The sequence below is a fragment of the Chitinilyticum litopenaei DSM 21440 genome (genome assembly GCF_000428145.1).
GTDB lineage: Bacteria > Pseudomonadota > Gammaproteobacteria > Burkholderiales > Chitinibacteraceae > Chitinilyticum > Chitinilyticum litopenaei.
In genome coordinates, this window is sequence record NZ_KE386629.1 from 1 (window position 1) to 52,750 (window position 52,750).

The 52,750-nt window shown below is 61.8% G+C and carries 42 protein-coding genes; 24 read left to right on the forward strand and 18 right to left on the reverse strand.

Annotated elements, in window-relative coordinates; translation table 11 throughout:
- From C515_RS22750 to C515_RS0116510, 4 genes are all read left to right on the forward strand, one after another.
- On the forward strand, nucleotides 1-831 hold an 831-nt coding region (locus C515_RS22750), incomplete at its 5' end, for an RHS repeat domain-containing protein (RefSeq protein ID WP_211234094.1).
- 11 nt (nucleotides 832-842) lie between these two features.
- Nucleotides 843-1,451: a DUF1963 domain-containing protein gene (locus C515_RS23270; RefSeq protein WP_081687019.1), complete on the forward strand. Its 609-nt coding sequence runs from the start codon at nucleotides 843-845 to the stop codon at nucleotides 1,449-1,451.
- Nucleotides 1,452-2,243: 792 nt separating this feature from the next.
- Nucleotides 2,244-3,380 (forward strand): RHS repeat-associated core domain-containing protein, encoded by a 1,137-nt coding sequence (locus C515_RS23775; RefSeq protein WP_028456395.1) that lies wholly within the window; start codon nucleotides 2,244-2,246, stop codon nucleotides 3,378-3,380.
- 9 nt (nucleotides 3,381-3,389) lie between these two features.
- Nucleotides 3,390-3,944, forward strand: a complete 555-nt coding sequence (locus C515_RS0116510; protein WP_028456396.1) for a DUF8309 domain-containing protein — start codon at nucleotides 3,390-3,392, stop codon at nucleotides 3,942-3,944.
- Between the two features lie 209 nt (nucleotides 3,945-4,153).
- On the opposite strand, the gene C515_RS24130 is transcribed toward C515_RS0116510, so the two are convergent.
- The gene (locus tag C515_RS24130) at nucleotides 4,154-4,294 is read right to left on the reverse strand and encodes a hypothetical protein (RefSeq protein ID WP_158380857.1); all 141 of its coding nucleotides are present in this window, start codon (nucleotides 4,292-4,294) and stop codon (nucleotides 4,154-4,156) included.
- A gap of 115 nt (nucleotides 4,295-4,409) precedes the next feature.
- Between C515_RS24130 and C515_RS24280 the strand changes: the two genes are divergently transcribed.
- The 4 genes from C515_RS24280 to C515_RS0116535 all read left to right on the forward strand — a co-directional run bounded on the left by C515_RS24280 (nucleotide 4,410) and on the right by C515_RS0116535 (nucleotide 8,075).
- The gene (locus C515_RS24280) at nucleotides 4,410-4,565 is read left to right on the forward strand and encodes a hypothetical protein (protein WP_169719582.1); all 156 of its coding nucleotides are present in this window, start codon (nucleotides 4,410-4,412) and stop codon (nucleotides 4,563-4,565) included.
- Between the two features lie 130 nt (nucleotides 4,566-4,695).
- A complete protein-coding gene (locus C515_RS21670) occupies nucleotides 4,696-5,664 on the forward strand; it encodes an RHS repeat-associated core domain-containing protein (protein WP_051305042.1) in 969 nt (322 codons plus the stop codon).
- 3 nt (nucleotides 5,665-5,667) lie between these two features.
- Entirely contained in the window at nucleotides 5,668-6,549 is an 882-nt protein-coding gene (locus tag C515_RS0116530) for a hypothetical protein (RefSeq protein WP_028456397.1), read from the forward strand.
- A gap of 413 nt (nucleotides 6,550-6,962) precedes the next feature.
- A complete protein-coding gene (locus tag C515_RS0116535) occupies nucleotides 6,963-8,075 on the forward strand; it encodes an RHS repeat domain-containing protein (protein WP_028456398.1) in 1,113 nt (370 codons plus the stop codon).
- 31 nt (nucleotides 8,076-8,106) lie between these two features.
- Here C515_RS0116535 and C515_RS0116540 read toward each other — a convergent pair whose 3' ends face one another.
- Nucleotides 8,107-9,723 (reverse strand): methyl-accepting chemotaxis protein, encoded by a 1,617-nt coding sequence (locus tag C515_RS0116540; protein WP_051305043.1) that lies wholly within the window; start codon nucleotides 9,721-9,723, stop codon nucleotides 8,107-8,109.
- A gap of 365 nt (nucleotides 9,724-10,088) precedes the next feature.
- On the opposite strand from C515_RS0116540, the gene C515_RS0116545 reads away from it, so the two are divergent.
- Nucleotides 10,089-10,856, forward strand: coding sequence for a substrate-binding periplasmic protein (locus C515_RS0116545; RefSeq protein WP_028456400.1), 768 nt, complete (start codon nucleotides 10,089-10,091; stop codon nucleotides 10,854-10,856).
- A gap of 45 nt (nucleotides 10,857-10,901) precedes the next feature.
- Here the strand turns inward: C515_RS0116545 and C515_RS0116550 are convergent, their stop codons facing one another.
- The 3 genes from C515_RS0116550 to C515_RS21675 form a co-directional block, all read right to left on the reverse strand.
- Nucleotides 10,902-11,132, reverse strand: coding sequence for a hypothetical protein (locus tag C515_RS0116550; protein ID WP_028456401.1), 231 nt, complete (start codon nucleotides 11,130-11,132; stop codon nucleotides 10,902-10,904).
- A 675-nt stretch (nucleotides 11,133-11,807) separates the two neighbouring features.
- On the reverse strand, nucleotides 11,808-13,031 hold the full coding sequence (locus C515_RS0116555; RefSeq protein ID WP_211234095.1) for a DEAD/DEAH box helicase: 1,224 nt from the start codon (nucleotides 13,029-13,031) through the stop codon (nucleotides 11,808-11,810).
- Between the two features lie 258 nt (nucleotides 13,032-13,289).
- The gene (locus tag C515_RS21675; protein ID WP_043650199.1) at nucleotides 13,290-14,201 is read right to left on the reverse strand and encodes an energy-coupling factor ABC transporter permease; all 912 of its coding nucleotides are present in this window, start codon (nucleotides 14,199-14,201) and stop codon (nucleotides 13,290-13,292) included.
- 296 nt (nucleotides 14,202-14,497) lie between these two features.
- Between C515_RS21675 and C515_RS23780 the strand changes: the two genes are divergently transcribed.
- From C515_RS23780 to C515_RS0116610, 11 genes are all read left to right on the forward strand, one after another.
- Nucleotides 14,498-14,818, forward strand: a complete 321-nt coding sequence (locus C515_RS23780; RefSeq protein ID WP_144290519.1) for a hypothetical protein — start codon at nucleotides 14,498-14,500, stop codon at nucleotides 14,816-14,818.
- Nucleotides 14,815-16,725, forward strand: coding sequence for a molybdopterin oxidoreductase family protein (locus tag C515_RS0116565; protein ID WP_043650201.1), 1,911 nt, complete (start codon nucleotides 14,815-14,817; stop codon nucleotides 16,723-16,725). The genes C515_RS23780 and C515_RS0116565 overlap by 4 nt, the downstream gene beginning before the upstream one ends.
- Nucleotides 16,726-16,737: 12 nt before the next feature.
- Nucleotides 16,738-17,814, forward strand: a complete 1,077-nt coding sequence (locus tag C515_RS0116570) for a 4Fe-4S dicluster domain-containing protein (RefSeq protein WP_245575054.1) — start codon at nucleotides 16,738-16,740, stop codon at nucleotides 17,812-17,814.
- Nucleotides 17,814-18,686 (forward strand): FAD/NAD(P)-binding protein, encoded by an 873-nt coding sequence (locus C515_RS0116575; RefSeq protein WP_028456405.1) that lies wholly within the window; start codon nucleotides 17,814-17,816, stop codon nucleotides 18,684-18,686. The genes C515_RS0116570 and C515_RS0116575 overlap by 1 nt, the downstream gene beginning before the upstream one ends.
- Nucleotides 18,683-19,198 carry a hydrogenase maturation protease gene (locus C515_RS0116580; protein ID WP_028456406.1) on the forward strand — a complete coding sequence of 172 codons (516 nt, stop codon included), beginning with the start codon at nucleotides 18,683-18,685 and terminating at the stop codon, nucleotides 19,196-19,198. Before C515_RS0116575 ends, C515_RS0116580 begins: the two co-directional genes overlap by 4 nt.
- Nucleotides 19,199-21,073, forward strand: coding sequence for a proton-conducting transporter transmembrane domain-containing protein (locus C515_RS0116585; RefSeq protein WP_028456407.1), 1,875 nt, complete (start codon nucleotides 19,199-19,201; stop codon nucleotides 21,071-21,073).
- A gap of 14 nt (nucleotides 21,074-21,087) precedes the next feature.
- Nucleotides 21,088-22,794 (forward strand): hydrogenase large subunit, encoded by a 1,707-nt coding sequence (locus C515_RS21680; RefSeq protein ID WP_245575055.1) that lies wholly within the window; start codon nucleotides 21,088-21,090, stop codon nucleotides 22,792-22,794.
- Nucleotides 22,795-22,797: 3 nt separating this feature from the next.
- Nucleotides 22,798-23,724: a respiratory chain complex I subunit 1 family protein gene (locus C515_RS0116595; RefSeq protein WP_028456408.1), complete on the forward strand. Its 927-nt coding sequence runs from the start codon at nucleotides 22,798-22,800 to the stop codon at nucleotides 23,722-23,724.
- Between the two features lie 13 nt (nucleotides 23,725-23,737).
- Entirely contained in the window at nucleotides 23,738-24,277 is a 540-nt protein-coding gene (locus C515_RS0116600) for a 4Fe-4S binding protein (protein ID WP_028456409.1), read from the forward strand.
- Nucleotides 24,278-24,406: 129 nt separating this feature from the next.
- Nucleotides 24,407-24,934 carry an NADH-quinone oxidoreductase subunit B family protein gene (locus tag C515_RS21685; RefSeq protein WP_034639288.1) on the forward strand — a complete coding sequence of 176 codons (528 nt, stop codon included), beginning with the start codon at nucleotides 24,407-24,409 and terminating at the stop codon, nucleotides 24,932-24,934.
- Nucleotides 24,935-24,958: 24 nt separating this feature from the next.
- Nucleotides 24,959-25,360 carry a response regulator transcription factor gene (locus C515_RS0116610; RefSeq protein ID WP_028456410.1) on the forward strand — a complete coding sequence of 134 codons (402 nt, stop codon included), beginning with the start codon at nucleotides 24,959-24,961 and terminating at the stop codon, nucleotides 25,358-25,360.
- A gap of 372 nt (nucleotides 25,361-25,732) precedes the next feature.
- On the opposite strand, the gene hypE is transcribed toward C515_RS0116610, so the two are convergent.
- From hypE to C515_RS0116670, 12 genes are all read right to left on the reverse strand, one after another.
- Entirely contained in the window at nucleotides 25,733-26,899 is a 1,167-nt protein-coding gene (gene hypE / locus C515_RS0116615; RefSeq protein WP_281170880.1) for a hydrogenase expression/formation protein HypE, read from the reverse strand.
- A 27-nt stretch (nucleotides 26,900-26,926) separates the two neighbouring features.
- Nucleotides 26,927-27,562: a DUF4124 domain-containing protein gene (locus tag C515_RS23785; protein ID WP_144290520.1), complete on the reverse strand. Its 636-nt coding sequence runs from the start codon at nucleotides 27,560-27,562 to the stop codon at nucleotides 26,927-26,929.
- A gap of 48 nt (nucleotides 27,563-27,610) precedes the next feature.
- On the reverse strand, nucleotides 27,611-27,883 hold the full coding sequence (locus C515_RS0116620; RefSeq protein WP_211234096.1) for a transposase: 273 nt from the start codon (nucleotides 27,881-27,883) through the stop codon (nucleotides 27,611-27,613).
- The gene (locus tag C515_RS0116625) at nucleotides 27,880-28,410 is read right to left on the reverse strand and encodes an REP-associated tyrosine transposase (protein WP_028456413.1); all 531 of its coding nucleotides are present in this window, start codon (nucleotides 28,408-28,410) and stop codon (nucleotides 27,880-27,882) included. Before C515_RS0116625 ends, C515_RS0116620 begins: the two co-directional genes overlap by 4 nt.
- A 98-nt stretch (nucleotides 28,411-28,508) precedes the next feature.
- A complete protein-coding gene (gene hypD, locus C515_RS0116630) occupies nucleotides 28,509-29,630 on the reverse strand; it encodes a hydrogenase formation protein HypD (RefSeq protein WP_028456414.1) in 1,122 nt (373 codons plus the stop codon).
- Between the two features lie 7 nt (nucleotides 29,631-29,637).
- On the reverse strand, nucleotides 29,638-29,883 hold the full coding sequence (locus C515_RS0116635; protein WP_028456415.1) for a HypC/HybG/HupF family hydrogenase formation chaperone: 246 nt from the start codon (nucleotides 29,881-29,883) through the stop codon (nucleotides 29,638-29,640).
- 632 nt (nucleotides 29,884-30,515) lie between these two features.
- Nucleotides 30,516-32,960, reverse strand: a complete 2,445-nt coding sequence (locus C515_RS0116640) for a carbamoyltransferase HypF (RefSeq protein WP_028456416.1) — start codon at nucleotides 32,958-32,960, stop codon at nucleotides 30,516-30,518.
- Nucleotide 32,961: 1 nt separating this feature from the next.
- Nucleotides 32,962-33,810 carry a hydrogenase nickel incorporation protein HypB gene (gene hypB / locus C515_RS0116645; RefSeq protein ID WP_028456417.1) on the reverse strand — a complete coding sequence of 283 codons (849 nt, stop codon included), beginning with the start codon at nucleotides 33,808-33,810 and terminating at the stop codon, nucleotides 32,962-32,964.
- 86 nt (nucleotides 33,811-33,896) lie between these two features.
- On the reverse strand, nucleotides 33,897-34,238 hold the full coding sequence (gene hypA, locus C515_RS0116650) for a hydrogenase maturation nickel metallochaperone HypA (RefSeq protein WP_028456418.1): 342 nt from the start codon (nucleotides 34,236-34,238) through the stop codon (nucleotides 33,897-33,899).
- A 370-nt stretch (nucleotides 34,239-34,608) separates the two neighbouring features.
- Nucleotides 34,609-35,952, reverse strand: coding sequence for a DUF3999 domain-containing protein (locus C515_RS0116655; RefSeq protein ID WP_028456419.1), 1,344 nt, complete (start codon nucleotides 35,950-35,952; stop codon nucleotides 34,609-34,611).
- A complete protein-coding gene (locus C515_RS21690) occupies nucleotides 35,945-39,733 on the reverse strand; it encodes a DUF2339 domain-containing protein (RefSeq protein WP_051305044.1) in 3,789 nt (1,262 codons plus the stop codon). The genes C515_RS0116655 and C515_RS21690 overlap by 8 nt, the downstream gene beginning before the upstream one ends.
- A 265-nt stretch (nucleotides 39,734-39,998) precedes the next feature.
- A complete protein-coding gene (locus C515_RS0116670) occupies nucleotides 39,999-40,451 on the reverse strand; it encodes an RrF2 family transcriptional regulator (RefSeq protein ID WP_028456420.1) in 453 nt (150 codons plus the stop codon).
- Between the two features lie 194 nt (nucleotides 40,452-40,645).
- Between C515_RS0116670 and recC the strand changes: the two genes are divergently transcribed.
- Nucleotides 40,646-44,182 carry an exodeoxyribonuclease V subunit gamma gene (gene recC, locus C515_RS0116675; protein WP_028456421.1) on the forward strand — a complete coding sequence of 1,179 codons (3,537 nt, stop codon included), beginning with the start codon at nucleotides 40,646-40,648 and terminating at the stop codon, nucleotides 44,180-44,182.
- A gap of 182 nt (nucleotides 44,183-44,364) precedes the next feature.
- Here recC and C515_RS0116680 read toward each other — a convergent pair whose 3' ends face one another.
- Nucleotides 44,365-45,813: an MltF family protein gene (locus C515_RS0116680; protein WP_028456422.1), complete on the reverse strand. Its 1,449-nt coding sequence runs from the start codon at nucleotides 45,811-45,813 to the stop codon at nucleotides 44,365-44,367.
- Nucleotides 45,814-46,122: 309 nt separating this feature from the next.
- On the opposite strand from C515_RS0116680, the gene C515_RS0116685 reads away from it, so the two are divergent.
- The 3 genes from C515_RS0116685 to C515_RS0116695 all read left to right on the forward strand — a co-directional run bounded on the left by C515_RS0116685 (nucleotide 46,123) and on the right by C515_RS0116695 (nucleotide 52,688).
- On the forward strand, nucleotides 46,123-48,033 hold the full coding sequence (locus C515_RS0116685; RefSeq protein WP_028456423.1) for an ATP-binding cassette domain-containing protein: 1,911 nt from the start codon (nucleotides 46,123-46,125) through the stop codon (nucleotides 48,031-48,033).
- A complete protein-coding gene (locus C515_RS22755; protein ID WP_051305045.1) occupies nucleotides 48,030-50,936 on the forward strand; it encodes a PAS domain S-box protein in 2,907 nt (968 codons plus the stop codon). The genes C515_RS0116685 and C515_RS22755 overlap by 4 nt, the downstream gene beginning before the upstream one ends.
- Before the next feature lie 162 nt (nucleotides 50,937-51,098).
- Nucleotides 51,099-52,688, forward strand: coding sequence for a peptide chain release factor 3 (locus C515_RS0116695; protein WP_028456424.1), 1,590 nt, complete (start codon nucleotides 51,099-51,101; stop codon nucleotides 52,686-52,688).
- Nucleotides 52,689-52,750 lie beyond the last annotated feature (62 nt).

Here is a 52,750-nt window from a genome sequence, read left to right on the forward strand (position 1 = left end):
CAGCGCATCCCGCTGCTGCCCACGCCGGACTGGAGCGAGCGCGACTACGACATCGACGCCGACCCGCTGTGGACCTACAGCCCCGAGCCGCAGCCCTTCGAGCAGCTCTACTACTACCACACCGACCACCTCGGCACCCCGCAGGAGCTGCTCGACGCCGAAGGCAATCTGGCGTGGTCAGCAGACTACAAGGCCTGGGGCGAAGCCAAAGCCGCGATCAGTGACGCCGCCAAACGCGCCGGCATCAGCAACCCGCTGCGCTTCCAGGGGCAATACTTCGACCACGAAACGGGATTACACTACAACCGGCACCGCTACTACGACCCGCAAATCGGGCGATTCATCAGTAAAGACCCGATCAGCCTGATGGGTGGGCTGAATATCTTTGCGTATGCGCCGAATCCGGTACACTGGGTTGATCCGCAGGGATTAGCTGCGAATGGTCAATTAGGCACCTATGGAACTCTTACTGGTCGAGCAAATCGAAGAGACCAGCTAGAAGCACATGAATTAATCAGGAATGAAGCTTTAGAGCAAATGGGGTGTGGTGCAAAAACCAAAAAAGGCAACCCTAAAAGACATCCCGACAATCCATCGATTGCTCTTGATCTACCTACGCATGACAATGTTCATATTATAGAAAACGACTTGGCAAAACAGCATCTTGGCGTTGGCGTTAATGAGTTCCAACTTGACAACAACAGACCAACAAAAAGACAAATGGACGTTTGGCAAGGAGCATTAAGAAAGTCTGGTGTTGGTGCCTCTCAAGCAAGACGATTAAGAAAGAATAGCGAAAAATTCTTGAAAGACCTTTGTTGCTGCCCATAAAGGATTTAATCATGATAAATTATTTAGATTTCAAAATTGAATGCCCACCTGAATTTCTACCGCGCATTGGTGGTCAATCATGCATCCCACAAGAAATAGATTGGCCAAAAAGTAAAGATGGAAACCCAATGTTACACTTCATGGCCATCCCTACAGAAATAGTTAACGAGCATTTAGGGTTCGAACTTCCAGAGAAGCACTGCATCTCACTGTTTATCCCTTATCAGCCTGACTCCATTCAACACGTCATCGATCTCGCAAGAAACAACAATGTAGCTAGCATTTTCATGCATCCCATTTCAAAAGAACTACGCCAAGAGTGTTCATTCCCATTAAACCCAGCACATGCAATACGCATTGATTGTGATCATGACGCAGAAGAAGAAGATGAGTTTTCAGATGAAATTGACAGCAAGATAGGCGGAACACCTGTCTGGCTGCAAGATAGAATTTCAATTGACCACCACCACTTCCTATTGCAATTTGTCGGCTCTGTTTTTGACAAATACTGGCCATCACACAAAGGACTTTTTATGGGTGGAATAGGTTATGTATTTATTAATACAGAGCATCTTTCACCAGGTAAAAATCTAGGGCAATTGAAAATTCAATTCACTTAGTTCAGGCGCCGGGTTCCGCCTGTTTATAGACTTTTCTCCTGAAAAATTCCGGTTGCTCTTTCCGCCACGCTTTCACCACGTACGGCACTCGGCAGGGTGCAATCGCCGCAGGCATTGCACCTAACGAAATGATCAGCGCGGTAGGTTGGGTTGAGCATCAGCGAAACCCAACATCACTGCGGAATGTTGCTCGTGTACTGCAGCAGTTGAGGTACGGTAGTCATCGTCAAACTGGCGAGATCGGTTATTTAATAATCTGCATGGGTATAAATATGTAGCGCGGTAGGTTGGGGTGAGCGTCAGCGAAACCCAACATCACTGCGGAATTTTGTTCTTGTGCTGCAGCTTTGCGATACGGTCAACATCGTCAAACTGGCGAGAGTAGTTCCTTAACAAGAAGCGTAGGTATATGCCTGTAGCCTTTCAATTTAAAAGGCTACAGGCATATACCTTCTATCATTAGTGACCAGCTACACCGGCTGCTCGCCGCCACCAGCCGCCTAGGCCAGGAAACCTTTGCCTTCGACCCCGCTGGCAACCTGCTTGATCCGCAAACGGCCGGGCAACGCCAGTACGACACGCGCGAGCGGGCCGAGCAGCAGCAATTCCACAGCCAGCTCACCGGCAGCAACACCCTGCTCGACAACCTGCTCAAAGACTACGACGCGCAGCTAGTCCCTGTGGGACGCCGGCAAGCATTTTGAGTACGACGAGCGCGGCAATCTGCGTGCGCGCATCGACAACGGCCGCACGCAGTGGTTCGAGTGGGATCACTTCAACCGGCTGGCCGCCGTGCGCAGCAACGAGGTCGACACCGAGTTTGCTTATGACCCGCTGGGCCGCCGGCTGCTGAAGCACAGCACGCCGAAGCTGCCCATCGGCGCCGGCGCGCAAGCCGCCGTCAACCCGGCCTGGGTCGCCAGCGAAACGGCGCGGCTGTCGCGCGAGCACGGCTACGGCGTGACGCTGTACGGCTGGGACGGCGACCAGATCGCCTGGGAAGGCGACGCGGAAACGACCACGCACTACGTGTTCGAACCCGGCAGCTTCGTGCCGCTGCTGCAGGCCAAAACCCGCCAGCGCATCCCGCTGCTGCCCACGCCGGACTGGAGCGAGCGCGACTACGACATCGACGCCGACCCGCTGTGGACCTACAGCCCCGAGCCGCAGCCGTTCGAGCAGCTGTACTACTATCACACCGACCACCTCGGCACCCCGCAGGAGCTGCTCGATTCTGATGGCAATCTGGCCTGGAGCGCCGACTATAAAGCCTGGGGCGAAGCCAAAGCCGCGATCAGTGACGCAGCAAGGAAAGCCGGCATCAGCAACCCGCTGCGCTTCCAGGGCCAGTATTACGACCACGAAACGGGATTACACTACAACCGGCATCGCTACTACGACCCGCAAATCGGGCGCTTCATCAGCAAGGATCCGATCAGCCTGATGGGTGGCTTGAATATCTTTGCTTATGCACCGAATCCGGTAAGCTGGATTGATCCGTTAGGTTTGGCAGGTGACCCCGCTACCGCCACACACGTGACATATCTCGGAACGAAAATGGTGCCAGAGATCGACGCTACCGGAAAAACCATAATGGTAGCTAAACCATACGTGGGCTATGCCAGCATGCAAGGTCATCAGACAGCGGATGATGTTATCAAATACCGTTACGGTGGAGATTATAGTGGCTTTGCCAATGGCCAACCTCCGCAGCCAATATATAGTGGCTATGGTCAAGCCGGTAAAGACACTGCCCGAGGGCTTGAGCAGCGAGAATTTGAAGAGCGAGGTGGTTTACGCGGAACAGCCAATAAGCAAAATCCAGTTGGGGATACCAATAAGCGACACGATGAATATTTGAGAGCGGCAGATGCACAAAAAGGTTACTGCCCGATAGGTTCAGGCTCTAAAAAGTACAAAAAGAAATAAGGAGATTTTATGCGTGCATTTTGGCAAGAAAATGCGGTCTTCATCCTCAAACTCAGGGATGATTTATTTACAGTGGCACAAATGATGCCCAAAGGTACTGCGCGAATCCGCCTTTATAATATTTTCAAGAATGAGGATATATGGCGCCCACTCGACCTCAGCTTCATCGAGCCACTTTTCACAGTGCCAATCGGCAACGTGGTCATTCAAAAACTAGGGGTGCGAAGAGCTAAACCTGACGAAATAAAGCCAGGTACTCAACCGTACGAGCGGTATGTAATATTTGCAAAAGCAAATTATGGCTGCAACTTTCCATGGAAAGGTGGAAAGTTGGTTGACACTGGTGAGAATGGTGAAGTGGAGTCATGGCAAGCACCCGCTGTCATTGAGGACTTAACACTCGATCAACACCGAGATCTCATTCTTAAATATCAACTTAGCAATATTCTCGGAGACAACCACCTCTCCGAAAGACTCGTTCATATTTATGAAAAAGGATTCGACTTTGACCCACTCAAGGATCAAATTTTCCCCGGCTTATATGAGGCTGAATCGGAAAAATAAGGGGCACGAAAATAATGCGCGGTAGGTTGGGTTGAGCGCCAGCGAAACCCAACATCACTGCGGAATCTTATTCTTGTGCTGCAGCTTTGCGGTACGGTCAGCATCGTCAAACTCGCGAGAGTAGCTCTTTAACAAGAAGCATGGGTATATGCCTGTAGCCTCTCACTTTAAAAGTCTAAAGGCATATACCCTTCACAATCAGTAGCCAGCTACACCGTCTTCTCGCCGCCACCAGCCGTCTGGGCCAGGAAACCCTCGCCTTCGACCCCGCTGGCAACCTGCTCGACCCGCAAACGGCTAACCAGCGCCAGTACGCCACGCGCGAGCGCGCCGAGCTGCAGCAGTTCCACAGCCAGCTCACCGGCAGCAACACCCTGCTCGACAACCTGCTCAAAGACTACGACGCGCAGCTAGTCCCTGTGGGACGCCGGCAAGCACTTCGAATACGCCCCGCAGGAAGTCCCCTTGGGGGACGACGAGCGCGGCAATCTGCGCGCGCGCATCGACAACGGCCGCACGCAGTGGTTCGAATGGGATCACTTCAACCGCCTCGCCGCCGTGCGCGGCAACGACGTCGACACCGAGTTCGCTTACGCCGCGAAGCAAGTCCCCGTGGGATGACCCGCTGGGCCGCCGGCTACTGAAGCACAGCACGCCCAAGCTGCCGATTGGCGCCGGCGCGCAGGCCGCCGTCAACCCCGCCTGGGTCGCCAGCGAAACGGCGCGGCTGTCGCGCGAGCACGGCTACGGCGTGACGCTGTACGGCTGGGACGGCGACCAGATCGCCTGGGAAGGCGACGCGGAAACGACCACGCACTACGTGTTCGAGCCCGGCAGCTTCGTGCCGCTGCTGCAGGCCAAAACCCGCCAGCGCATCCCGCTCATCCCCACGCCGGACTGGAGCGAGCGCGACTACGACATCGACGCCGACCCGCTGTGGACCTACAGCCCCGAGCCGCAAGCGTTCGAGCAGCTGTACTACTACCACACCGACCACCTCGGCACCCCGCAGGAGCTGCTCGACGCCGAGGGCAATCTGGCATGGTCAGCAGACTACAAAGCCTGGGGCGAAGCCAGGGCTGCGATCTCTGAAGCCGCCAAACGCGCCGGGATCAGCAACCCGCTGCGCTTCCAGGGCCAATACTTCGACCACGAAACGGGATTACACTACAACCGCCACCGCTACTACGACCCGAGCGTGGGGCGATTCATCAGCAAAGACCCGATTGGACTGCATGGTGGGTTGAATATCTTTGCGTATGCGCCGAATCCAACCGAATGGGTAGATCCTTGGGGGCTGACAGGTGTATATATATTCCGGACTACCAATCAGAATGGCTATGTCGGCAAAGGGCCAAGACGCCGTTATATGTCTTCAACCAGACAACGCACGCGCGATGATGGCAGCCATGCCAATCAAGGCCACTTGTCCAATCCTTGTGATAAGTATGATGCAGCCATCGACAAAGGCATTCATGTTGACTTGAAAGGGAAGGCCCCTAATGGCGTATCAGATGACCATTATGCGGAGATGGTCGAATATAAAGCCATGGAGACTTTAGCAAGAACACCTGGATCAAATTTGTTGAATCAACAACAGTCTGCGGGAAAGAATCGCTACGCCAATCAATCGCCTCAGGTTCAGCAGCAGGTTGATCAAGAGGCGCAGGCCATCATTAACGCTTACAATGCCAAGCCAAATGGCGGTGGCCGGAGATGAACAATGGATGACATCATTTTTCATGAAAATTATGAAACTGTGGTATGCAGATTTAATACTAAAGGCATCATTCAATTTGCCGCTTCAAGGCTTGACGGCTTTATAAAACACCACCACTTAATCAAAGAGCATAAATGCGATCGGTTACTAATTCAATTTTCCGAATTAGATCAAGCACTTGAGCTACTTGATAAGTATGAATATACCAATCAAATCACTGAAATCAATTTCTACCCAGCAGGCCATGTAACAGAACCAATCGCAGTCAGCGAAGCGTTCTTGCTGAAATTCAAAAACCTGCAATCAATGCAATTTTCGGAAGGGGTGACTTACAAAGGGGTGGATTTTCACAAGTTCGATCAACTGACCGAGCTAAGACTGGTGTGCGATCAGAAAAACATGAGCTGGGTAGGCCACCCATCCATTCAAAAATTATTGCTCTTCAAGCTGAAAGAAAAATCACTGGATTTCGTAAGAGGAATGAACATTGTCAACCTCCATCTTGCCGAATGCGCAATGACCTCACTCAGTGGAATTGAATACCTTGAAAACCTCGAGTCACTCAGAATCGAGAAAGCCAGAAACTTAATTGATCTTTCCCCAATAATAAAATGCAAGAAACTCAATCGCATTCGAATCTTTGGCTATAAAAAAGTCACAGATTGGCGCTTCTTGGCAGAAAAAGAAAACTGGATAGAAATTAGCCTTGATACGATCGATACTTTTGAATACCTCCTCAAACTCAAAGACCTAAAATCTCTTCATGCATCAAAAGTGCTTGATAAAAATGAAAGCGCTCTCGAAAGCAACCCAAAAATAATGGCCGAATTCAAACGAAAAAGAGAACTAACAGTGGAGCAACGAGGAGCTGAACAAATTTGGTAGCGCGCCAGCGACGCCCAACATGGCAGCCGCAATGTTGCTCATGTACTGCATCAGTAACGGTACGGCCAGCATCGGCAAACGGGCGAGAATGGCTCTTTAACAATCTGAACAGGTATATGCCTGTAGCCCTTTATTAAAAATGGCTGCAGAGGAATACCCTATCTTCACCCCACTCGGCGACACCGGTTGCCAATGGCCGCATCACCGCACTGTGGCTGGCCGGCAGCGAGGACAGCGCCCGCCAGCTGGCCGCCTACCACTACAATGACGAAGGCGATCTGGTCCTCGCTCAGGACGAAAATGCCGACTTCTGGCGCTACGAGTATCAGTACCACCTGCTACACCGCTACACCGACCGCACCGGGCGTGGCTTCAATGTCCGCTACAACGGCACCGGCCCCGAAGCCAGGGCCGTGCGCGAATGGGCCGATGATGGCAGCTTTGACACGACGCTGGAATGGGATGCAAACATCCGCCTGACCTATGTCACCGATGCCCTGGGCAACGAAACCTGGCACTACTACGACATCCTCGGTTACACCTATCGGATCGTTTATCCCGATGACCGCGAAGAGTGGTTCTTCCGCAATGACGACAAGCGCGTCACCAAACATGTGCACCCCGATGCCAGCGTCGATTGCTACCAGTACGACGAGCGCAACAACCTGCTGCAACATATCCGCCCCGATGGCAGCACCGTGCACTTTGCCTATGACGACGAGGACAACCTCACCGGCATCCGCGACCCGCAGGGCCAGCACTGGCTGCGCGCTTACGACGACCTGGGCAATGTGATCGAGGAAACCGATCCGCTGGGCCGCAAGACCGAATACGCCTACAACGAGCAGAACCAGCTGGTCGAAATCACCGACGCGCGCGGCGGCAAGAAGGCACTGGCCTACACCGCCAGCGGCCAGCTCGCCAGCTACACCGATTGCTCCGGCAAGACCAGCAGCTGGAGCTATGACGAACGCGACCGGCTGATCGCCAGCAGCAATGCGCTGGGCGAAACGACCCGCTACAAGTATGAGCGTGGCCAGCTGGCCACCGTCATCCACCCGGATGGCCGCCGCGAGCAGCTGGAGTACGCCGCGAAGCAAGTCCCCTTGCGGGGCGACGCCGAAGGCCGACTGCTGCAGCACACCGACCCGCTGGGCCGCCAGACCCGCGACCAGTACGGCTTGGCTGGCCTGATCAGCGAGCGCACCGACGCCGCCGGCCAGCCCCTGGCCTACCAGTGGGACCCGCTGGGCCGCCTGATCACCCTAACCAACGAAAACGCCGCGCAATGGCGCTTCGAGTACACGCGCATCGGCCGGCTGGTGGGGAAAAGCGGTTTCAACCAGAAAAAACAGCCTGCTGGTCGGCAGGCTGTTCTGGCATTGCACTTCCTGATTATGTCTCTCCTTCAGAAACCCTTTTTTCGTCATGCCCGCGAAGGCGGGCATCCAGAGCAAAGCTTGATTTCACACCGTCATCTGGATTCCCGCGTACGCGGGAATGACGATTCTGAAGCAGAGACATAATCAGGTTGCACTTTTGATCCGGGCAAGCCGGTCAGAGGCGGAAGCGGGCGACATCGGCGCGCAGTTTGCCGGCCAGTTGCTCCAGCGCGCGCACATTTTCGTTTGCCGCGCGAACCGACTCGGCCGATTCCTCGACCATGTGGGTAATGCGTTCGACATTGACCGCCAGACTGCTGCTGGCCTGGCTCTGCTCCGAAGTGGCGTTGGCGACTTCGCGGATCTTGTGCAGCGTTTCCGATGCACCGCCGCTGATTTCGCGCAGCATGGTCGCGGCCCGGTCGGCCATGTCCACCCCACGCGCCACCTGCGGCGTGGCCTGGTCCATGCTGGCGACGACCGACAGCGTGTCGGTCTGCACGGCCTGGATCATGCTGGTGATCTGCCCGGTGGCCTGGGTGGTGCGCTCGGCCAGCTTGCGCACCTCATCGGCGACCACGGCAAAGCCGCGCCCTTGCTCGCCGGCCCGCGCAGCCTCGATGGCGGCGTTCAGCGCCAGCAGATTGGTCTGGTCGGCGATGTCCTTGATGACGCTGGCGATGCCGTCGATTTCGCGCGAGCGCTCGACGAGCCCGCCGATCAGGCCGGAGGCGGTGGAAATCTGCTGGGCAACCAGCTGGATTTCCTGCGCGGCCTTGTTCACCAGCCCTTCGCCTTCATTGGCCAGCTGCGTGGAACGCGAGGAGTTCTGCTCGGTTTCGCGGGCGCCTTGCGAGATGTGGTCGATGCTGACCGACATTTCCTCGATGGCCGCCGCACTGGACTGGGTGGCATCGGACGATTGCCGCGAAGCCTGATCGATGGCCTCCATCTGCCGCGCCAGGCTGCCGGTCGCCTGCCGCAGCTCGTCGGCGCCACGCTGGATGCTGTCTATCATTTCGCGCAGGCTGGTCTGCATGCTTGCCACCGCGCCCAGCAGGCTGTCGGCACGCACAGTGCCCTGGACCTTGCGGCCCAGATCGCCCTTGGAAATCGCCAGCGCCACTTCCGCTGCATAAGCCGGCTCGCCGCCCAGCTGCAGCAGCAACTTGCGCACGGTGGACATCAGGATCAGGGCGACAAAGGCGGCAATCGCCAGACAAATCACCACCTGCCAGCGGGCGTTGGCCCAGAAGCGCGCATCGGCCTCGGCAAAGCTGACGCCATTGCCGACGATCCATTTCCAGCGCGGCGTCTGGATCGCCACCGACAGCAGGTCGACCACCTGTTCGTCACGCTTGGAGTTCCACCAGTATTCGGTCAGCTTGCCACCGGATTTCTGCAGCGCTTCGACTGCCAGCGCGCCCACGCTCTTGCCCTGGGCATCCTTGAAATCATTGAAGCTGGTGCCATGCAGTTGCGGATCAAGCGGTGTGGAAACGAAGTTGAGCTTGTCATCAACCACGTAGACATACTCGGACTTGTGGTACTTGTTTTCCCGCAGCAGCTGTGTGGCGATGGCCTTGGCCTGCTCTTCACTGAGCTTGCCGCTGGCGGCCATTTCTTCCAGCTGGACGATGGTCAGGTAGGTGCTGCGCAGCAGTTGCTCGATGCGCGCCTTGTTGTCTTCATTGGCCGCCGTTTTCATGGTCGACAGGCCGACCAGCATTACCCCGATCAGCGCGATCAGCACAAACACCGACAGCAGCCATGCCTTCATTTTGATGGTCATCTTTTCACCCGATAAAGCAGATAGCGACTCCATTAGCTTAGAACCTGTTTGCAATCTTTTCGCGCCAGCGGTGCAAGGAATGGCGGAACAGGCCGTCTGCCAGTGCGAACAGCTGCAGCTTATCGAGCCACTACCTCCTTGCCCGAAGGCAAGCTGCCGCAGGCAAGCACTACCCGAATGGCGGACCATGACACAAACACCACAAGGTATCTTCTGGAAGGCAATCACCTTAAAGGGCTTCAGTGATATACCCATGGGCATTCAGCCAAGTACCCAGCCATCCGCCCTTGGCGGCAGCGCAGCTTGACGCTGTAAGGATTGCCGCATAGCGTGAAGGACACGCATTCTCCGCGCAGGAGCCGACCATGCCGCACATTCCGCGCAAGCTGCTGCTGGTGTTGCTGCTCCTGCTGGCGCCTGCACTTCAGGCCTTTGAGCAGCAGCCGGGCCGGCCCGCGCTGCATGTGGTGTATTTCCAGGACTATCCGCCACTCTCCAGCGGTGCGGGCGACAAGGTGCACGGCGCGCTGATCGACCTGCTGGACGAGGTGCTGGGCAAACGCATGGGCGTGGCCCTGCAGCATGGCGGCTATCCCTGGGTACGCGCGCAGCGCATGGTTCGCGATGGCCAGGCCGACGCCTTTGTCACCCTGCATACCCGCGAACGCCAGACGTACACGCTTGCCAGTCAGGAAAGCGTGTTCGCCTCCGAAATGCGCTTTTATGCCAGCCGCAAGCATCCGGAGCTGGCGAGACTGCAAGGTCTGACGACACTGGAGCAGTTTCGACCCTATCGCATGGCCTACTACCTGGGAGCGGGCTGGGCGAGGGAAAAACTGCACGGCTTCAAGACCACGCGCTATCCGCTGGCCAGCGACATGTATCGCGCGGCGGCGACACTGCAGGTGGACTTCGTCGGCGACGCCGCACTGCACGCCCGCCGGGCGATACGCGAACTGGCGCTGGACGGCGAGCTGATCGAGCTGCCGATCCGGGTCGATACCCTGCACTACCGCCTGTGCATCCGCAAGGATTCGCCTTACGCGGCGCTGCTGCCAGAATTCGACCGGACTCTGCGCGCGATGCGCGCCGATGGCTCGCTGGCAGCCATTCTTGCCCGGCACGGACTGTGATCTGCAGCCCCTAGGCGGTGTGACGCCAAGGTTCAGAAGGCCGGCTCAGCGGCGCCAGGCGCGCACCGCCAAACACAGCAATACGGCGGCAAGCAGCCACCACAGCCCCGCCATCAGCCACATGCCCGGCCCGGGGCCGAAGAGGGCCTCCAGCGCCGGTCGCAACCACTGCCGCCGGGAATACCCGGTGGACGCGGGGCCCCAGAGCACCTGCAGGCCTGCGGCCAGGCAGCACAGCATGGCCACCAGGCAGCCCAGCACACGGAAAATGCGCATTCCCCCTCCGACCCAATCAATGGGTATCAAGCTGCAGCCAAATACCATGAAAGGCTTCAGCCATATACGTATACAAGTAACCTCCTGATTAGCAAGACTTCTCAGCAAAACCCAAATCAACCACAGAGACACAGAGAACACAGAGAAAAACTGGAGCACGTCCAGGCAATTCTCAGGGTTTTGCTTCCTCTGTGCCCTCTGTGTCTCTGTGGTTCAATAGGTTTTTGTGGTTTGCTAAGAAGGGTTTCTAATCAGGAGTAACCTTGCCCTGCCCCGGCGACATTCGCCCTGCACCATTCCGCCAGCCAATCCCTGCCGCCATGTCGGGCAGTCGGTGCATGCTGGCGGCAAGCTCCGTGTGCAGTGGGCGCCGGAGCGCCTAGGTTCTGTTGACGTTTTGTTTGCGTTCCCGCTGGAGCGATTTTTGCGCCGAATCAAGGCGTTGCGAGCGCCGCATAACGGGTTATGTCAGCGAAGCAACAACGCAGAGTCGGCGCAAAAAGCGTCCAGCCGGATGTGTTATCAAAAAGCCGGTTTGGCTGTTTTTGGCCTGACACGGCGTTGCAAAGCCCTTGCATAGAACGACTATGCGGCGGGCTTCGCGCCTTGTTTCAGGCCAAAAACAGCACAAACGGGCAGTGCAAACAAAACATCAACAGAACCTGGCCAATCCGCTCAGTTCTTGTCCAGCTGCTCGCGCGCGGCGGCGGCGCGCAGCTTGTCTTTCTTGCTCATGCGCGCGCCCTTGACGCCGCCGGCATTGGCCACCGCCAGCGGCACCGCCACGGGCTCGAAACCGGCGATCTGCTCGCGCGGCACGCGCATGCCCAGGCGCTTTTCGATCAGGCGGAAATGCGCTTCGCAGCCGGTACCAATCAGGCTGATCGCCGTGCCGCTCAAACCGGCCCGCGCGGTGCGGCCGATGCGGTGCGTGTAATCGACCGGCGAGCGCGGCAGGTCATAATTCACCACCAGCGGCAGGCCGTCAATGTCAATTCCACGCCCGGCCAGATCGGTCGCCACCAGCACGCACAGCCTGCCGGCCTTGAAACCATCGAGCACCTGATTGCGTCGTCCCTGGCTCAGCTCGCCATGAAAGGGCGCGGCCAGCACGCCGCCGGCCGCGAGCTCGCGCGCGAGCTGCTCGCAGCCCTGCTTGCTCGCGGCAAAGACCAGGGCGCGCGCGTCGGCAGCCTCAGTGAGCAGTTGCAGCAACAGGGCCGTGCGCCGCTGGGTATCGACATTGATGGCGCGCTGCTGGATGGCCGGAGGCGTGGTGCCGGCGACGATGTCGATGCACTCGGGCTCCTGCAGCAGCCCTTGCGCGAGCTGAGCCACGGCCGGGGGGAACGTGGCCGAGAACAGCAGGCTTTGCCGCTGCGCCGGCAACATGCCCAGAATCGCGGCGATTTCGGCGCTGAAACCCAGATCGAGCAGCCGGTCGGCCTCGTCAAGCACCAGCGTGCCAAAGGTTGCCGGGCGCACGGCATGCTTGCCGATCAGATCCAGCAGCCGCCCCGGCGTCGCCACCAGCACATCGACCACGCCGCGCAAATCCTGCATCTGCGCGTTGACCGACGCGCCGCCGTACACCGCACGCACCTTGGGCTTGCGCGCAAGGCCGGCGGCCAGGCGGACAAATTCATCGGCGACCTGTACGGCCAGCTCGCGCGTGGGCACCAGCACCAAGGCGCGCTCGCCCTGCGCCTGCCAGCGCTGCAGCAGGGGCAAGGCGAACGCCCCCGTCTTGCCCGAGCCCGTCTGCGCAGCGGCCCGCAGGTCGCCGCCGCGCAGAATGAGCGGAATGGCGGCGCACTGGATGGCAGTGGGAAGAAGCCAGGCTTGCTGGCTGGCCGCAGCGGCCAGTTCGGGCGACAGGCCCAGGGAGGAAAAAGACATGAACGACCTGTTCAGCATGAAAAAAGACCGCGCCAGACGCGGTCGGGCAGTATAAGCCGCTCAAGCAGGTTGTTGAAAAGTCGGTTTCTCCAGCGACAGTAAGCAGCGGACAAAGTCCGGCGCAAACCGGCTTCTGAAAAATCAACGATATATTTTGCTTTTCATGCATTTTCCTCGGCTTCGCCGAGAAAAACGGATCGCAGGCTGTTTTCAACAGCCTGCTAGCCCAAAGCCGGACAGCGCCGGCCGGGCAGAATGTCAGTGCGCGGCAGGCCTGCCGCCAGCCACATTCAGCGTGCGCAGCATGCCAGCCAGCATGGCGCCCAGCACAAGCAGCAGGAACACGCCTGCGAGCCCGGCCAGCGCCGTAGACAGCGCCGTCTCACCCAGGCCGGCCACGGCATAGTCGGCCAGCGGGCTGACCAGGCTTGGCGCGCCTTCGCGCAAAAAGCCAAGCCGCCCCGCCACCGACTCCAGGCCGTCCGGATGACTGCTGGCCAGCGGGCTGAGCAAGGCGGCCATCAGCACGGCGCCCGAGAGCGGCGTGACCACGTGCCAGCTGCCCCGCGTGGCAACCCGGCTGGCGAGCACGGTGACCAGCGCGACGGTGAGCACGCCCTCGCCGATGCCGATCAGCGCATGCACGCCCAGCATGGCCGCCATGACCTTGCCGGCCTCGGCCGCGCCGCTGAGCGCCAGCTCGATCGCACACGCTGCAGCGGCCAGCAGCATGGCCCCCCAGGCGGCCAGCAGCAGCGCCAGCGGCTGGCGCATGCCCTGCCTGCGCAAGGCCTCATGCAGCAGCCCGCCCAGCCCCGCCCCCAGCACGGCCATATTGAGCAGATTCGCGCCCAGCACCTGCACGCCGCCATCGGCAAAGACCAGCGACTGCACGGTCACGACCAGTGCCAGCGCCAGCACGCCAAAGGGCACGCCCAGCAAGGCGGCGGCCAGCACACCGCCCAGCAAATGCCCGGAGGTACCGTCCAGCACCGGGAAATTGAGCATCTGCGCGGCAAAGATCAGCGCGCTCACCGCGGCAAAACGCAGGACACCGGGTTGATCGTGCGCCTTGCAGGCGGCGCGGGCTGCCAGCGCGATGCCGGCAACGGCAAGCACAGCGCTGACGGAACTAACGCTGCCATTAAGCATTTCATTGGGAATGTGCATTGGAAGGCCTCCAAAAAAAGCACGTGCAGGATGTGCCTCTATTCTTGTGCCTAGTCAATTTGACCTATTTGACGCCGCGCAAGATTCACTATAGGCGAATCGTTAAACTGGATTGAAACAGCAATTCAGCAAACGCTTGCGCCCGAGCAGCGGCCAGCGCACTGAATCGCACAAAAATACCGGATGAGCCCGCGGACCGGCACTGCGTTTCACCTGTGCAGTTACTGCCCCCAACCGCCCTCAATCCGTTTTGCAATCAATGCCTTGCCGGCTTGATGAACACAATGGAGGATGAGGTGCACCTGCGCAACACCATCATGAGACCAGCCGGGCGAATGGCCGCCTGGCCAGGGCCCACACCGGCCCTTACGCTGCCGGCACACAGGCGTCATGCGGCTTGCCGATTTCCCGATTTTTTCTCGCGCTGCATTTCCCCGGACAAGCCAAATGAGATCGATTCCGAATCAATTGCTGCAGCACCTATCGGCAGCAGCAAGCTATCCGGAATGATTCGCATCCATTTCACCGGATACAGCCAAAAGGCGGCGATTTATCGTCCGCCTTTTTTTATTTCCAGCAACGCCTCTGCGCAAAACAAAAGGCCCGGAGACTTATGAATCTCGTTAACTATAAGCCGTGCGTGTGCAATCTTTGCGGCACGGGTTGCGGACAGTTCCTCAAGACCGACGGGCACAAGGTCTACGGTGTCTCGCCGCTGATCGCGCACCCCGTCAGCAAGGGCAAGCTGTGCATCCGCGGCTGGCATTCCAATGAGCTGCTCAGCACCAACGAGCGCATCACCACACCGCTGATCCGCGAGAACGGCGAGTTGCGCGAGGCCAGTTATGACGAGGCCATCGCTTTGGTCGCCGCTCGCATGCAGGCCTTTGACGGTGCCGCAGGCGAGATCGGCGTACTGGCGTCGGCGCGCTCATCCAATGAAGACAGCTTCACGCTGGCGCGTCTGACCCGCGACGTCTTCAAGACCACGCTGCGCGGCATCGGCGCCGAAGCCGGCCACCGCAAGAGCATGGCTGCGCTGGAACAGGCGTTTGGCTACCCCGGCGCGCACGGCAGCCTGACCGCCATTGACCACGCCGATTACATTCTGGTCGTCGGCACCGACATCACCCGCCAGAACCCGGTGATCGGCGGCAATATCCACGCTGCCCAGCGCCGTGGCGCCCGCGTGGTGACGCTATCAAGCTCGCGCACCCAGATCGCCAAGCTGTCCACCAAGCACTTCCAGGAAAAACCCGGCACGCTGGGTTTGCTGGTGAATGCGCTGGGCAAGGCGCTGATGGCAATTCGCACGGTCAACCATGACCGGCGCGCCAATATCGACCAGCTGCCGGGCTATGCCGACTACGCGGCCGCGCTGCGCAGCATTTCCTCGGTGGCCCTGGAGCGTGCCAGCGGCATCCGCTACGAGGAAATCGAGGAGGAAGCGCACCACCTCGAGCAGGCCAGATCGATTGTCATCCTGTTCTCCAGCGGGATTTCCGGGCTGGACAGACCAACCATCGACGCCATTACCAATCTGGCGCTGCTGTCCGACCGCATGGATCACCCGCACTCGGCCGTGATTCCGGTGGCCGGCATCAGCAATCTGCAGGGCAGCTTCGACATGGGCATGTCGGGCGAGCTGGGCAACAGCGTGTTCAAGGCGCTGGCAACGCCTGATTCGCGCATTCGCGCGCTGTTCGTGATCGACCACGACGACGGCATCATCCGCGACAAGGAACGCATCGCCGCACTGGATTTTGTCGTGTACGCCTGTGCCTACAAGAGCGCCTTCATGGAGCTGGCCGATGTGGTGTTCCCGCTGCCGGCATACAACGAAACCGACGGCACCTACACCGCGTCGGACAAGCGCGTGCAGATCACCCACAAGAATGTCGACAGCCGCCATCACGTCCTGCCGGGCTGGAGCCTCTTTGAGCGCATTGCCAACGCCTCGGGGCAACACTGGGGGTATCACAATGCAGCCCAGGTATTCAAAGACATTGCAGCACATACCCGTGGGTATGGTGACCTGAGCCACGAGCTATTGAGCAAGGGTTTTGGCCAGCACTGGAATCCGCAAGGTTTTGCCGGCTGCGGGCGGCGCAAGTTCAACGCCATCAATATCGAGTACTGGGAATCGCCCACCACGCCGGAATTCCCCTTCGCGCTGATGATTGGCAAGGCCCAGCACTACTGGCACCAGAACAACCTGATGCGCAAAACCATCGTGCCGCGCCGCGAGTACGACCAGACGCTGTGGCTTTACCCGCACGGCTATATCGAGATTTCGCCCGACGACGCCGTGCGGCTAAAGGTCAGGGACAAGTGGCTGGTCAATGTGCGCTCCAGCATCGGCACGCACATGAAAATCGCCGTGAAGATCTCCCCGGATGTGCAGGACGGCACCGCCTACATCCCGTACTTCATCAAGAACATGATTTCCGACTTCCTGCTGCCGTATGAAAACGCCTACGCAGCCGGCGAGGAAAGCGTGATTCCCATCCAGATCCAGGAATAAGGAGCAGGAAGAATGAGCATGTCCATGTACATCCTGTCCTCCGGCGAAATCAGCGCGCTGGTCACCGAGCTGCAGGCCAGCTACGACGTGTACGGCCCGCAGGTCGAGCCGCAGACCAAACAGGTGTTTTTCGACCAGCTGGCGACGCCCGCCGCGCTGGATCTGGAGGCGCCGATTCCGTCGATGCCGGTGAAGGAAATCCTCTTCCCGCAGATGGAGCGCATCCTCAAATACAAGTACGACGCCGAGAACCAGAGCGTCGCGATGAGCAAACAGTATTTCGAGCGCCCCAAGGCGCTGTTCGGCCTGCGCCCCTGTGATCTCTCGGGCATTCTGGTCCTCGACCGCTTTTTCCTCGGCCAGGAGTTCGTCGACGACGTGTACCTCACGCATCGCCGCCAGTGCCTGCTGATCAGCAACACCTGTCTGCATCCCTTCCCGCAGTGCTTCTGCGTGTGCACGCACTCCGGCCCGGACGCCGATGAAGGCTTCGATCTCGACCTGACCAAATTGCAGGACGGCTATCTGCTGCGCGTGGGCAGCGAGAAGGGGCAGGCGATTGCCGACGCCCATCAGTGGCAGGTCGCGACGCCACGGCATGCCAAGGAATTCAAGGCGGTGGTCGATCGCAGCATCGACCTCTTCCCCGAAATGGCGACCGACAACAAGGCCTGGGTGGCCAAGGTGATGAACCGCATCACCACCGGGTTCGTGAAACAGGAAACCTGGGAATACATCGGCGACCAGTGCTTCGAATGCGGCGCGTGCTCCTTTGTCTGCCCGACCTGCAGCTGCTTCAACATCGAGGACACGCAAACGGCGTGCGGCGAATGCGAACGCTTGCGCATGCGTGATTCCTGTTCCTTCGAGGGCTATGCCCGCATGGCCGGCGACCACAACCCGCGCCAGCCGGTGGAAGACCGCCGCAACAAGCGCTTCTTCTGCAAGCTCTCCTACCCGCAATCGAAAAAATACCTGCGCCCCGGCTGTGTCGGCTGTGGCCGCTGCCAGTGGGTATGTCCGGGCGACATCGGGCTACCCAATGTCGTGCAGTACATCCGCCGAGAAATCACCGGAGGGCAAAACTGATGTCCAAAGTCCACGGCAATCACGGCAACTGCAAAGAAACCGGCCTGTGCCCGATTGTGACCTTCCCCGAAGTGGTGAACATCGACGAGATCCGCGACGAGATCCCCGAGGTCAAAACCTTTTACCTGTCCTTTCCCAACAAGGATGTCGAGCGCGAGTTCCGCATCAAATCGGGCCAGTTCATCATGTGCACCGTGTTCGGTGCCGGTGAATTTGCCGTGTCGCTGCCACCCAGCCCGGAAAACGATCGCTTCCACATCTCGGTGCGCGCGGTGGGCAAGGTGACGCACGCCCTGCATGCGCTGAAGCCTGGTGACAAGCTGGGCGTGCGCGGCCCGTTCGGCAACGGCTTTCCGTTTGACGAGATCAAGGGCAAGAACATCATCTACGTGGCCGGCGGCATCGGCCTGATTCCGCTGCGCAGTTCCATCGTGCATGCACTGCAGCACCGCGAGGATTTCGGCCGCATCATCCTCTTGTACGGTGCGCGCAGCAGCAAGGACCTGATGTACCAGCCGGACATCCGCGAATGGCAGCAAAACGCCGGCTTCGAGACCTTCATCACCATCGATCGTCCCGAAGAAGGCTGGAGCGGCGAAGTGGGCTACGTGAACCAGCTGATCGAAAAGGCGAATGTACCGGTGGACAACAGCGTGGCTTTTGTCTGCGGCCCGCCGGTGATGTTCAACAGCGTGATCGGCGAGTTCCTCAAGCGCGGCATGAGCGAGGACGCGATCATCTCGACGCTGGAACGCCAGATGAAATGCGGCATCGGCAAATGCCAGCATTGCGCGGTGGGCCGTACGCTTGTCTGTACCGACGGGCCGGTCTACACCTACCGCCAGATCAAGACACTGGGCGAGCAGATATGAGCCGAACAGATTCAAGCTTTTCGGCCGATCTCTCGCACATTTTCACGCGACCAACCGGCATCGTCGGCATCGGCAATACCCTGCGCAGCGACGATGCCGTGGGCTGCTACGTCGCCGACCAGCTGGAAGCCTGCCTGGCTGACGGCACACCGCATCAGGTGCTCAATGCCGAGGACGTCATCGAGAACTACGTCTTCCGGCTGGCCGAGAGCCCGGTCGAGCACATTCTGGTCGTCGATGCCGTGCAGGGCAGCGGCCAGCCGGCAGGCTCGCTGGTACTGGGCCGGCTGACCGAGCTCGAAACAGGCGACGGGGTCTTTCTTGGTCAAAGCACCCACAAACTGGCGCTGTCGATGGCGAGCAGCATTCTGGAACAGCACGGCAAGCAGGTGTATCTGCTGGGCATTGCCGCAGAAAACATCGATTTTGGCATGCAGATGAGTCCGGACATCCAGGACAGCGCCGAGATGGTCATCGCCTTGCTGGCGGGACACGCAGGAAGGAGTCACTAAATGGATCAGTCAATTTACCAGAGCCTGCAGACCGGAATCGGGCTACTGCTCGGCTGCGCCGTCATCACCCCCTGGCTTTCCGGCAAGCGCCAGTGGGCCGGCGCGCTCAATTTTCTCGCCACCCTGGCCGCCGGCCTCGTGTTTAGCGGCCTGGCCATCCAGGTACTCAACGGCAACAGTGCACCGGCAAGCTTTGATCTGCATGTGGATTTGCCCTGGGGCGGGCTCGCCATCCCGCTGCTGATCGACGGCTTTTCCGCGGTGTTCATTGTCCTGATTTCGCTGGTCGCGGCCGTGACCGCGTTCTACTGCATCGGCTACATGGAGATGGATCATTACCGCCATTACAGCCTGCGCAGCTTCCATTTCTGCTACCCCGTCTTCATCGCCGGCATGATCGCGCTGGTGACGGTCGATGACCTGAGCACCGGCTTCACGATTGCCTGGCAGATGATGACGCTCGCGTCCTTCTTCCTGATCCGCTTCGACCACAAGGACCCGGTCATCGTCAGAAGCGCCAACAAATACCTGATCCTGATGGAACTGGCCTGGGCAGCGGTACTTGCTGCCGGGCTGATGATTCCGGGCTGCGGCTGGGGTACGCCGCTGCACCAGATTGCCGATCAGCTCGGGATGCTGGATACCGGCCTGCGTACGCTGATGCTGGCGCTCGTGCTGCTGGGCTTTGGCATGAAGGCCGGCATGTTCCCGCTGGGCCAGCTCTGGCTGCCCGATGCCCACTCGGTTGCCCCCTCGCCGATCAGCGCACTGCTCTCGGGCGTGATGCTCAAAACCGGCATCTACGGCATGCTCCGCACGCTGTTCTGGATGACCCCGGAGAGCATGCCGGCCCGCGAGCTGCAGTACTGGGGGCTGGCCGTGGCACTGATCGGTGTGGTCACACTGTTCATCGGCACCTCCCAATCGCTGAAACAGGTCGATGCGAAGCGCCTGAATGCCTACAGCTCGATCGGCCAGATCGGCTACATCATTCTGGCGATTGGCGCGGCGCGCTTCTACCTCGGCCCCGATGCCGCGCTGCATACGCTGGCGCTGCTGGCCATCCTCGGTGCCTTCCTGCATGTGCTCAATCACGCCATCTTCAAGAGTCTGCTGTTCCTCTGCGTGGGCAGCGTGCAGTACACCACCGGCACCAAGGATCTGGACAAACTCGGCGGTCTGTTCGCACTGATGCCGGTCACCGCCATCATCGCCGGCATCGCCGCGATTGCGGTATCGGGGGTGCCGGCCTTCTCGGGCTTTACCAGCAAGTGGGCCATCGTTGCCTCCACCCTGCTGTCGGGCAAGGCAGCCGGCATCTTCGTGATCTTCGGCGTGGTTGCGCTGGTCACCAGTGCGATGACGCTCGCCACCTACGTGAAGCTCTACGGCATGACCTTTACCTCGGTCGGCGTGGAGTGGAACGAGAAAAACAACGTCCACGAAGTCAGCAAGGCCATGCTCGCGCCCAAGGCCATTCTTGCTGCGGTCTGCCTGCTGCAGGGCTTCTTCCCCTGGCTGTTCGTGGCCCTGTTCGGCCGCGTGCTGGCGACATCGGAAGGAACCCTCTCGCAGGCACTGGGCACGCCCGCCGTCTTCGACACGCTGGCACAGAGCTATTCCGGCATCCGTTTCCTGGGCAGTGCCGGGACACCTGTGGCCTTCTCGCTGCCGCTGGTGATGGTGGCCATGCTGCTTGTGGCAGGACTCGTCGCGCTGTGGCTGCGCCGCGCCGGTGGCGCCGAAGAGCGCAGTGCGCCGGTTTGGCTGTGCGGCTACCAGACGCTGAACAACGCCAACCGCTATCTGAGCAGCCACATCTTTGATGCATTCAAGAAATTCATGAAGTGGACCGGCGGCAACGTGCGCGCTTGATTGGGAGCAAGGTGATGTCAAAACGAAAAGAACTCGAAGCCAAACTGATCGCCCGCCTGCGTGACGATGTGGTGTGTGTCGAGAAAACCGACCCGCGCACGATCTTCATCGACGTGAAGCGCGCCGGAATCCGCGAAGCCAGCAAAATCATCACCACGGCAGGTGCACGCTATCTGTGCAGCGTCGGCTACGACAACATCGAGCGCGACGGCACGCTGGGCATGATCCACACTTTCGCGCTGGACGACAGCGACCAGTTTGTCTGCTGCCGCACCAGCGCGCCGGTGGGCGACCCGGTGATCGAATCGATCACCCCCGATCTGCCCTCGGCCGGCTGGTCCGAGCGCGAAGTCACCGATCTGCTGGGCCTGCGCTTTGCAGGCCATCCGAAACCGAAAAAACTGGTGCTGGCGGATGATTGGCCGGACGGCATCTACCCGCTCAGAAAGGATGTGCCGCACAACTTCGTTCCCAAGGGCGCCGAGGATGTCGCCTACGAGCTTGACGAAGCACCGCCGGGAACCAAGATCGTCCCCGTGGGCCCCTTTCACCCCAGCCTGCACGAGCCCGAGCACTTTGCCGTGTATGTCGACGGCGAAACAATCAAGGGCTGCGACTATCGCGGCTTCATGACCCACCGCGGGATTGAAAAGCTCTGCACCACGCAGATCAGCTACAACGAAGTGCCCTTCATTGCCGAGCGCATCTGCGGCATCTGCGGCTCGGTGCATGCCACCGCATTTTCGCAGGCGGTGGAATCGGCGGCCGGGCTGATCATCCCGCGCCGGGCCGAGTTCATCCGCACCATGATGCTGGAATTCGAGCGCATTCACTCGAATCTCTTGTGGCTCGGTGTAGCCGGCCACCTGATCGGCTTCGACACCGTGTTCATGCAGGCCTGGCGCGTGCGCGAGCAGATCATGTGGCTGTGCGAGCGCCTGACCGGCAACCGCAAGACCTACGGCATGATTCTGGTCGGCGGCGTGCGCCGCGACATCACGCCGGAAATCGCCGACGACATCCGCCGCGTGATGAAAAACATCGAGGATGACCTGACCATCATCCACCGTGCGATCGAGAAAGACACTTCGATCCACAAGCGCACCAAGGGCGTGGGCACCATCACCAAACAACAGGCGCTGGACTGGAGCCTGGTGGGGCCGGTAGCCCGGGCGCGCGGCGTGGATATCGACGCCCGGCGTGATCACCCCTACGCCGCATATGACGAAATGAAATTCGAAGTACCGGTGCTGGATAGCTGCGATGTGTGGGCAACGCTGGTCATCCGCGTGGTGGAAACCTTCGAAGCCATCAAGATCGTGCGCCAGTGTCTGGACAAGATGCCCGGCGGCGAATTCTTTGTGGAAATGAAGGACAAGATTCCGGCGCAGCGCCATGCCATTACGGTCGTCGAAGCGCCGCGCGGCGAATCGGTGCACTACGTGATCACCGGCGAAGACAATCGCCCCGAACGCTGGCGCGTGCGGGCCCCGACCTTCCCCAATCTGCAGGCCGTACCGCTGATGCTGCTCGACGAACAATTCGGCGACTTCCCCATCATCATGGGCAGTATCGACCCCTGTTTCTCGTGCACCGACCGGGTGGCGGTGGTCGATCTGCAGACCGGGCAATCAAGCTCGATCACCAAGGCCGAGCTCGACGCGCTGTCGCGCCGAGCGCAATCACCGTCGCACTCACTGCAAACCATGCTGAGGGGCTAAACCATGACCTCCACCCCGCTCCCTACATTGCTATCCATCCTGCAGGTGTTTCTCAACCTGCTGATTTTCCTGGCACTCGCGCCGCTGTTTGACGGTATCGTGCGCCGCGTCACCGCGCGCGTGCAGAACCGCCAGGGGCCGCCGCTGGTGCAGTCGCTGTATGACATCCTGAAACTGCTGGGCAAGGAAAACATCGATTCAACCGGCATCCTGCCATTCAAACTTGCCCCGCTGATCGCGTTTGCCTCGATGCTGTGCGTAATCGCCATCCTGCCGATGGCCGGCCGCGCCACCGCGCTGACCCAGTATGCCGACGCGATCTCGCTGGTGTATCTGCTCACGCTGGGCGGCGTGGCGGTGCTGCTGGGCGCGTTTGCCAGCAAGAACATCTACGCCCTGATCGGCGCCAGCCGGGAAATGACGACGATGATCATGGTCGAGCCGATTCTGTTCATGATCCTGCTCCTGGGCGTACTGAAAACCGGCAGCCTCGATCTCGGCGCCGTGATCTACGGCACGCCGATGGCGGCATTCGGCCTGCCCGGCGTGGTGATGATCGTGGTCAGTCTCTTTGGCCTGCAGGCCTTTGTCGCCCGCCAGCCCTTTGACATGGCCGAGGCCGAGCAGGAACTGCTGGGCGGCCCCTTCATCGAGTACAGCGGCCCGAACTACGCGCTGTTCAAGTACTACATGATGCTCAAGCAGATGTTCTACGCCTATCTGCCGATCGCCATGTTTGTGCCGCTCCTGGGGACTGGCTTCTATCTCGCCGACCTGGCGCTGCAGCTGGCGCTGACTGCGCTGGTGTTCCTGCTGATCGGGCTCTTGTCCGCCACCCACCCGCGCTACCGCATCGATCAGGCCATCCGCTATTTCGGCGTGCTGTTCCTGATTGCGCTGGGCGCGATTGCCGCCGCCGTCGTCCTCTGATTGGGAGATCATCATGTGGCTAACCAGCAAAATCAAACAGATCCTGATGGTGATGAAGCCGGGCGTGGTCACGCTCGACTACCCGAACGAGCGCCCGCCGGTACCGGAAAACCTGCGCGGCCAGCCGGTATTTGACCACCAGAAATGCATAGGCTGTGGCGGCTGTTCGGATCACTGCCCGGCGCGCTGCATTCTGGTGCGCGACGTGTGCCAGGAATTGCGCGTAATGCTGTATGACGGTGGACGTTGCACCTATTGCGGCCGTTGCGCCGACATCTGCCCGGAAAAGGCCATCACGATGAGCAACAGCTTCGAGATTGCGTGTGACCAGAAGGAAGACATCACCACGCGCATGGAACTCTTCATGATGACCTGCCAGCGCTGCGGGCGCTGCTACGAGATGGAAAAGACCAACGCCATCGACCGCATCAACCTGAAAGGCTTCCGCTACGACAACCTCGAACAGCGCGCGCTGATCCGCAAAACCAGCGAAACCTTCGATCCCGCGCTGCTGAAGGAATCCGACAACTACCAGCGCCCGAGCGACAAATAAACAGCAGGTCATGCCGGCGCAGGCCGGCATCCAGAGTGCATTTGGCAATAAAGCCCTGGATTCCGGCCTGCGCCGGAATGACGAAATTGGCACCAGCCGGGCTGGCGCAGTAATTACAAGGAGCAGACCATGTTAAAGAATCTCTGCAAACGCATGTTCGGGAAATCGATCTGGGTTTATCACTGCAACACCGGCGCGTGCAACGGCTGTGACATCGAAATCCTGAACATCCTCACGCCGTTTTATGACGTCGAGCGCTTCGGCATCAAGCTGGTGGCCTCGCCGCGCCACGCCGATGCCATGCTGATTTCCGGTGCGGTCACCCGCCCGACACTGCCGCTGGTCAAGCGCGCCTACGAGGCGATTCCGAACCCGAAACTGGTGTTCGCCATCGGTTCCTGCGCCACCGGCGGTGGCGCGTGGTTTGATACTTACAACGTCACCGGCGGCGCCGATAAGGTATTGCCGGTGAATTACTACATCCCCGGCTGCCCGCCCCGTCCCGAGGCGATTCTGTATGGCGTGGCGCTGGCACTCGGCCTCGTCGACAAGCAGGCCGCGCCCGTGGAACTCAAGCAGATGGAATTCCCCATCGACATGTACGAGCGCAACGAAGCCTGGGAAAAACGCAACGTGATCTACGAACTGCTGAAGTAAGCCGCCAGCCGAGTGACCATCACCATGAAAAAAATTCTGTTGATCGACAACGACACCGCGCAGTGCGAACAGCTTGCCGCCCAGCTGGGCGAACAGGGCTACACGGTGTGCTGCGCACACTCTTCTGTTGAAGGCCGCAAACTGGCACTGGCCGAAAAGCCCGACGCCATCGTGACGGAAGCCATGCTGGAGACCGACACCGCCGGCTTCGAGCTGGTCTACCAGATCCGCGACGAACGAACCGATTCGCGCTACCGCGAGATTCGCCACACGCCCATCCTGCTGCTCACCGGCATCGACCAGCACACACACTTCCGCTTTTCACTGAATGAAAAGCAGAGCTACCTGCCGCCAATTGCCGGCATGCTGAGCAAACCGGCGCAGCTGGATACGCTGCTGGACAAGCTGCGGGAGATGGTGGGCTGAAACAAAACAGGCCGGCGCAAGCCGGCCTGTTACTGTGCAGGTTTGCCGATATATACATAGCAACCCATATAGCCGCATCCATTTACAAGAAAGGGCTATAGAGCAATACCCAAAGGAATCACCTGATTATGCCTCTCTTTCAGACACCCTTTTTCGTCATGCCCGCGAACGCGGGCATCCAGAGCAAGGCTTGATTTCACACCCTCATCTGGATTCCCGCGTACGCGGGGATGACGATTATGAAGCAGAGACATCATCAGAAAGAATCAAGTCTTTCTGGTTTGAGTGAAGCGAAGCCCAACGCTCAAGAGATGCCATATTGAACTTCGCACTCGCTCAACCCATGCCAAGCAGTCGAGCTCCTGAATACCCTCAGCAAATCCGCGGCAGCTGCTCGCCGTTGATCCAGTCGACCATGCGCCGGCCGCCGAAAACGGTTTCCATCTGCACAAAAGCATTCGCATCCGCGATCACCTCGCCGATGATCGCCGCATCCGCACCCAATGGATGCGCGCGCATCGCCGCCAGCAGCTTGTCGGCATCCTCCGCCGCGCAATAGGCAACCAGCTTGCCCTCGTTCGCCACATACAGCGGATCCAGCCCCAGCAGCTCGCACGCAGCAGAAACCTGGCTGCGCACCGGAATCGCTTTTTCATGGATCAGCATGCCGTGGCAGCTGGCCTGGGCGAATTCGTTCAGCACCGCGGCCAGCCCCCCGCGGGTCGGGTCGCGAAGTGCATGAATATTTGGAACCGTATCCAGCATCGCCGCCACCAGCCCATTCAATGCCGCCGTGTCGGACTGGATGGTGGTTTCGAAGGTGAGATTCTCGCGCTGCGACATGATCGCCACGCCGTGATCGCCCAGCATACCCGACACCAGTATCTTGTCGCCCACTCTGATATTGGAGGGCTTCAGGTCAATACCCTCTGCAACCACGCCAATGCCGGTGGTGGTGATGAACACCCCGTCGCCCTTGCCGGCCTCGACCACCTTGGTGTCGCCGGTGACGATCGGCACGCCCGCCTCGCGCGCGGCCTGCGCCATGGATTGCACGATGCGCAGCAAATCCGCCAGCGGAAAACCTTCCTCCAGAATAAAGGCGGCTGACAGATACAGCGGCTTCGCGCCCATCATCGCCACATCATTGATCGTGCCGTGCACCGACAGACAACCGATATCGCCACCGGCAAAAAACAACGGCGAGACGACGTGCGAATCGGTCGCCATGACCATGCGGCCCGCACCCACCGGCAGCGCAAAACACGCGCCATCGCCCTGTTCAGAAAGGATGTCGTTGGCGAAATGGCGGGCAAACAACTCGTCGATCAGCTGCGCCATCGCCCGGCCGCCGCTGCCGTGGCTCATGTCCACGCGGCCATGTTTCAGATCGAGGGGGCGGGTGTAGGTTTTCATGGAAGAACCTAATGAGTTGTAAATCGGTGTGTAGTGTGGGTGGCGCGCAGCGCCGTTGGTAATAAATGATGGGTATCGCTGCGCTCCACCCATCCTACGGGCTACGCCGAGGAAGATAATCAAGCGAAACCCGACACGTAAGCAGCAAATTTATTGGCATTTTTCAGCCAATTTTTCTGCCGCCCTACTCTTCCCAAGAAGCCACGAATCCACATATAAAGAGCACTTCATTCCATTGAGACTTACATCCTGAATACCATATGATTCTATGTCTCCATAACCAACATCACCACGATATGGACGATAACAGCTCCATTCTTCAATCAAGGAATAGCTACCACGTTGCTCGGCAACAAAATACTTACAACCACGAACAACCCCAACAACAGAAAACTGAGCATCATCACCACCACCGCCGCTTTTAAGTAAAATGTCGCATCGATTTTTCACCCAGCCTGGCTGAGCTATCAGCCTTTGAAAAATAACATTCATTTCATTTGCCGCATTTTTAGCACACACAGAATCGCCATTCTTGCAGCGCAATAATGGCGCACGCACGTCATATTTAGAAATCAAATCCATGCAATTTTTATACATTAGCTCGTAATTCTCATTACTTGAACCCAGGCTAGATGGCGACGAATTAACAATCGGAGCTGGACGACCAGCCATATCGCAGGGAAAATCTCTAAGTTCTACCTTGCCATTTTTCTGCTGACAGCGATATACGCTGGCGGATGCCATCCCAGCTAAAAAGCACATTAGACACATCATCAGCAATTTCATTTTCGATCAACTCCTATCAAAACGAGCACGTAGATACCGTCTTTCCGGTCAAGTATTTTGGTAGTCCGCTTGGTATCTTTTTTGCGTTTTCAGTACCCCGAAGCACAAATGCACCAGCTTGCGCATGGCAGCTCCCAGCGCAGACATTTTGCTCTTGCCACGTGCAATCAATCGTTCAAAGACCGCTTTGACGTGCGGGTTGTACCTGATCGCAACAATCGCAGCCATGTACAGCACGGCGCGAACGCGCGCCGGGCCGGCTTTCGAGAGTTTGGCCCGCCCCAGCACGTAGGATGGGTTGAGCGAAGCGATACCCATCATCCCTCTCCAAACTCCCCGTCAACCGCCAAACCATCACCCCAATTGACCGGCAACAACCCCAGTTTCACATAGCGATGAAATGAAGACCAAGGCCAATCGCGAACGTGCTGGACATGGCCATGCCTCACCGGATTGAAATGCAGATAATCCAGATGGCGAGCAAAATCGTTGTCATCGCGAATCAGGTGTTCCCAATATCGCCGTTGCCAGATACCTCTCTCACCTTTGCTGCGCCGACTGGCCGAAATGCGTTCCATACGCGCAAGTGAACGGGAAAACCCGGTTTTGATCAGCCGCCAGCGCAAGGCGTAGTCCGCATCGCCTGCCGGTAAAGTGAGGATGGCATGCAAATGCTCGGGCAATACCACAATGCCGTCAATCCTGAATGGATGAACCCGCATCACCTGCCGGAATGATTCGCGCAATACCTCAATCTGCTCCACCAGCAACTGCCGGTTACGCTCGGCGAGATTGACGGTGAAGAACCAGGTGCCACCGCAGGTACGATCACGACGATAGTTGGTCATGAAAGCTCCGATTGGATAAATTGCCGGATCGGTGAAGGGTATCGTTGCGGGTAATCATGATGGGTATCGCTGCGCTCCACCCATCCTACCCGAGTTGTTCACGCCTCAACCCTGAACCGCCCATACGTATAGTGTGCCGCACAAGCACCCTCGGACGACACCATGCACGCACCGAGCGGGTGATCGGGCGTGCAGACTGTGCCGAATACCTTGCAGTCCGCCGGGCGCTTGTGGCCTCTGAGAATCGCGGCGCATTCGCAGGCCTTGTGGTCGGGCACTTGCGCGTAGCCGACTCGGTAGCGCACTTCGGCGTCGAACCGGGCGAACTCAGAACGGATTTTCAGCGCGCTCAGCGACACTTCGCCAAGGCCGCGCCAATCGAAGGTTTCGCGCAATTCGAATACCTGTTCGCACAGGCCCTGCGCCTTGCGGTTGCCCTCGCGCGTGACGGCACGGGTGAATTCGTTTTCCACTTCCGCGCGGCCGTCGTTGATCTGGCGGATCAGCATCAGGATGGCCTGCATGACGTCGAGCGGCTCGAAGCCGGCGATGACGACGGGTCGTTGATACCGTGCGACAAAGCCTTCGTACTGCCCCGAGCCAATCACGGTGCTGACATGCGCGGGGCCGACAAAGCCGTCAATAGCGACGGCGGCGGGATCGTTCTGGCTTTCCATGATGTGCACCATCGCCGCCGGCGTCAGCACGTGGTTGCACAGCACGCTGAAGTTGGAAAGCTGCAGCCGCTGCGCATGCAGGATGATGGCGGCGGTGGGTGGCGTGGTGGTTTCGAAGCCGATGGCGAAGAACACGACCTCGCGGTTGGGATTCTCCTGCGCGATGCGTAGCGCGTCGTCGCACGAGTACACCATTCGGATGTCGGCGCCCTGCGCCTTGGCCCTCAAGAGTGACAGCCCGCCGCTGGCCGGGACGCGCAACGTGTCGGCGTAGGTGCAGAGAATCACGTCGTGCTGTGTCGCCAGTGCAATGGCGCTGTCGATGCGGCCAATCGGCAGCACGCACACCGGACAGCCGGGGCCGTGAATCAGCCGCACATTGGCGGGCAGCAAATCCTGCAGGCCGTAGCGCGAAATGGCGTGGGTGTGGCCGCCGCAGAACTCCATCAGCCGGTATTCGCGCGCGGGGTTCACAGCCGCGGCAATCGCTTTCGCCAGCCCGCGGGCCAGCTCGCCATCGCGGAATTCGTCGATGTATTTCATGCCGGCCTCACTGGTAGGAGGTGGGATTGGCGGGGTCGATTTCTGCCATCTGCGCGAACAGCGCCAGCGTTTCCTCGGCCTCGACCGGATCAAGCTTGCCGATGGCAAAGCCGACGTGGACGATCAGGTAGTCGCCGACAGCGACATCCTCGACTAGCGCGATGGAAACGTCCTTGTGAACGCCGCCCAGTTCGATACGCGCCCGGTCGCCGTCAAGCAGCTCGGTGACACGCGCGGGGATTGCCAGGCACATGGGGATACCTCATCAATAATGGTCTCGCCGCAGTGCTGCGACGAGCCGTGTTGGTGGTTTTTAGCGCCTGCGGCGCGGGGTTTGCATGCCGGGGGTGCCCGGCGGCACGTCAGGGGGCTTGTCTTGCCAAGCCCCCCGACACCCCCAAGGCGCGCCCGCTCCGTCGCCCCGTCCTTTGGACGGGGTGCCCTGCGATGCTCGTTGCTGGCAGCGACGGGGGGCAACTCGGGCTTCGCCCTCAAACACTCCCCCCGTCGAAACCCTGCCAGCAACTGCGCTTCTCGGCGACTGCGAGGGCATCGGCATTCTTAATAAGCGAAGGCGCTTTAACACTGATTGATAAACACGACTATTTGTTAGCACGGGATCGCCCTGAAAGCCGCCGAGAAGCGCAGGTTTTCCGGGATCAGGCGCGGGACGTGTTTGAGGCCCGCAGGGCCGAGTTGTCCCGCGCCCCCGGAAAAGCGAGCATCGCAGGGCAGCCCGAAGGGCCGGCTGACCGGGCTCGGCTTTGGGGTGAAGGGGGATTTGCCGAGACAAATCCCCCTTCCCGTCCGCCGGGCGGAACCGGCATGTAAAACCCCGCGCCGCAGGCGCTAAAACCCCCTCCGCCAGCGTAAAGACGACGCCAGTCATCGCGTGCTCCTCTGTGCTACCCACGCCTGCCCCAGCGCCAGCCCGCCATCGCCGCAGGGCACCAGCTGATTCGTGTAAAAGCGCAATCCACGCGCCAGCAGCTTCTGCCGCACGCCGCGCAACAGGATCGCGTTGAGGAAACAGCCACCGCCACCGGCCACCGTGCGGATGCCGGTACGTTCGGCCGCCTCTGCCACCCAGTCGACCAGCGCATCGATCAGCACAGAATGAAACAGCGCCGCGCCGTGCGCTGGGTCACGGCTATCAGCCAGCACCGACAGTAGCGGCAGCAGATCGAGCACGCCGTCAGTAATGCAGTACAGGCCCGGCTCTGCGGCACACGCGCCATGCCGCGCGGCCAGCCCTTCCAGCTGCATGGCGGCCTGCGCTTCGATACTCATCACCGGCGCAACACCCAGCAGCCCCGCGGCGGCGTCAAAATAGCGGCCCAGGCTGCTGGTGGCCGGCTGCGGGCGCCTCAAAAGCTGGTTCAGGAGGCAGGCGGCAGGCTGCGCGGCAAAGCGGCCGGCGATCTCGTCGCCACGCCCAAGTTCCACCAGCACGCTGGCGGCCATCCGCCACGGCTCGCGCGCGGCCTTGTCCCCGCCGGGCATGGGCAGGGTGCGCAGATGGCCAAGGCGCTGATAATGGCTGCCGTCGACCAGCAACAGCTCACCGCCCCAGGCTTTTCCATCGTCTCCCAGGCCCACACCATCGAGCGCCAGCCCCAGCACCGGTTCGTCAAGCTGATGCTCGGCCAGCACCGCGGCAATGTGCGCGTGATGGTGCTGGACCGCGAGGCACGGAATCTGCCATTGCCCGGCCAGCTGCAGCGCCAGCTGGCTGCTGTAGAAATCGGGGTGTTTGTCGTGCGCGATGCATTCCGGTTTTACTTGCAGCAGGTGCAGCAGGTGAGTGCTGGCATCCTGCAGCGCCGTGCAGTTGGCGACGCGGTCGAGGTCGCCGATGTATTGCGACAGATAGGCCTGACGTCCTCTGGTCACGCACAGCGTGTTCTTGAAAAAACCACCCAGCGCCAGCACCGGCGGCAAAGCAAGCGCCAGCGGCACCGCTTGTGGGGTATAGCCACGCGCCCTGCGGATGAATTGGGCTGCATCGTCATACCCGACTCGCAGCACACTATCATCGCAGCGGATCACGATATCGCGGTCGTGCATGAGGAAGGCATCGGCAATACCGGCCAGCTGCGCCAGCGCTTCCGCGTTGCCGGTCACCAGCGGCTCGCCTCTGGCGTTGGCGCTGGTCATTACCAGCAGCAGGTCTTGCTGTTCTGCCAACCAGTCCGTGCCCGCAGGGCGGCCGGCGGCCTCATGAAACAGCAGAAAATGAATTGGGGTATAGGGCAGCAATACGCCGATTTCATTAAGTCCAGGAGCAATACCCTTTAAAAAGCCTTGCGTTCTGTTCTGCGTCACAAAGCGGAGCTTAACTCCTGCCGCTGACTCGTCATACCGGCGAAGGCCGGTATCCAGAGCGCCGGAGGAATCAGCATTGCAGCTGGATGCCGGCCTTCGCCGGCATGACGGCGATGACCAAGACGCGGCTCCGGGGGCTTTATTCAGTAATACGATGGGCCTCGCGGCGGATTCGAGCCAGTTTCGTTCGTGTTCATGCACCACCGCAATACCGGCGAGCGAGGCGGTATTCGCCGCCATCACGGCAAACGGCTTTTCCTCGCGGTGCTTGCGTTCCCGCAGGCGGGCAACCGCGTCCACGTTGCGGGCATCGCAGACCAGATGAAAGCCGCCCAGCCCCTTGATGGCGACAATCTGCCCGGCCTGCAACATCGCCAGCGTTTCGGCAATCGCATCGCCGCCGATTTCGCCGCCCTCCCCGTCAAGCAAGCGCAGCGCAGGGCCGCAATCCGGGCAGGCATTCGGCTCGGCGTGAAAGCGCCGGTGCAGCGGATTGCGGTACTCCATCAGGCACGGCGCGCACTGGGCAAACGCCGCCATGCTGGTCGAAGCACGGTCATAAGGCAGGTGTCTGACCAGGGTGTAGCGCGGGCCGCAGTCGGTGCAGTTGATAAAGGCGTAGCGGTAGCGACGGTTGGCCGGGTCGAACAATTCAGACTGGCAGGCCGGGCAGACCGCGGAATCCGCACCGATGCTCGCGCTGACGACGGATGCGGCCGCCGCGTCGCTATCGAGAATTTCAAACCCCCAATGTGGCTCGCCCGCCGCCACCATGACCATTTCGCAGGCGTCGATGCGCGCCAGCGGCGGTGCCTCGTGCTGCAAGCGCCGGGCAAAGTCCTGCAGGCAGGCCGGATCTCCGTCGATTTCCAGCGTCACGCCCTGCCCGTCGTTGCGCACCCAGCCGGCCACGCCCAGCTCGTGCGCCAGGCGATACACGAAAGGCCGAAAGCCAACGCCCTGCACAATGCCACGAACGGTGAGGCGCAGGCGCTGGCGATCCATCTCAGCCCCGCTGTGCTTTGGCACAGCCGGCAGCAAGCCAGGCCAGCCAGTCGTCAAAACCCTCGCCGCTGCGGGTCGACAGGCGAATCACTTCCAGCCCCGGGCGCACCTGCCGCGCCATGCGGATGGCGGCATCCACATCGAAATCCAGATACGGCAGCAGATCGATCTTGCTCAGGATCAGCAGGTCGGCAGCACGGAACATGTCGGGGTATTTCAGCGGCTTGTCCTCGCCTTCGGTCACCGACAGGATGGCGACCTTGTGCGCCTCGCCCAGATCAAACGCCGCCGGGCAGACCAGATTTCCGACGTTTTCGATCAGCAGCAGGCTGTTGTCCTGCAGCGCATTCTCGGCCCGCAGCGTTGCCAGGGCACCGGCGACCATGTGCGCGTCCAGATGGCAGCCCTTGCCGGTATTGATCTGCACCGCCGGCGCGCCGGTGGCGCGGATGCGCTCGGCGTCGTTCGCCGTTTGCTGGTCGCCCTCGACCACCGCCACCGGTGTTTGCCGCGCCCAGCGCTGGATGGTTTCGACCAGCAGCGTGGTCTTGCCCGAGCCGGGGCTGGACACCAGATTCAGCGCGAAAATACCCTGCTGCGCCAGTTGCCGGCGGTTGGCCTCGGCGAGTGCGTCGTTGCTGGCGAGGATGTCGTGCTCCAGCCGGATGGTGCGTTCCGGGTCGACTTCGGGCGCATGCGCCGCGCCCAGCGGCGCTGCTTCAGCTGCGTGCGCCGCGCCCTGCTCCAGCCGCCGGTAGGCGCCCAGCGGCCCGCTGGCGTGGCGTTTCCTGACCGGCGCGATGCCGTTGATCGTCGTTTCACCGTGACCGCAACCGCAAGTGGTGCACATGCCCAGCTCCCTCTTCCCGCCCATTAGCCATGGGTATAAGGCCACAACCATTTATGGAAAATGGCCACAGCCATATACCCACCAGATCAACTCACCGCAATATCCAGCACCCGCATTTCCTCGCCGCCCGTCACGCGCAAATCGAAGCCGCCGCACAGCGGGCAGGGAAAACCGATGCGTTCCAGCGCCACATCCTGCGCGCAATCCTTGCAGAAGGCCTGGCCCGGCGTGCGCTCCACCAGAAATTCGGCGCCTTCCAGCAGTGTCTGCCGGGCCGCCAGTTCGCAGCAGAATTGCAGCGTGTCCGGATCGACATGCGCGAAGGCGCCCACGGCGAGCCGCACGCGGCTGACCCTTTTTGCCGCAGCATGGCGGGCGGCGTCTTCGGCGATGCGGATCACGTTTTCGGCAAGGCTCAGTTCATGCATGACGGGTTTCCTGCTGCGCGACCATGGCGCTTATCAACACGCTAGCACCATTTATGCGGCTTGCGCTTGAGGCAAATCAGCTCCTGATTGCCGCGCTTGCCCGACTGGCCGGAATAAGGCCCTCTGGCAGTGCCAGCCTGGCCAAAGCCGCTACGCTTGCCCGGCCTGTCGGCTGATCGAGCGCCGTGCGTATGGCGGTCCTGCTGGAAGCTCGGTTTTCAGTGCAGAACCTGCTATTGATCCGGCTCTCAGAAGTTTGAACTTTCGTAGGAGCGAGCTTGCTCGCGAGGCCTTGCTGATCGCGAGCAAGCTCGCTCCTACGACTGAAAACAGCAAAGGGCCGGATCGATAATCAACGCGCCCGATCGGCTCAAGCCTGATCAGCGCCATCATTCCCGGCCGCAGGCTCGCGCAGCAGTTTCCAGGCCATGACGGCCAGCAGCAGCACCGCCAGAACCAGACTGGCCCACAGCCCGGCCTTGCGCCAGCGCGCATTGTCCGCTTCGGCACTGGCGGCCGAGGGCCGGTTGGCCGTCAGCATGGGGGCGGCGAGCGTGGCCGAAGCAATGGCGATCTGCTGGCCATCGAGCAGCTCGTCCAGCGTCAGCGGGGCAGCGCCTGCGTGCTCCCGGCCATAGGCCAGCACAAAGGGCGGCTTGCCGCGTGCGATAAAGGTCAGCTGCCCGGCCGGCCAGGCCGCGCGCAGCTCCGGCATACCCTGCCCCAGCCCCCCCTGGCGCGTATCGACCAGCAGACGCCAGTAACGCCAGGGCGCACCACCGACATCCTCCAGCGCCACGGAGGCCACGCCGAGCTGACTGAGCCTGCCCTGCGCAACCGGCTGCCAGGGCTGCTGGGCCATGGCGCGCCCCTGCCAGCGTGCGTTCACCACGGTATTGGCTTGCGGCAGGCGGATTTCCAGCCGCTCGACCGGCGCGCGCAGGCCGAGGTCAAAGAGGTATTCGCCGGCGTGCTCTCCAGGCGTGGCGCGCTGCCAGGCGCTCCAGCGCAGCACCGCAGCCGCCGCTGCGCGCTCATGCCAGACCAGCTCGGCCCCGTGCAGCTGCAGCGGCTTGTCCAGCCAGTCCAGCCGCAGGTAACGGGCCCGCTGGCCGGCCAGATCGATGCTAGTCTGGCCGGGGCCGCCTGCCAGCTTCAGCAGCTCCTGCTGACCGCCGGTGCGCCAGTTCTGCAGATCGTCGCTGAGCAGCCAGTGCACGCGGCCACGGTAAGTGGCCTCTGCCAGCTGCAGGCGCAGCGCCTGCCAGTCGCCCTCCGGCAGCTGGCTGGCATCAAGCAGCAGGCCCACCGGGGTATCCGGCACCGTGCGCTGCAGCTGCAGGCGCCCGTCGGCATCCTGGCTGACCTGCTCGGTGGCCAGCGCCGGCACGGCGAAAAATGCCAGAGATTGCCGGTGTTCGCGCACAGCGGGCCGGGCATACAGCGGGGAATACGCCACGGGAACCGGCTCGCCATCCGCATTGAAAACGCGCAGGTCACGCAGGCCGTCATGCCGGCTGGCGGCATAAACGCTGGCCGGCACATCGAAACGGTAGGCAGGCGCCTGGCCGTGCAGCACGATGGGCTGGCGCACGGCGTAATGAGCGGGCGTTTCCCGGTCCTGGCTAGACGACTGGGCCGAAGCCGCCAGCACAAGCAGGACAGCGCCGCAGGCCAGCAGCTGCTGCCCTCTGGCGAGCACGCATTCATGCATGATCTTGTTCCCTGCCTTCCCTGGCCCGGCTGGCTGGCGGCAGCGGCGCCAGATAGCCGATCAGCAGCAGCAGCACGCCCACGCCGATAAAGCTGACGATGCGGGCAATGCCGGTGACCTGCGAGAGATCCAGCACGAACAGCTTGCCGACCACCAGCACCAGCAATGCCGCACCGGCACTCCAGATCGCGCGGTCGCTGCGCCGGGTCGCCAGCACCATCAGCAGCAGTGCCAGCACCGTCCAGAACAGCGACAGCGCGGTCTGCACCACCATGGATTGCATCAGCTCACGCCAGACATAGGGCACGCCCGTCCAGTGATGGACGGTACGCAGCAGCACGGCGTTGAGCCAGACAAAACCGCTCAGCCCGAAGAAGGCACGCAGCGCCGTCGCCGACAGCAGCGCTGCGCCGCGCTGGCGCGCCATCAGCCAGAACCAGACCCCCAGCAGCACCAGAATCATGGCCTGCAGCAGATCGAGCGGATTGAGGAGCGGCACGACCGCCATACGCCCGCCGGAATCCGCAACATGGGCATGGAAGCTCCACAACCAGAGCAGCAGCAGCAGGCCGCCGGCGACCGGCAGCAGGCGCGATTCGCGTTCGCGCCAGGCCAGCCACAGGCCAAGCCCGGCCGCGCCCAGCCAGAGCAGGACAAAGAGTTGCTGCAAACCGGTCGAGCGGAAAATGCCAAGCAGCGAGTATTCCACCTGCCAGCCCGCATGCGACGCCCGCAACAGTGCGGCATTCAGCAGCAGGAAAAGCGCCAGGCAGCCGCCATGCAGCAGCCAGCCGGGCAAGCCCGCCGGCTCGGTCAGCCCCGGCTGCGCGGCGTGGGTGCGATCCTGTCGCCACCAGCCGTACACCGCGCCAATGGCAGCCAGCTGCGCCAGCTCCAGCAGATTGAAAAAGGGGATGTAAGCGAGCGCAAGCACCTGCCCGTCGCTGAGGTTTGCCAGCAGCGCCCAGACGCTCATCAGCGCCAGCAAGGCAGCAAAGAGCTGCTGCACCACCTGGCGCGCCGCCTCGCTGCGCAAGCGACCCGGCAGCACCAGCACGACGCCGGACCAGAACAGCACGAGCACAGCCTGCACCTTCAGCGAGCCCAGCAGCGTGGCCAGACCGTAGTCCATGCCGTTCCAGTGATGGAAAAGGCGCAGGATGTCGCTGCTCAGCCAGGGCAAAAGGCTGGCGCACAGCAGCCAGGCCGGCAGTTGCGCCGGCACGCGCCAGAGTTGTTCACGGGCAAGCAGGCGCAGCCAGACCAGTACGGACAGCAGCGTCAGCCCGACGGCCACATCCAGCGGATTGAGCAAGGGCAGATAGGCCAGCGGCGCCGGATCGCCATTGCTGGCAAGCGCAAACACAAACCACAGCGCTTGCGCCAGCAGCAAGGGCAAGGGGGCGATCAGCAGATAGGCAGTGCGGTGCAGCTGCACCGGCCAGGTCCATTTCGGCATCAGCAACGATACAAGCAGCAGTATCAGGCCACAGGCCAACGGGATGGCAACATACAGCCATATACCCTCAGGGATGAGCTGCTGCAACTGCCAGGCGGTTTCGCGCGCCAGCAAGGCGCTCAGACTCCAGACCAGCAGCAGGTGCAGCACGGCGCCCCCCGGCAAGCCCTCCTCGTGGCGCTTCAATACCAGCCAGCCGGCGGCATACGCCAGTGGCAGCACCAGCCAGCCCCAGTTCGCCAGCGGATGCGCAGGCACCGCCAGCAGATACAGGCTCCATGCCGCCAGCACCACCGGCAGGGCCAGCACCGGCCAGCGCAGGTCTGGCCAGACAAGCCGCTGGGCGAGCACGCCGGCCAGCACCAGGCTCAGCGTGGTAAACAGCAGGTACAGCGAAGACAGGTTTGCGGCTGCGGCCAGGCGCTGCATTTCGCTCAGCCCGGCGACAAACCACCAGATGCCGCCGAGCGCGGCAAAAACGATGGCCAGCGCGCGGCAGGCCGGGAGCCACTCTCTTGCGGCTGCGCCTTGCAGCAGGAAGGCCGTGGTCAGTGCCGACAGCGCCAGCAGCAGCGAGGCCATGCAGGTGCCATTGAAGACCGGCATGGCAGCAGCGGCGGCCGGGCTCCAGTGCAGCAACACGGCGCCTGCCGCCAGCACCTGCAGCAGCAGCGCAAAACCGAGCGCCAGCATGCGCTGCTGGCGCAGGCTGATCCAGACGATGGCTGCGCCCTCGACCGCCCACATCGCCGCCGTGGTCTGGCCATCAAAGGCCAGCGGAATCGCCAGCGTCGCAAAAATCACGCCCAGCGCGAGGAAGGATTCCGCGAGCAGATGCAGGCGCTGCGGATAGGCGCGCTTGAGCCAGAAGGTCAGACCGAGATACAGCGCGCCTAGTGCAACCGCGCCCCAGGCCAGCCCGAAGGGCACGCCCTGCAGCAGCTTCGCCAGCAGGCCGAAACCCAGCAGCGGCGTGCCGAACACCAGCGTGCCATCGACATAATGGCGTACCTGCAGCTCGCGGTGCAGCGCATACAGGATGGCGATCACCAGATAGAAGGCGAAGAACAGTACGAGGAAAGGCAGGGTCGATGCGCGCAGCGCCGGCTCGTAGCGCAGCACGCCCCACAGCGTCGCCACGCCAAAGGTGAAGGCAAAGCCCAGCACATTGAGCGAGCGCCAGGATTTGAACCAGGCCATGCCGAAAATGCCGGCGTTGAGCAGCGCATAATAACTGAACAGCATCACATGATTGCCGCCGCCGGTACTGGTCAGCAAGGGCGCCAGAAAACCGCCGGTAATGCCCATCACGGCCAGCGAGCGCGCATCCTGGCGTATGGCCAGCAGGGCCGACAGCACGGCGAGCACCACCAGAAACACCAGCACGACACCGGCCGGCAGCAGGTTGAAGAGCTTCAGCGTGACAAAGGCGGTGATGTAGAGCATGCCCACCCCGCCGCCCTGCAGGATCAGCCCGTAGCCGCGCCGCTTCTCGCGCAGGCGCCAGCCGGTAAAGAGCAGAGCGCAGGCGCCCAGCGCCACCCCGGCCAGCCGCAACTCGATCGGCAGCAGGTTGCTGTCGGCCGCGTACTTGAGCAGGAAGGCCACGCCAAAAAAGAGGATGAGGATGCCGACGCGCACCACGGTATTGCCGCCCAGCAGCCAGTTGCGCGCGGCATGCCAGGCTTTCTGGAACAGATCGGGCTCGGCAGGCCGGCGTGTGCGTGCCACCGCCGGCCGGCGCTGTGCAACCGATGCAGGGCTGGCTTGCGCAGGCGGCAAGTCCGTCTCAGGCAACTTGCTTGCGCTGCCGGCGAGCGACGCGGCTTCCGCTACAGGCTGAGCGCGGGAGACCAGCGGCGCACTGCCTGCCTCTTCCTGCGCAGAGAGGGCTGGCTCTGGCAGCGGCGTGGCCGGCTCGGCAGCACTGTCGAGGGGCAGTGGCTGCAGTGGCGGTAGCGCCACGACCTCATCCTGCACGGGCTCGCTCACTGCGGGCAAGGGCTCGCTGAAGCGCAGTTCCGCCGCGGAGGATGCCGGCGCGGGTCGCTCTGCCAGCTGCTGGCGCAATTCGGCCATTTCGCGTTCCAGCTGCGCCACGCGCAGCGCCAGCGCATCAAAGCGGGTCAGGCCAGCACCTGATGGCGCCACCTCGGGCGTAGAGGCTGCGCGTGCAGGTCGGGCCGGCTTTTCTTCGGCAGGCGCCGGCCACAAGAAATAAGCCAGCAGGCCCGCCAGTATCGCAACAAGCAGCCCCGTCTCGGGACCGGCCACGAGCGCCGCCACCACAAACACGCCAAACGCCAGAAGCCAGATCCGCATGGATGCCTCCCGCAAAATGAATGGGCAGAGTGTAGCGCGTTTACCGTAAACGGAAATCCCGGAGCAGGATTTTGTAAGAATTTGCACCAAAATGGACGCCAGAGCGCAAAGGCTGACCGGTTTCAGATTGCGCCGGCTAGTGGCATGGCTTTTGCCGGAAAAGGCTTTGCAAGACGCCCGACATGAAACCTCTTATCGGCTGGCAGCAAAACCTCTCTAACAAGCTGCGGCACGTTCGCTCGCAGCCAATCAGGGGGCTGAGGTCTCAAGCCGCCGGCACCAGTGGTATCACCCCCAGCTGCGCAGCCAGTGCGTCGCGATTGCTGGTGAGATCCGCCAGCGTGTAGCGATCCAGTGCGCCGTACATGGCTTCACGGGCTTCGAAAAGCGCGCGCTTGAGCACACACATGCCGTCGATGCGGCAGCCTCCGCCGCCCTCTTCGAAACATTCGACAATCGGCGCGTCATCCTCGCACAGGCGCACCAGCGCACCGATGCGGATATCCGCAGGCGGGCGGGCCAGCTTCATGCCGCCACCTCGGCCGCGCAAGGTTTCGATCAGCCCGGCCTTGCCCAGAAAATGCACGACCTTCATCAGGTGGTTGTCCGAGACAGCGTAGGCTGCGGCGATCTGCGCGCGCGTCGCCAGGCCTTCAGGTTGTACGGCCAGGTAGATCAGCGTGCGCAGGCAGTAATCGGTAAAGGCATTCAGGCGCATGGTGGTGCTCGGTGCAAGGGCAGGTTTAATATTGTACTTTAAATATAACTTTTACGCGGCAGCGCTTTGCGGCGGCAAGCCGGTAGCTCAAAACCCACGGTGACATCTGCGGCGATTGCCATCACGCGTCTGCACGCCTGCAATCTGCGCCACCTCCCCCGTGCTAAAGTGGCATTTTGCGCTTCTGCTTGCCGATGTCCGCACACCCTGCCCCGCCTGCCGCCGGCCTGATCGTCCTGCACGGTAACCGTCTGGAAGACCTGCGCGACCTGACGCTCGAATGGCTGGCCGCGCATCCGCTGGCGCCGCTGGCCTCCGAAACGCTGCTGATCCAGAGTACCGGCATCGCGCAGTGGCTGAAAATCGCCATCGCCAGCCATCCGGCGATGCAGGTCGCCGCCGGCATCGACACCGAGCTGCCCTCGCGCTTTCTGTGGCGCATGTACCGCACCGTGCTCGGCAAGAACGCCGTGCCGCGCGAAAGCCCCTTCGACAAGGACAGGCTGCAGTGGCGACTGCTGCGGCTGCTGCCCGCGCTGCTGGCCGATCCCGCGCAGCAGGCCGTCTACGCACCGCTGGCGCGCTTTCTGCAGGGCGACGCCGACGGGCGCAAACCCTTCCAGCTGGCGCAGAAGCTCGCCGATCTCTTCGACCAGTACCAGGTCTACCGCTCCGACTGGCTGAGCCACTGGGCCAGCGGGCAGGACGTGCTCGACGATTTCACCGACCCGGTGCCGGACGAGCAGCGCTGGCAGCCGGCGCTGTGGCGGGCGATCCGCACGGACCTCGGCCGCGAGGCCGGCTTGAGCCGCGCCGACATCCACGAGAGCTATCTGGCCGCGCTGCGGCAGGACACGCTGCCCGACTCAATCCAGGCCGCCCTGCCGCCACGCGTGGTGGTGTTCGGCATTTCCGCGCTGCCGCAGCAATGGCTGGATGCGCTCGCCGCGCTGGCGAAGCATACGCAGGTCATCATAACTGTTCTCAACCCCTGCCAGTTCTACTGGGGGGATGTGGTCGACAGCAAATGGCTGCTGCGCCGCACGCACCAGCGCGTGAAAGGCAAGAAGGCCGGCATCGGCCGCGAAGTCAAACTCGACGCCGCCGCGCTGCACCTCAACAGCCACCCGCTGCTCGCGCAATGGGGCCGGCAGGGGCGGGATTACATCCGGCTACTGGACGAGCGCGACCAGACCGGCCAGTGGCTCAGTAGGAGCGAGCTTGCTCGCGAAGAACACGACAGCACAGAATTCGCGAGCAAACTCGCTCCCACTCAACCTCACAGCCTGCGTGTGGAATGCTTCACGCCGCCGCCGGCCGATACGCTGCTGGCGCACGTCCAGCGCAGCATGCTCGATCTGGAGCCGCCGCCCGCCGATCCGGCGCAGCGCTACCGGGTAGCCGGGCAGGACCGTTCGCTGGCGTTTCACAGCGCACACAGCCCGCAGCGCGAGGTGGAAATCCTGCATGATCAGCTGCTGGCGATGTTCGAGGCGGACAAGACCCTCACCCCGCGCGACATCATCGTGATGGTGCCGGACATCGCCGAATATACCCCCCATATCTCCGCCGTATTCGGCAGGGACAGCAAGGCTTCCACGCACATACCCTATGCCATTACCGATCAGGGCGTGCGCCGCCGCCATCCGCTGCTGGTCGCGCTCGATACGCTCCTGGCGCTGGACACCGAGCGCCTGACTGCCAGCACGGTGTTCGACCTGCTGGACGTTCCGGCGTTGCGCCAGCGTTTCGAGCTGCATGACGACGAACTGCCGCAACTGCACGACTGGGTGCGCGGCGCCCAGGTGCGCTGGGGCCTGTCGCCGCAGCACCGGCAGGCCTTTGGCGTGCCGCCCATCGCGCAGAACACCTGGGTGGCCGGGCTGAAACGCATGCTGCTGGGCTACGCGGTGGGCGACGCCGGCGCGTGGTGCGACATCGAGCCCTATCCGGAAGTCGCCGGCATGGCGGCCGCCAGCGCGGGCAAGCTCGCCATGCTGATCAGCACACTGGAAACCAGCTGGCAGGCCCTGCAGACGCCGGCGACGCCGGCCATCTGGCAGCAGCGCCTCAGCGCGCTGCTCGACGCCTTCTTCAGCGCCAGCGACGAAGACGATCTGGCGCTGCTGAACGACCTGCAGCGCGCGCTGGCCCGCTGGCAGGAAGCCTGCGAGGGAGCGGGGTTCAGCGGCACGCTCACTTTAGCCATCGTGCGCGAAAGCTGGCTCAACGACGTCGACGCGCACAGCCGCAGCCAGCGCTATCCCGCTGCGAGCGTCACCTTTGCCACGCTGATGCCGATGCGCGCGATTCCCTACCGCGTGGTGTGCCTGCTGGGGCTGCACGACGGCGCCTACCCGCGCCGCCAGCAGGCCACCGATTTTGACCTGATGGCCAGCCACAAGCGCAGCGACGGCAGCCGCATCACCCGCCCGGGCGACCGTGCGCGCCGCGACGACGACCGCTACCTGCTGCTGGAGGCGCTGCTCTCGGCACGCGATGCGCTCTGCATTTCCTGGGTGGGCCACAGCGCGCGCGACAACAGCGAACGCCCGGCCTCGGTGCTGATCGAGCAATTGCGTGATTACCTCGACCGCAGCGCCTGCCCTGCCACCGCGCCGGATCGCTCGCTTGCGCAGTGGCTGACGACCAGCCACCCGCTGCAACCCTTCAGTGCCGCCTATCTGGCCGGTGCCCCGCATTGCTTCACCTACGCCGCGCACTGGCACGCCCACGCCATCGCGACGGAAACAGGCACAATGCCGGCGCTGCAGCGCGACACGCCGCTCACGCTCACCGAGCTGGCGCGCTTTTACAAGGATCCGGTTGGCAGCTACTACCGCGACCGCCTGCGCTTGAACTGGCAACAAGGCGATACGCTGCCCGACGACGATGAGCCCTTCGCGCTCGACCGCCTGCAGGAAACCGTGTTTGAAAGCGAGCTGGTCGCCGCCGCACTGGCCGCCCCGGCGGAACACGGCAACGACGCCATCCAGAACCGCATCGCCGCGCTGCGCCGGGCAGGCAGCCTGCCGGTGGCCGGCTTCGCCGATGCCGCATCGAACAGGCTCGACGGGTATGCGCGACTGGCCCATCGAAACTGGAGCCTGGCGCGCACTACCTGGCAGATCGAACTCCCCGCCCAGCCCTTTGCCCTGCCCGCGCGCGACGGCAAGCCGGAAGTCGGTGAGCTGATCGGCAATCTGTATCAGGACGAAGCCGGCCTGCGCGCCCGGCTGGTGCTGCTCAATGGCGGAGTGAAAAAGGAAAAAGGCCAAATCAAGCTGCACCGGCTGGCCGACGCCTGGGTCAACCATCTGGCACTCAACACGCTGGGCGAACACCACACGCTGCTGATCGCCTACGACGACACCCTCACGCTGGCACCGCTCGATGCCGGCGAAGCCCGTGAACGGCTCGACACGCTACGCGCTGCCTGGCTGGCCGGCATGCAAGCCCCGCTGCCCGCGCATCTGGAACTTGCCAGCGAATGGTATTTCGCCATTGGCAAAGGGGAAGAAAGCGCTCACAAGGCCGTGCTCGAAAAACTGGAAGGCGGCTATGAACGCAAGGGCCTGATCGACCATGACCCCTACTTCGGCCTGCGCTTTGCCGACTACGCCGCGCTGCAGGCCGCCGACGGGCATGAGGCATGGCGCGAAGCACTGTACGCCCCGCTGGCCAGCGCCGCATACGGTGACCCGGATGAGGGGAGCAGCGATAGCAAATAGAATGGGTATTGCCCTTTAGCCCTTGACAGGAAAAGGCTGTGGCGCAATACCCATATAGGGCATGCCAGGCCGCGCAGGATGCCGGCCGCATGGACATCAGCTGGCGGAATGATCCAGACGCCATGATCAATCCAGCCGAACTGCGGCCCATGCCGCAGGCAAAGGCAATCTCCGGCAGACGCCTACTCGCTGCCCGCCGCACTGGCCTGGCGCTTGTCCTTGCGCAGGCGGCTGGCATCAGCGGCTTGGTAGGCAAGATAAATGCGGTTGACGCTTGATACATAATCAACCATGCGCTGGCCAACGCTGCCGTGCGCCACCTTTTCGACATGGCCGACCCAGCGGTTCGGATCAAGCCCCTGGGCCTTGGCCTGGCGGCGCAGCTGGTCCAGCCGGCCTTCTCCTGCGTTGTAGGCGCCGATCATGAAATAGAGCGTGTCGGCCTCGGAAACCCCCTGGCGCTGGAAACGCTTGCGCAGGTAATCCAGGTAACGCCCTGCAGCGAGCACATTCTGCTCGGTGTCGTGCGGATCCTTCACACCCATGGCGCGCGCGGTGGCGGGGTTGACTTGCATGACGCCGGTCGGCCCGCCCCTGGTGCGCACCACATGAGTGAACTTGGTTTCCTTTTGCGCGATCGCCGCCAGCAGCAGCCAGTCCATATTGGTGGCGTCGGCGGCGAGCTTGAAGGCGGGGGCAAAGAGACCCAGCTTGTCATTGCCCGTCAGTGGTGCGCTGCGGGCGGCCTTGCCGCTGCCCTCCAGATAGGGGCGCGTCTGCGCGATGGCGCGGCCGATCAGCTTGCTGCCCTCTGCGGCCAGAAAGCGGTCCAGTTCGGCCAGCAATTCCGGATGATCCTTGCGCACGGCCCAGGCCAGCGGCACGCTCTCGGGCCCGCAGAACAGCGTCCGGGCCTGCGGCGCGGCCTTGTTCCACAACTCCAGCTGGCTTTGCAGGGCGACCGTGAGCGGCGCACCGGCTTCGCCCATGCCCACGAGCAGGCTTTCGATACTGCTGCTGGCAGGCCGGGCATCAATCTGCAGAGCCGCCTTCCCCTCCTGTTCGCGCTCGGCCTGGCGTTCCTGCAACCAGCGCAGCTGGAAGCTGGCGGCCGGTACGGCCAGCGTGCGCTCGCCCACCTCGTCGAGGCTGCGCACCGCCACGCCGGCAGGCCCGGCCACGCAAAAGCGGTCCTGCCGGTAAGGCCGGGTGAAATCAACGAGGCTGGCCGCGCCGGGCAAGACCGGCAACAGGCCCGCAGCCACATCGCCGCGCCCGGCCAGCAAGGCGGGAATCAGTTCGCCGGCCTCGACGGGAATCAGCTGCAGGCGCACCGGCGGCTGGCCTTTCGGCACGCGCAGGTTCAACTGCCGCTCGAAGCCGCTCAGCATGGCGTGTTCGATGCCGTGCGGCGCACCATCCTTGAGAAAGTAAGTGCTGGGCCCCAGGGCGACCAGCACGCGCAGGCGCGCGGGCAGCGTATTGTCGGCAAATGCCGGCTGGCTGGCCGCCTCGCTCTTGAGCGCGGGATGGACGGTCTCCTGCCCGGCGACCTTGGCGGCCTGCACCGGAAAAGACTGCAGAATCAAGGCGCTGACGCAAAGGCCGCGCAATACACGGAAGGCATTCATGCGGCGATTCTACGGTTTGCCGGCGGGCTTCCCAAGTGCAATTTGCTGGCCAGTGGCAAAAATGGCGTACCTGGCAGTGGCACAGGCAAGCCCGAATAATCAGGGGCTTACCAAGCGCTAGGCCAATGCGGGCTTGCTGTCGGGAGGTGTTTTGTCCGTGCGCGCAGCGCCCCGGCAGAAGGATTTGGCAGCGGCTTGCGCGGCCGACCGTTGATAAATCGGGCCAGGCGGTGACCGGCCGCCGCGCTCAGCCGGTCATTCGGGGCCACGGGCGGTTATAATCCGCGTTTTTGCCGATAAGCCGTCACCATGCCGCTCCTGCTTGTAGAACACGCCCACCTCGCCTTTGGCCACTGGGCCTTGCTGGACGATGCCAGCTTCGTCGTCGAACCGGGCGAACGCGTCGGTCTGATCGGCCGCAATGGCGCCGGCAAATCCTCGCTGCTGAAGGCCGTGGCCGGCCTGCAAAAACTGGATGACGGTGATATCCGCGTCACCGAGGACGTCCGCGTGGCCTTTGTGCCGCAGGAACCGCAATTCAATCCCCAGGATACGGTGTTTGAAGCGGTGGCCGATGGCCTGGGCGTGCTGCGCCAGTTGCTGGTGGATTACCACCATGCCGCCGCACACCTGGACGGCAGCGATGCCGCGCTGGCGCGCCTCACCGAGCTGCAGCACGAGCTGGAAGCGCGCGATGGCTGGCGCATCGACTCCCTTATCTCTGCAACCCTCAGCCAGCTTGGGTTACCGGCCGATACCCTCATCAGTACCCTTTCCGGTGGCTGGAAAAAACGCGTGGCACTGGCGCGCGCGCTGGTGCAGGAGCCGCAACTGCTGCTGCTGGACGAGCCGACCAACCACCTCGACGTGTCCGCCATCGAATGGCTGGAAACACTGCTCAAGGGCTTTGCCGGCAGCGTACTGTTCATCACGCACGACCGGCGCTTTCTGGACAATGTCTCGACCCGCATCATCGAACTCGATCGTGGCCGGCTCTTGAGCTTTCCGGGCAATTTTGCCACCTACCAGCAGCGCAAGGCGGAATTGCTGGCGCAGGAAGAAACCGTCAACCGCAAGTTCGACAAGGTGCTCGCGCAGGAAGAGGTGTGGATCAGGAAGGGCATCGAGGCGCGCCGCACGCGCAACGAGGGTCGCGTGCGCCGCCTTGAGCAACTGCGCCGCGACCGCGCCGCGCGCCGCGAGCGTGTCGGGAATGTGTCCTTCCAGCTCGACGCCGGCGAGCGTTCGGGCAAGCTGGTCGCCGAACTGGAGCACGTCAGCAAGGGCTTTGGCGGGCGCACGCTGATCCGCGACTTCACCACGCGGCTGCTGCGCGGTGACCGCATCGGCCTCGTCGGTCCCAACGGTGCGGGCAAGACCACGCTGCTGAAGATGATCCTCGGTGAACAGGAAGCCGATACCGGCCTCATCAAGCGCGGCACCAATCAGCAGGTCGCCTACTTCGACCAGTTCCGCGAGCAGCTCGATGAGGAAGCCGCGCTGGTCGACGTGATTGGCGATGGCAAGGATTACGTCGAGATCGGCGGCCAGAAAAAGCACGTGATGGGGTATCTGGAAGAGTTCCTCTTCCCGGCCGAGCGCGCGCGCAGCCCGGTCAAGGCGCTGTCGGGCGGCGAGCGCAACCGCCTGCTGCTGGCCAAGCTCTTCACCAAGCCGGCCAACATCCTGGTGCTCGACGAACCGACCAATGATCTGGACATCGACACGCTGGAGCTGCTCGAAGGCCTGCTGTCCGATTATCCGGGCACCGTGTTTCTGGTCAGCCACGACCGGGAGTTTCTGGATAACGTCGTCACCCAGATCATTGCCTTCGAGGGTGACGGCAAGCTCTATGAAAATGCCGGCGGCTACGCCGACTGGCTCATCGCGCGCGAACGCATGCTGGCCAGCAGGGCGCCCGTCGCCAGCACCAATCGTGCGGACGAGGCCACCGCCAGGCCGGTGCAGGAGCGCAAGCGCAGTTCGGTCAAGCTCAGCTTCAATGAAACGCGCGAGCTGGAGCGCCTGCCGGGGGAAATTGCCGCTCTGGAGACTGAGCAGGCCGAATTGCAACAGTCTTTGCTTGATCCCGAGCTCTATCGCACGGCGCCGCTGAAAGCACGGGAAATGCAGGCTAGAATCGAAGCCATCGATCTTGAGCTGATGGAAAAGCTTGAGCGCTGGGAAGAGCTGGAAGCCAAACACAACGCCAATTCATGAAAATCCCCCGATTCAGCAGCCGCAAGCCCGCCAGCGCGGGCATTCCTTCGCTGGCGCGCCTGCGCGCCGGGCTGCTGCTGGTCTGTGCGCTGCTCAGCGCCATCGTGGTGATGACCGTGGTCTGGGTTTCGGTACGCGAATACCGCTACGCCATGGAACAGGCGCAAAACCGCAACAATGCCCTGGCGCGCTCGCTGGATGAACACGCGACCCGCAGCTTCATTTCGGTCGAACAGGCGATGCAGAACATCGGCGAAGACCTCTCGCGCCAGGGGGGCGTCGATGGCGCCGATGAAGCAAGCCTCTATAGCCTGCTGAAGCACAAGACCGCACTGACCCCGCAGATTCGCGGCATCATCACCATCGATACCCGGGGCCGCATTCATACGCACAGCCTCGAATTTCCCGCCCGCAAGATCAGCCTGGCCGACCGCGATTATTTCGCCTATCACCGCAACAATCCGCTGGCCGAGCCGGTGATCAGCCCGCCGCTGCTGTCGCGCACCGACGGCAAGTGGCTGATTCCGGTTACCCAGCGCATTGATCTTCCGGATGGCCAATTTGGCGGCGTGATTCTCTCCGGCGTCGAACCGGCCTATTTCCAGGATTTTTACCGTTCGCTGAATCTGGGGCCCGACCAGCGCATCCAGCTGTTGCGCAGCGATGGCACGGTGCTGCTCAATTACCCGTTCAACGACAAGGAGCTGGCGCAAAACCAGCGCGAGCTGACGCCCGAACAGTTTGCCCTGCTGCAAAAGAACAAGGACACCAATATCGTCTGGCACAACCCGCAAAGCGGCGAGGACGAGCTGGTGTCCTTTCATGTCAATGAAGGCCGGGTGCCGCTGATCGTGCGGGTCAGCAGCAACAAGGCTGCCGTGCTGGCCAAGTACCAGCAGGACAGCGCCATCCGCATTCTGGCCGCCATCGTGCTGATGCTGGTCATTGCCGCCCTGCTCTATCTGCTGATCCGCCAGATCCGCCATGCCGAACAGGTCGAATCGCGGCTCTACCTGACGCAGTTCACCGTCGACCATTCACCCGATCCGGTGCTGTGGTGCGACGACAATGGCTATCTGAGCTACGCCAACCAGAACCTGATCCAGCTCGCCGGGCTCGACAAGGGCGAGTGGCAGCATTTGCGCTTTACCGATTTCTTTCCCCGGCTCACCGCAGAAAAATGGCAAACGCTGTGGGGCGAGCTGCAGGCCAAGCAATACCTGACCCAGGAAACCCAGCTGCGCATCGCCGGTGATCAGCTGCTGCCGGTGGAAATCAGCCTGGCGCTGATCGACTACCAGTCGCGCAAATACCTCTGCGTCACCGCGCGCGACATGACGCAGCGCATGCACACCGAAACCGAGCTGCGCCGCCACCGCGACCAGTTGCAGGAGCTGGTGCTCGAACGCACGGCCGAAGTGCGCACCGTGCTGGACGCCAGCCCGCTGGCCATCATGCTGGCCGTGCAGGGCAAGATTCGCCTGGTCAACCCGGCCTTTGAAATCCTGCTCGGCTTTCCCGCCAGCGACATCATCGGCAGCCCGACGCACACGATTTTCGCCTCGGCCAGCCACTACACCGAGCAGCGCGCGCTGATCGCGCAAATCCTGCAAAGCGGCGGCACCTACCGCGACGAAATCGAGCTCTACCGCCACGATCACACCCCCTTCTGGGCAATGGTGTATGTCAAGGCACTGGTGCCGGGCGACGCCAGCAAGGGGGAAATCGCCGTCATCGAAGACATTACCGCCCAGCGCATTGCCGCGCAGGTGCTCAGGCAATCCGAACGCCTCAAGCGCACCGTCATCGACCAGAGTGCCGACGGCTTTCTGCTGATCAATGAAAAACAGCGGATTGCCGAGATCAACCCGGCCATCTGCCTGATGCTCGGTTACAGCCGCGAGGAGCTGATCGGCAAGGACCCGGCGCTGCTGTGGGGCGATGACCGCTTCCGCGCCATTTTCCCGCCGGAAATCCAGCTGCACCCCGGCTACAACCATGTGCAGGAAGTCACGCTGCTGACGCGCGATGGCGAGCTGCGCCCCTTCCTGATCAATAGCGGCGGCGTGTACAGCGACGATGGCGTGATGGAACACGCCTTCGCCTTCTTTACCAACATCAGCCGGCTCAAGGAAATCGAACGGCGCCTGGTCGAGGCCAAGGAAGCGGCCGAGCGCGCCAACCAGGCCAAATCGGTGTTTCTCGCCAATATGTCGCACGAACTGCGCACACCGATGCACGCCATCCTCTCCTTCTCGGAAATCGGCCTGGCCAAGGTCGACAAAACGCCACCGGGCAATCTGGCGCGCTACTTCGACCGCATCCACGCCTCGGGCAAGCGGCTCCTGGTGCTGCTCAACGACCTGCTCGACATGTCGCGCCTGGAAGCCAACAAGATGCAGTACGACAAGGAGCACTGCCTGCTGGCCGATGTGGTGCAGGCGGCCAATGCCGAGCTGGCCGGACTGATGAGCACGCGCCAGCTGCAAACGGTCATCGCCGCCGCAGGCAGCCATGCCGCCACGCTGTTTGACCGCGCCCGCATCACGCAGGTGATGGTGAACATCCTCTCCAATGCCATCAAGTTCAGCCCGCGCGGCGGTGTGATCGACATTGCCATTCTCGATGCGGCCAGCCTGCCCGGCGGCGGCGACGCCGTTGGCGTGCAGATTCGCGACCATGGCCCGGGCATTCCCGACGACGAGCTGGAAACGATTTTCGACAAGTTCATCCAGAGCAGCAAAATCCGCGTCGATGGCGGCACGGGGCTGGGGCTCGCCATCAGCCGCCAGATCATGGAAGACCACGGCGGCGCCATCATTGCCAGCAATCACCCCGATGGCGGTGCGCTCTTCACCATTCTGCTGCCCACGGCCGCCACGGTGCCGGCACTGGCCAGCTGACCTTCTTACCGGTTTGGCCCGGCGCGGCAATTCGCGTACAATTGCGCGTTTTTTGGGCACGCCCCGGCACCAAGCCGTTGCCAAACAACGGCCTGGCGACCCCTTTGCCATCCGAGTTGGCAAAAACGCGTGCCGCCCCGCATCCTCCCAGGCCCAGCCCCCATGACCGACATCGCCCGCGAAGTGGCTTCCCGCCGCACCTTTGCCATCATTTCCCACCCGGACGCGGGTAAGACGACGCTGACCGAAAAACTGCTGTATTTCTCGGGCACGATCCAGTCCGCCGGCACCGTCAAGGGCAAAAAAGGCGGCAAGTTCGCCACTTCCGACTGGATGGAAATCGAAAAGCAGCGCGGCATTTCGGTGGCCTCGTCGGTGATGCAGTTCGACTACCGCGATCATTCGATCAACCTGCTCGACACCCCGGGCCACCAGGATTTTTCGGAAGACACCTACCGCGTGCTCACCGCCGTCGATTCGGCGCTGATGGTGATCGACGCGGCCAAGGGTGTGGAAGCACAGACGATCAAGCTGCTCAATGTCTGCCGCCTGCGCAACACGCCCATCGTCACCTTCATGAACAAATACGACCGGGAAGTGCGCGATTCGCTGGAGCTGCTCGACGAAGTCGAGAACGTGCTGCAAATCCGCTGCGCGCCGGTCACCTGGCCGGTGGGCATGGGCAAGACCTTCCGCGGCGTGTATCACATCCTGCGCGACGAGGTGATCATCTTCACGCCGGGCCAGGGGCCGCTGGACGAAGTCGAAATCATCAAAGGGCTGGATAATCCGCGTCTGGACGAGCTGTTTCCGCTGGAAATCGGCACTACGCGCATGGAGCTGGAACTGGTGCGCGGCGCTTCGCATCCCTTCGTGCTGGAAGAATTCCTCAACGGCACGCTCACGCCGGTGTTCTTCGGCTCGGCGATCAACAACTTCGGCGTGCGCGAGATTCTGAACGCGCTGGTCGACTGGGCGCCGTCTCCGGGCAAGCGCGACGCGACCGTGCGCTCGGTTGACCCGACGGAAGAGAAATTCTCGGCCTTCGTGTTCAAGATCCAGGCGAACATGGACCCGAAGCACCGCGACCGCATTGCGTTTTTGCGCATCTGCTCGGGCAAGTTCGAGCGCGGCATGAAATTCAAGCATCTGCGCCTGGGGCGCGACATCGCCGCGAACTCGGTGGTGACCTTTATGGCGCAGGGCCGCGAACAGGTCGACGAAGCCTTTGCCGGCGACATCATCGGCCTGCCCAACCACGGCAATATCCAGATCGGCGATTCGTTTTCCGAGGGCGAAGTGCTGTCGTTCACCGGCATTCCCTACTTCGCACCCGAACTGTTCCGCGTCGTGCGCATCAAGAACCCGCTGAAACTGAAACAGCTGCAGAAGGGCCTGCAGCAGCTCGGCGAAGAAGGCGCGGTGCAGGTCTTCAAGCCGCTCAACGGCGGCGACCTGATCCTGGGCGCCGTCGGCGTGCTGCAGTTCGAAGTGGTCGCCTCGCGCCTCTTGAACGAATACGGCGTGGAAGCGATCTTCGAATCGACCACCATCTACACCGCACGCTGGGTGACCTGCGAAGACACGCGCATGCTGGCCGATTTCGAGAAGAACCTTGTCAACAACCTCGCGCGCGATGCCGCCGACAGCCTCGCCTATCTGGCAACCAGCCGCGTGAATCTGGAGCTGACGCAGGAACGCTGGCCCAAGCTGCAATTCCACTCGACCCGCGAGCATTCGGTCACGCTCTGAGGTCGCCAGGAAAGCCATTCCTGATTATGTCTTTTTTCAGGAAGCATGGTTTTCAGCGCCTG

Bases quoted from the DNA above. Each gene is read 5' to 3' on its own strand.
- C515_RS0116620 (WP_211234096.1), bottom strand. From the start codon at position 27,883: ATGATGGGTATCGCTTCGCTCAACCCATCCTACGTGCTGGGGCGGGCC.
- C515_RS23785 (WP_144290520.1), bottom strand. From the start codon at position 27,562: ATGAAATTGCTGATGATGTGTCTAATGTGCTTTTTAGCTGGGATGGCA.
- C515_RS0116575 (WP_028456405.1), top strand. From the start codon at position 17,814: ATGTCCAAAGTCCACGGCAATCACGGCAACTGCAAAGAAACCGGCCTG.
- C515_RS0116570 (WP_245575054.1), top strand. From the start codon at position 16,738: ATGAGCATGTCCATGTACATCCTGTCCTCCGGCGAAATCAGCGCGCTG.
- recC (WP_028456421.1), top strand. From the start codon at position 40,646: ATGTCCGCACACCCTGCCCCGCCTGCCGCCGGCCTGATCGTCCTGCAC.
- C515_RS21690 (WP_051305044.1), bottom strand. From the start codon at position 39,733: ATGCGGATCTGGCTTCTGGCGTTTGGCGTGTTTGTGGTGGCGGCGCTC.
- C515_RS0116565 (WP_043650201.1), top strand. From the start codon at position 14,815: ATGAATCTCGTTAACTATAAGCCGTGCGTGTGCAATCTTTGCGGCACG.
- C515_RS0116545 (WP_028456400.1), top strand. From the start codon at position 10,089: ATGCCGCACATTCCGCGCAAGCTGCTGCTGGTGTTGCTGCTCCTGCTG.
- C515_RS0116530 (WP_028456397.1), top strand. From the start codon at position 5,668: ATGGATGACATCATTTTTCATGAAAATTATGAAACTGTGGTATGCAGA.
- C515_RS0116625 (WP_028456413.1), bottom strand. From the start codon at position 28,410: ATGACCAACTATCGTCGTGATCGTACCTGCGGTGGCACCTGGTTCTTC.
- hypB (WP_028456417.1), bottom strand. From the start codon at position 33,810: ATGTGCACCACTTGCGGTTGCGGTCACGGTGAAACGACGATCAACGGC.
- hypA (WP_028456418.1), bottom strand. From the start codon at position 34,238: ATGCATGAACTGAGCCTTGCCGAAAACGTGATCCGCATCGCCGAAGAC.
- C515_RS0116555 (WP_211234095.1), bottom strand. From the start codon at position 13,031: ATGTCTTTTTCCTCCCTGGGCCTGTCGCCCGAACTGGCCGCTGCGGCC.
- C515_RS0116550 (WP_028456401.1), bottom strand. From the start codon at position 11,132: ATGCGCATTTTCCGTGTGCTGGGCTGCCTGGTGGCCATGCTGTGCTGC.
- C515_RS0116695 (WP_028456424.1), top strand. From the start codon at position 51,099: ATGACCGACATCGCCCGCGAAGTGGCTTCCCGCCGCACCTTTGCCATC.
- C515_RS0116680 (WP_028456422.1), bottom strand. From the start codon at position 45,813: ATGAATGCCTTCCGTGTATTGCGCGGCCTTTGCGTCAGCGCCTTGATT.
- C515_RS0116510 (WP_028456396.1), top strand. From the start codon at position 3,390: ATGCGTGCATTTTGGCAAGAAAATGCGGTCTTCATCCTCAAACTCAGG.
- C515_RS0116600 (WP_028456409.1), top strand. From the start codon at position 23,738: ATGTGGCTAACCAGCAAAATCAAACAGATCCTGATGGTGATGAAGCCG.
- C515_RS0116585 (WP_028456407.1), top strand. From the start codon at position 19,199: ATGGATCAGTCAATTTACCAGAGCCTGCAGACCGGAATCGGGCTACTG.
- C515_RS0116655 (WP_028456419.1), bottom strand. From the start codon at position 35,952: ATGCATGAATGCGTGCTCGCCAGAGGGCAGCAGCTGCTGGCCTGCGGC.
- C515_RS0116670 (WP_028456420.1), bottom strand. From the start codon at position 40,451: ATGCGCCTGAATGCCTTTACCGATTACTGCCTGCGCACGCTGATCTAC.
- C515_RS21680 (WP_245575055.1), top strand. From the start codon at position 21,088: ATGTCAAAACGAAAAGAACTCGAAGCCAAACTGATCGCCCGCCTGCGT.
- C515_RS22755 (WP_051305045.1), top strand. From the start codon at position 48,030: ATGAAAATCCCCCGATTCAGCAGCCGCAAGCCCGCCAGCGCGGGCATT.
- C515_RS0116610 (WP_028456410.1), top strand. From the start codon at position 24,959: ATGAAAAAAATTCTGTTGATCGACAACGACACCGCGCAGTGCGAACAG.
- hypD (WP_028456414.1), bottom strand. From the start codon at position 29,630: ATGAAATACATCGACGAATTCCGCGATGGCGAGCTGGCCCGCGGGCTG.
- C515_RS0116580 (WP_028456406.1), top strand. From the start codon at position 18,683: ATGAGCCGAACAGATTCAAGCTTTTCGGCCGATCTCTCGCACATTTTC.
- C515_RS23270 (WP_081687019.1), top strand. From the start codon at position 843: ATGATAAATTATTTAGATTTCAAAATTGAATGCCCACCTGAATTTCTA.
- C515_RS21675 (WP_043650199.1), bottom strand. From the start codon at position 14,201: ATGCACATTCCCAATGAAATGCTTAATGGCAGCGTTAGTTCCGTCAGC.
- C515_RS21685 (WP_034639288.1), top strand. From the start codon at position 24,407: ATGTTAAAGAATCTCTGCAAACGCATGTTCGGGAAATCGATCTGGGTT.
- C515_RS0116635 (WP_028456415.1), bottom strand. From the start codon at position 29,883: ATGTGCCTGGCAATCCCCGCGCGTGTCACCGAGCTGCTTGACGGCGAC.
- C515_RS0116595 (WP_028456408.1), top strand. From the start codon at position 22,798: ATGACCTCCACCCCGCTCCCTACATTGCTATCCATCCTGCAGGTGTTT.
- C515_RS0116640 (WP_028456416.1), bottom strand. From the start codon at position 32,960: ATGGATCGCCAGCGCCTGCGCCTCACCGTTCGTGGCATTGTGCAGGGC.
- C515_RS0116540 (WP_051305043.1), bottom strand. From the start codon at position 9,723: ATGACCATCAAAATGAAGGCATGGCTGCTGTCGGTGTTTGTGCTGATC.
- C515_RS0116685 (WP_028456423.1), top strand. From the start codon at position 46,123: ATGCCGCTCCTGCTTGTAGAACACGCCCACCTCGCCTTTGGCCACTGG.